The sequence below is a fragment of the Candidatus Nitrotoga sp. 1052 genome (genome assembly GCF_927312905.1).
GTDB lineage: Bacteria > Pseudomonadota > Gammaproteobacteria > Burkholderiales > Gallionellaceae > Nitrotoga.
In genome coordinates this window covers 57,672-115,045 of sequence record NZ_CAKMHQ010000045.1, presented here as the reverse complement: position 1 = coordinate 115,045, position 57,374 = coordinate 57,672, and the positions used below count along the sequence as shown (strand labels likewise).

Annotated in this window: 57 protein-coding genes (1 of these 57 only partly in view); 24 read left to right on the top strand and 33 right to left on the bottom strand. The window is 50.0% G+C overall.

Features of this window, described 5'->3' with window-relative positions; translation table 11 throughout:
* Window positions 1-35: 35 nt before the first annotated feature.
* The 14 genes from MJ768_RS09780 to ccmE all read left to right on the top strand — a co-directional run bounded on the left by MJ768_RS09780 (window position 36) and on the right by ccmE (window position 11,499).
* Window positions 36-1,742 carry an acetolactate synthase 3 catalytic subunit gene (locus tag MJ768_RS09780; protein ID WP_239291112.1) on the top strand — a complete coding sequence of 569 codons (1,707 nt, stop codon included), beginning with the start codon at window positions 36-38 and terminating at the stop codon, window positions 1,740-1,742.
* On the top strand, window positions 1,742-2,233 hold the full coding sequence (ilvN, locus tag MJ768_RS09775) for an acetolactate synthase small subunit (protein ID WP_239291110.1): 492 nt from the start codon (window positions 1,742-1,744) through the stop codon (window positions 2,231-2,233). Before MJ768_RS09780 ends, ilvN begins: the two co-directional genes overlap by 1 nt.
* Window positions 2,234-2,268: 35 nt before the next feature.
* A complete protein-coding gene (ilvC, locus tag MJ768_RS09770) occupies window positions 2,269-3,285 on the top strand; it encodes a ketol-acid reductoisomerase (protein ID WP_239291100.1) in 1,017 nt (338 codons plus the stop codon).
* Window positions 3,286-3,408: 123 nt separating this feature from the next.
* On the top strand, window positions 3,409-4,059 hold the full coding sequence (locus MJ768_RS09765; RefSeq protein ID WP_239291098.1) for a phosphatidylserine decarboxylase: 651 nt from the start codon (window positions 3,409-3,411) through the stop codon (window positions 4,057-4,059).
* 30 nt (window positions 4,060-4,089) lie between these two features.
* Window positions 4,090-4,842: a CDP-diacylglycerol--serine O-phosphatidyltransferase gene (pssA, locus tag MJ768_RS09760; RefSeq protein ID WP_239291096.1), complete on the top strand. Its 753-nt coding sequence runs from the start codon at window positions 4,090-4,092 to the stop codon at window positions 4,840-4,842.
* 237 nt (window positions 4,843-5,079) lie between these two features.
* Window positions 5,080-5,316, top strand: coding sequence for an acyl carrier protein (acpP, locus tag MJ768_RS09755; RefSeq protein WP_173054644.1), 237 nt, complete (start codon window positions 5,080-5,082; stop codon window positions 5,314-5,316).
* Between the two features lie 39 nt (window positions 5,317-5,355).
* Window positions 5,356-6,594 (top strand): beta-ketoacyl-ACP synthase II, encoded by a 1,239-nt coding sequence (gene fabF / locus MJ768_RS09750; protein WP_239291094.1) that lies wholly within the window; start codon window positions 5,356-5,358, stop codon window positions 6,592-6,594.
* Between the two features lie 26 nt (window positions 6,595-6,620).
* Complete coding sequence (gene pabC / locus MJ768_RS09745; RefSeq protein ID WP_239291084.1) at window positions 6,621-7,433, top strand: aminodeoxychorismate lyase; 813 nt, start codon at window positions 6,621-6,623, stop codon at window positions 7,431-7,433.
* On the top strand, window positions 7,420-8,406 hold the full coding sequence (gene mltG / locus MJ768_RS09740; protein ID WP_239291082.1) for an endolytic transglycosylase MltG: 987 nt from the start codon (window positions 7,420-7,422) through the stop codon (window positions 8,404-8,406). The genes pabC and mltG overlap by 14 nt, the downstream gene beginning before the upstream one ends.
* A gap of 157 nt (window positions 8,407-8,563) precedes the next feature.
* Window positions 8,564-9,178: a cytochrome c biogenesis heme-transporting ATPase CcmA gene (gene ccmA / locus MJ768_RS09735; protein ID WP_239291080.1), complete on the top strand. Its 615-nt coding sequence runs from the start codon at window positions 8,564-8,566 to the stop codon at window positions 9,176-9,178.
* Window positions 9,175-9,858, top strand: coding sequence for a heme exporter protein CcmB (ccmB, locus tag MJ768_RS09730; RefSeq protein WP_239291078.1), 684 nt, complete (start codon window positions 9,175-9,177; stop codon window positions 9,856-9,858). Before ccmA ends, ccmB begins: the two co-directional genes overlap by 4 nt.
* Window positions 9,859-9,889: 31 nt before the next feature.
* On the top strand, window positions 9,890-10,627 hold the full coding sequence (gene ccmC, locus MJ768_RS09725) for a heme ABC transporter permease CcmC (protein WP_239291076.1): 738 nt from the start codon (window positions 9,890-9,892) through the stop codon (window positions 10,625-10,627).
* A complete protein-coding gene (gene ccmD, locus MJ768_RS09720; protein ID WP_239291074.1) occupies window positions 10,624-10,794 on the top strand; it encodes a heme exporter protein CcmD in 171 nt (56 codons plus the stop codon). The genes ccmC and ccmD overlap by 4 nt, the downstream gene beginning before the upstream one ends.
* A gap of 228 nt (window positions 10,795-11,022) precedes the next feature.
* Window positions 11,023-11,499 (top strand): cytochrome c maturation protein CcmE, encoded by a 477-nt coding sequence (gene ccmE / locus MJ768_RS09715; RefSeq protein ID WP_239291072.1) that lies wholly within the window; start codon window positions 11,023-11,025, stop codon window positions 11,497-11,499.
* 131 nt (window positions 11,500-11,630) lie between these two features.
* On the opposite strand, the gene MJ768_RS09710 is transcribed toward ccmE, so the two are convergent.
* The 4 genes from MJ768_RS09710 to MJ768_RS09695 form a co-directional block, all read right to left on the bottom strand.
* Entirely contained in the window at window positions 11,631-11,933 is a 303-nt protein-coding gene (locus tag MJ768_RS09710) for a helix-hairpin-helix domain-containing protein (protein WP_239291070.1), read from the bottom strand.
* Between the two features lie 238 nt (window positions 11,934-12,171).
* Entirely contained in the window at window positions 12,172-13,113 is a 942-nt protein-coding gene (locus MJ768_RS09705) for a hypothetical protein (RefSeq protein WP_239291068.1), read from the bottom strand.
* Window positions 13,114-13,123: 10 nt separating this feature from the next.
* Window positions 13,124-13,525 (bottom strand): ExbD/TolR family protein, encoded by a 402-nt coding sequence (locus tag MJ768_RS09700; protein ID WP_239291066.1) that lies wholly within the window; start codon window positions 13,523-13,525, stop codon window positions 13,124-13,126.
* Window positions 13,512-14,159 (bottom strand): MotA/TolQ/ExbB proton channel family protein, encoded by a 648-nt coding sequence (locus MJ768_RS09695; protein ID WP_239291064.1) that lies wholly within the window; start codon window positions 14,157-14,159, stop codon window positions 13,512-13,514. The genes MJ768_RS09700 and MJ768_RS09695 overlap by 14 nt, the downstream gene beginning before the upstream one ends.
* 810 nt (window positions 14,160-14,969) lie before the next feature.
* Between MJ768_RS09695 and purT the strand changes: the two genes are divergently transcribed.
* Complete coding sequence (purT, locus tag MJ768_RS09690; RefSeq protein WP_239291062.1) at window positions 14,970-16,181, top strand: formate-dependent phosphoribosylglycinamide formyltransferase; 1,212 nt, start codon at window positions 14,970-14,972, stop codon at window positions 16,179-16,181.
* 40 nt (window positions 16,182-16,221) lie between these two features.
* Here the strand turns inward: purT and MJ768_RS09685 are convergent, their stop codons facing one another.
* Complete coding sequence (locus tag MJ768_RS09685; RefSeq protein ID WP_239291060.1) at window positions 16,222-19,101, bottom strand: aconitate hydratase; 2,880 nt, start codon at window positions 19,099-19,101, stop codon at window positions 16,222-16,224.
* Between the two features lie 385 nt (window positions 19,102-19,486).
* On the opposite strand from MJ768_RS09685, the gene MJ768_RS09680 reads away from it, so the two are divergent.
* A complete protein-coding gene (locus MJ768_RS09680) occupies window positions 19,487-20,818 on the top strand; it encodes an IS1380 family transposase (RefSeq protein ID WP_320415730.1) in 1,332 nt (443 codons plus the stop codon).
* A 24-nt stretch (window positions 20,819-20,842) separates the two neighbouring features.
* Here the strand turns inward: MJ768_RS09680 and MJ768_RS09675 are convergent, their stop codons facing one another.
* Window positions 20,843-22,861, bottom strand: coding sequence for an SPFH domain-containing protein (locus MJ768_RS09675; protein ID WP_239291058.1), 2,019 nt, complete (start codon window positions 22,859-22,861; stop codon window positions 20,843-20,845).
* A gap of 314 nt (window positions 22,862-23,175) precedes the next feature.
* Between MJ768_RS09675 and MJ768_RS09670 the strand changes: the two genes are divergently transcribed.
* Window positions 23,176-24,549, top strand: a complete 1,374-nt coding sequence (locus MJ768_RS09670) for a cache domain-containing protein (protein ID WP_239291056.1) — start codon at window positions 23,176-23,178, stop codon at window positions 24,547-24,549.
* A 10-nt stretch (window positions 24,550-24,559) separates the two neighbouring features.
* Window positions 24,560-25,207 carry a response regulator gene (locus MJ768_RS09665; RefSeq protein WP_239291054.1) on the top strand — a complete coding sequence of 216 codons (648 nt, stop codon included), beginning with the start codon at window positions 24,560-24,562 and terminating at the stop codon, window positions 25,205-25,207.
* Window positions 25,208-25,380: 173 nt separating this feature from the next.
* On the opposite strand, the gene MJ768_RS09660 is transcribed toward MJ768_RS09665, so the two are convergent.
* From MJ768_RS09660 to MJ768_RS09645, 3 genes are all read right to left on the bottom strand, one after another.
* On the bottom strand, window positions 25,381-25,635 hold the full coding sequence (locus MJ768_RS09660) for a hypothetical protein (protein ID WP_239291052.1): 255 nt from the start codon (window positions 25,633-25,635) through the stop codon (window positions 25,381-25,383).
* Between the two features lie 254 nt (window positions 25,636-25,889).
* On the bottom strand, window positions 25,890-27,161 hold the full coding sequence (locus MJ768_RS09655; protein WP_239291050.1) for an MFS transporter: 1,272 nt from the start codon (window positions 27,159-27,161) through the stop codon (window positions 25,890-25,892).
* A gap of 537 nt (window positions 27,162-27,698) precedes the next feature.
* Window positions 27,699-28,403, bottom strand: a complete 705-nt coding sequence (locus MJ768_RS09645; protein WP_320415732.1) for a TIGR03862 family flavoprotein — start codon at window positions 28,401-28,403, stop codon at window positions 27,699-27,701.
* 611 nt (window positions 28,404-29,014) lie between these two features.
* Between MJ768_RS09645 and MJ768_RS09640 the strand changes: the two genes are divergently transcribed.
* The gene (locus MJ768_RS09640; RefSeq protein WP_239291048.1) at window positions 29,015-32,398 is read left to right on the top strand and encodes a hypothetical protein; all 3,384 of its coding nucleotides are present in this window, start codon (window positions 29,015-29,017) and stop codon (window positions 32,396-32,398) included.
* 45 nt (window positions 32,399-32,443) lie between these two features.
* Here the strand turns inward: MJ768_RS09640 and MJ768_RS09635 are convergent, their stop codons facing one another.
* From MJ768_RS09635 to MJ768_RS09555, 17 genes are all read right to left on the bottom strand, one after another.
* The gene (locus MJ768_RS09635; protein ID WP_239291046.1) at window positions 32,444-33,691 is read right to left on the bottom strand and encodes a TIGR03862 family flavoprotein; all 1,248 of its coding nucleotides are present in this window, start codon (window positions 33,689-33,691) and stop codon (window positions 32,444-32,446) included.
* Window positions 33,681-33,866, bottom strand: a complete 186-nt coding sequence (locus MJ768_RS09630) for a tautomerase family protein (protein ID WP_239291044.1) — start codon at window positions 33,864-33,866, stop codon at window positions 33,681-33,683. Before MJ768_RS09630 ends, MJ768_RS09635 begins: the two co-directional genes overlap by 11 nt.
* 181 nt (window positions 33,867-34,047) lie before the next feature.
* Window positions 34,048-34,272: a hypothetical protein gene (locus tag MJ768_RS15430; protein WP_445082985.1), complete on the bottom strand. Its 225-nt coding sequence runs from the start codon at window positions 34,270-34,272 to the stop codon at window positions 34,048-34,050.
* 15 nt (window positions 34,273-34,287) lie between these two features.
* Window positions 34,288-34,908, bottom strand: coding sequence for an outer membrane beta-barrel protein (locus MJ768_RS09620; protein WP_239291042.1), 621 nt, complete (start codon window positions 34,906-34,908; stop codon window positions 34,288-34,290).
* Window positions 34,909-35,164: 256 nt separating this feature from the next.
* Complete coding sequence (locus tag MJ768_RS09615) at window positions 35,165-35,524, bottom strand: FKBP-type peptidyl-prolyl cis-trans isomerase (RefSeq protein ID WP_239291033.1); 360 nt, start codon at window positions 35,522-35,524, stop codon at window positions 35,165-35,167.
* A gap of 57 nt (window positions 35,525-35,581) precedes the next feature.
* Window positions 35,582-36,439: a bifunctional methylenetetrahydrofolate dehydrogenase/methenyltetrahydrofolate cyclohydrolase FolD gene (gene folD, locus MJ768_RS09610; protein WP_239291031.1), complete on the bottom strand. Its 858-nt coding sequence runs from the start codon at window positions 36,437-36,439 to the stop codon at window positions 35,582-35,584.
* Between the two features lie 280 nt (window positions 36,440-36,719).
* Entirely contained in the window at window positions 36,720-38,747 is a 2,028-nt protein-coding gene (locus MJ768_RS09605) for a sodium-translocating pyrophosphatase (RefSeq protein ID WP_239291029.1), read from the bottom strand.
* Window positions 38,748-38,897: 150 nt separating this feature from the next.
* Complete coding sequence (locus MJ768_RS09600) at window positions 38,898-40,157, bottom strand: 6-phosphofructokinase (protein ID WP_239291027.1); 1,260 nt, start codon at window positions 40,155-40,157, stop codon at window positions 38,898-38,900.
* 124 nt (window positions 40,158-40,281) lie between these two features.
* A complete protein-coding gene (locus MJ768_RS09595; RefSeq protein ID WP_239291025.1) occupies window positions 40,282-40,647 on the bottom strand; it encodes a transposase in 366 nt (121 codons plus the stop codon).
* A gap of 142 nt (window positions 40,648-40,789) precedes the next feature.
* On the bottom strand, window positions 40,790-41,380 hold the full coding sequence (locus MJ768_RS09590; RefSeq protein WP_239291023.1) for a gamma carbonic anhydrase family protein: 591 nt from the start codon (window positions 41,378-41,380) through the stop codon (window positions 40,790-40,792).
* 3 nt (window positions 41,381-41,383) lie between these two features.
* Window positions 41,384-41,785 carry a GlcG/HbpS family heme-binding protein gene (locus tag MJ768_RS09585; RefSeq protein WP_239291021.1) on the bottom strand — a complete coding sequence of 134 codons (402 nt, stop codon included), beginning with the start codon at window positions 41,783-41,785 and terminating at the stop codon, window positions 41,384-41,386.
* Window positions 41,782-42,468, bottom strand: a complete 687-nt coding sequence (gene adk / locus MJ768_RS09580; RefSeq protein ID WP_239291019.1) for an adenylate kinase — start codon at window positions 42,466-42,468, stop codon at window positions 41,782-41,784. Before adk ends, MJ768_RS09585 begins: the two co-directional genes overlap by 4 nt.
* Complete coding sequence (gene kdsB / locus MJ768_RS09575; RefSeq protein ID WP_445082986.1) at window positions 42,465-43,259, bottom strand: 3-deoxy-manno-octulosonate cytidylyltransferase; 795 nt, start codon at window positions 43,257-43,259, stop codon at window positions 42,465-42,467. Before kdsB ends, adk begins: the two co-directional genes overlap by 4 nt.
* On the bottom strand, window positions 43,259-43,447 hold the full coding sequence (locus MJ768_RS09570; RefSeq protein ID WP_239291015.1) for a Trm112 family protein: 189 nt from the start codon (window positions 43,445-43,447) through the stop codon (window positions 43,259-43,261). The genes kdsB and MJ768_RS09570 overlap by 1 nt, the downstream gene beginning before the upstream one ends.
* Window positions 43,428-44,420 carry a tetraacyldisaccharide 4'-kinase gene (gene lpxK, locus MJ768_RS09565; protein WP_239291013.1) on the bottom strand — a complete coding sequence of 331 codons (993 nt, stop codon included), beginning with the start codon at window positions 44,418-44,420 and terminating at the stop codon, window positions 43,428-43,430. Before lpxK ends, MJ768_RS09570 begins: the two co-directional genes overlap by 20 nt.
* A gap of 18 nt (window positions 44,421-44,438) precedes the next feature.
* Window positions 44,439-44,852: an ExbD/TolR family protein gene (locus MJ768_RS09560; RefSeq protein ID WP_239291011.1), complete on the bottom strand. Its 414-nt coding sequence runs from the start codon at window positions 44,850-44,852 to the stop codon at window positions 44,439-44,441.
* A 3-nt stretch (window positions 44,853-44,855) separates the two neighbouring features.
* On the bottom strand, window positions 44,856-45,464 hold the full coding sequence (locus tag MJ768_RS09555) for a MotA/TolQ/ExbB proton channel family protein (RefSeq protein ID WP_239291002.1): 609 nt from the start codon (window positions 45,462-45,464) through the stop codon (window positions 44,856-44,858).
* Between the two features lie 388 nt (window positions 45,465-45,852).
* Between MJ768_RS09555 and xseA the strand changes: the two genes are divergently transcribed.
* The 3 genes from xseA (at window position 45,853) to rpmG (ending at window position 47,790) form a co-directional block, all read left to right on the top strand.
* The gene (gene xseA / locus MJ768_RS09550) at window positions 45,853-47,232 is read left to right on the top strand and encodes an exodeoxyribonuclease VII large subunit (protein ID WP_239291000.1); all 1,380 of its coding nucleotides are present in this window, start codon (window positions 45,853-45,855) and stop codon (window positions 47,230-47,232) included.
* A gap of 152 nt (window positions 47,233-47,384) precedes the next feature.
* Complete coding sequence (gene rpmB, locus MJ768_RS09545; protein WP_239290989.1) at window positions 47,385-47,621, top strand: 50S ribosomal protein L28; 237 nt, start codon at window positions 47,385-47,387, stop codon at window positions 47,619-47,621.
* 13 nt (window positions 47,622-47,634) lie between these two features.
* Complete coding sequence (rpmG, locus tag MJ768_RS09540; protein WP_239237520.1) at window positions 47,635-47,790, top strand: 50S ribosomal protein L33; 156 nt, start codon at window positions 47,635-47,637, stop codon at window positions 47,788-47,790.
* Window positions 47,791-47,863: 73 nt separating this feature from the next.
* On the opposite strand, the gene MJ768_RS09535 is transcribed toward rpmG, so the two are convergent.
* From MJ768_RS09535 to MJ768_RS09520, 4 genes are all read right to left on the bottom strand, one after another.
* Entirely contained in the window at window positions 47,864-49,030 is a 1,167-nt protein-coding gene (locus MJ768_RS09535) for a DesA family fatty acid desaturase (protein WP_239290987.1), read from the bottom strand.
* A 65-nt stretch (window positions 49,031-49,095) separates the two neighbouring features.
* Window positions 49,096-49,446, bottom strand: coding sequence for a SpoIIAA family protein (locus MJ768_RS09530; protein ID WP_239290985.1), 351 nt, complete (start codon window positions 49,444-49,446; stop codon window positions 49,096-49,098).
* Between the two features lie 21 nt (window positions 49,447-49,467).
* Window positions 49,468-50,316, bottom strand: a complete 849-nt coding sequence (locus MJ768_RS09525) for a DMT family transporter (protein WP_256449849.1) — start codon at window positions 50,314-50,316, stop codon at window positions 49,468-49,470.
* A 140-nt stretch (window positions 50,317-50,456) separates the two neighbouring features.
* The gene (locus tag MJ768_RS09520; RefSeq protein WP_239290981.1) at window positions 50,457-51,566 is read right to left on the bottom strand and encodes an aromatic ring-hydroxylating oxygenase subunit alpha; all 1,110 of its coding nucleotides are present in this window, start codon (window positions 51,564-51,566) and stop codon (window positions 50,457-50,459) included.
* Between the two features lie 437 nt (window positions 51,567-52,003).
* On the opposite strand from MJ768_RS09520, the gene MJ768_RS09515 reads away from it, so the two are divergent.
* Window positions 52,004-52,525 (top strand): DUF4254 domain-containing protein, encoded by a 522-nt coding sequence (locus MJ768_RS09515; RefSeq protein WP_239290979.1) that lies wholly within the window; start codon window positions 52,004-52,006, stop codon window positions 52,523-52,525.
* A gap of 46 nt (window positions 52,526-52,571) precedes the next feature.
* Here MJ768_RS09515 and MJ768_RS09510 read toward each other — a convergent pair whose 3' ends face one another.
* Both MJ768_RS09510 and MJ768_RS09505 read right to left on the bottom strand, forming a co-directional pair.
* Window positions 52,572-54,881, bottom strand: a complete 2,310-nt coding sequence (locus tag MJ768_RS09510) for a DUF5672 family protein (RefSeq protein WP_239290977.1) — start codon at window positions 54,879-54,881, stop codon at window positions 52,572-52,574.
* Window positions 54,882-55,016: 135 nt separating this feature from the next.
* Window positions 55,017-55,904, bottom strand: coding sequence for a cytochrome c (locus tag MJ768_RS09505; RefSeq protein WP_239290975.1), 888 nt, complete (start codon window positions 55,902-55,904; stop codon window positions 55,017-55,019).
* A gap of 216 nt (window positions 55,905-56,120) precedes the next feature.
* Here MJ768_RS09505 and MJ768_RS09500 point away from each other — a divergent pair, with 216 nt between their 5' ends.
* The gene (locus tag MJ768_RS09500; RefSeq protein WP_239290973.1) at window positions 56,121-56,465 is read left to right on the top strand and encodes a BON domain-containing protein; all 345 of its coding nucleotides are present in this window, start codon (window positions 56,121-56,123) and stop codon (window positions 56,463-56,465) included.
* Between the two features lie 121 nt (window positions 56,466-56,586).
* Here MJ768_RS09500 and xerD read toward each other — a convergent pair whose 3' ends face one another.
* On the bottom strand, window positions 56,587-57,374 hold the 3' portion of the coding sequence (xerD, locus tag MJ768_RS09495) for a site-specific tyrosine recombinase XerD (protein WP_239290971.1). It continues 109 nt past the right edge of the window; the window shows 788 of its 897 coding nt (coding positions 110-897); its start codon lies off the right edge, out of view; the stop codon is at window positions 56,587-56,589.

The window sequence follows — 57,374 nt, the reverse complement described above, 5'->3', positions numbered from 1 at the left end:
GGTTCTTTAATTATTGTTTGCTAAGGTAGTTTGACATGGAACTGACGGGCGCGGAAATAACCATTAGATGTTTGCAGGAAGAGGGGACTGAATATGTGTTCGGGTACCCTGGCGGTGCGGTCTTGCACATTTACGATGCGTTGTTCGCTCAGAATCAGGTTAAACATATACTAGTTCGTCACGAGCAAGCTGCAGTTCATGCCGCCGACGGGTACGCCCGTTCCACTGATAAGGTGGGGGTCGCGTTAGTCACCTCTGGCCCCGGGGTGACCAATGCAGTCACAGGTATTGCCACTGCCTATATGGATTCTATTCCTATGGTAATTATCAGTGGCCAAGTGCCGACTTATGCCATCGGCGAAGATGCTTTTCAGGAGGTGGATACTGTTGGCATAACACGACCTTGCGTGAAGCATAATTTCCTGGTCAAAGACGTTAAGGAAATCGCCAGCACCATTAAGAAGGCATTTTATCTCGCCAAAAGCGGTCGACCTGGGCCAGTGCTGGTAGATATTCCGAAAGATATATCCAATCAAAAGACGGAGTTCAGCTATCCATCATCGGTGAACATCCGCTCTTACCATCCGGCGCAGCATAGTGACCTGGAGCAGGTTAAGTGTGCCGTGCAGTTGCTGCTAGCAGCCAAACGGCCGATGATTTATGCGGGCGGCGGCGTGATCCTGGCTGATGCATCTAAGCAATTGACCGAGTTGGTGCGTTTGTTGGGTTTTCCCTGTACCAACACCTTGATGGGTTTGGGTGGCTATCCGGCGACAGACAAGCAATTTGTTGGAATGTTGGGCATGCATGGCACGTACGAGGCAAACATGGGGATGCAGTATTGTGATGTATTGCTGGCCGTGGGAGCACGCTTTGATGATCGCGTGGTTGGTAATGTTAAGCACTTTAATCAGGAAAAACGCAAGATCATTCACATTGACATTGATCCTTCCTCAATTTCCAAGCGGGTGAAGGTGGATTTGCCTATCGTCGGCGATGTGGCACATGTGTTGGACGATCTGCTGGCGGAATTGCACGGTAGCAAGGAAAAGCCCGATCAGCAGGCGATTGCGCCGTGGTGGGCGCAAATTAAGGAATGGCGCGGCAAGAATAGCTTAGTCTATAAAAATTCGGATGAGATAATTAAGCCGCAGTTCGTGATCGAAAAGCTGTATGAAGTTACCCAGGGCGATGCCTTCATCACTTCCGACGTTGGGCAGCATCAGATGTGGGCGGCGCAGTACTACAAATTTGATAAGCCGCGTCGCTGGATTAACTCCGGCGGGCTGGGCACCATGGGCTTCGGTTTGCCCGCGGCAATGGGCGTGCAACTTGCTCATCCAGATGCGCATGTAGCTTGCGTCACTGGTGAAGGCAGTATTCAAATGTGCATTCAGGAGCTCTCCACCTGCAAGCAATTTCAATTGCCGCTCAAAATTATCATGTTGAATAACCGTTATCTAGGGATGGTGCGCCAGTGGCAGCAGTTCTTCCATGGCAACCGGTATGCCGAATCCTACATGGATGCGTTGCCCGATTTTGTGAAGCTGGCGGAAGCCTATGGTCATGTTGGTATGCGCATTGAGAAGCCATCGGATGTGGAACCTGCATTGAAAGAAGCGTTTGGGCGTAAGCAACAACTGGTATTCATGGATTTCATAACAGACCAGACTGAAAACGTGTTCCCCATGGTACAGGGTGGCAAGGGCTTGTCTGAAGTGATTCTGGCGGAGGATTTGTAATGCGGCATATTATTTCCCTGTTGATGGAAAATGAGGCGGGCGCCTTATCGCGTGTTTCCGGGTTGTTTTCAGCGCGCGGCTACAACATCGAGTCACTCACTGTGGCGCCCACAGAAGATGCCACCCTGTCGCGTATGACTATAGTTACCAGCGGTTCTGACGAAGTGATCGAACAGATTTACAAGCAGCTCAATAAGCTGATTGAGGTAGTCGCGGTGATGGACCTGAGCGAAGGCGAACATCTGGAGCGCGAGTTAATGTTGGTGAAAGTGCGTGCGGTGGGTGCGGTGCGAGAGGAGATGAAGCGCATGACGGATATTTTCCGCGGGTGCATTATTGATGTATCTGACAAAACTTACACCATTCAATTAACCGGTACCGGTCACAAGCTGGAAAGCTTCTTGCAAGCCATAGACCGCAGCCTAATCCTGGAGACCGTGCGTACCGGCGCGTCCGGCATCGGGCGCGGCGATCGCATTTTAAAACTTTAATTTTTTAACTTTATGATTATTTTAAAGAGGCCAACATGAAAGTTTATTACGACAAAGATGCAGACCTGTCTCTAATTAAGGGCAAGGAAGTGGCCATTATCGGCTACGGCTCACAAGGCCATGCTCATGCCTTGAATCTAAAGGAGTCTGGTGTCAATGTGACCGTCGGCCTGCGTAAGAGTGGCGCTTCCTGGAAGAAAGCTGAAGCGGCTGGACATAAGGTTATGGAAGTCGCGACAGCGGTGAAGGGGGCCGATGTGGTCATGATGCTGTTGCCTGATGAGAATATCCCTGATGTTTATAATACTGAAGTTGCGCCAAATATGAAGACGGGCGCTACTTTGGCGTTCGCCCACGGCTTCAACATTCATTATAACCAGGTCATCCCACGTGCCGATTTGGACGTAATTATGATAGCGCCAAAAGGCCCCGGTCACACAGTTCGCTCCGAATATTTGAAGGGCGGCGGTGTGCCGTCTCTGATTGCTGTATATCAGGACAAGTCCAGCAAGGCCAAAAACATCGCGCTTTCTTACGCCGCAGCCATTGGTGGCACCAAGGGAGGGGTGATCGAGACTGATTTCCGTGAAGAAACGGAGACAGATCTGTTTGGCGAGCAGGCCGTGTTGTGTGGCGGTGCCGTTGAACTGGTGAAGGCCGGTTTTGAAACGCTGGTGGAAGCTGGCTACGCGCCGGAAATGGCTTATTTCGAGTGCTTGCACGAATTGAAGTTAATCGTCGATTTGATGTACGAAGGCGGCATCGCCAATATGAACTATTCCATTTCAAATAATGCGGAGTATGGCGAGTACGTCACCGGTCCTAAGATTATTACCGATGACACCAAGGAGGCCATGCGTAACTGTTTGAAGGATATCCAGTCTGGTAAATATGCCAAACAGTTCATCCTGGAAGGCCGTACCAACTACCCTGAGATGACCGCGCGTCGTCGTCTTAACGCCAAGCATCCGATTGAAACAGTGGGTGCCCAACTGCGAGCCATGATGCCTTGGATCAGCAAAAATAAGCTGGTTGACCAAAGCAAGAACTAGGAATGATGGGGCTGGGATTGAGAGTTTGAATAATGAGTGCTGGATCGCTTTCAATCCTAAGCTGCACGATTTTTGTTCTGCAATCCTTGTTTCTAAAAATCCAATTTTCGTTTCTCCCTTCTAATGCCTAATTATCCCCATCCAATCATCGCACGCGAGGGTTGGCCATTCTTGGCCATCGCCGTATTCATCGCTAGTTTGGTATCATATTTTGGCGGCGGGGTGTGGTCGCTCCCGCTTTGGTTGGTGGCGCTGTTTGTGCTGCAATTTTTCCGCGATCCGCCGCGCGAAATCCCACAGGATGCAGATGCAGTGTTATCACCTGCTGATGGTCGCATTGTGGCGGTGGAGCGCACGCAGGATCCCTATGTGCAGCGCGATGCCATCAAGATAAGCGTGTTCATGAATGTATTTAATGTGCATTCCAATCGCAGTCCCATAGATGGCTTGGTGAAGCGCATCCAATATTTCCCTGGCAAGTTCGTGAATGCTGATCTGGCTAAGGCTTCGCTGGAAAATGAGCGAAATGCCATATGGATTAAAAGGGCTGATGGGCAAGATGTAACCAGTGTGCAGGTGGCCGGGCTGATCGCACGCCGTATCCTGTGTTATGTGCAAGAAGGCGATGTTCTGACACGTGGTCAGCGATATGGCTTCATCCGCTTCGGCTCGCGCGTGGACGTGTACTTGCCACTGACGGCTGCCGTAAAAGTGTCAATTGGTGATAAAGTATACGCAACTACTACGATACTGGCGGTTTTGGCCAAAAGCTAAAGGCCAATATGATGAAAATCTTTCAAAATCATGACTGACCTGAATGACAGAAAACCGATGAATCTGCGCAGGCGCAGTATCTACCTGCTTCCCAACTTATTGACTACGGCGGCACTGTTTGCCGGTTTTTACGCCATCGTGCAGGCAATGAATAGCAAGTTTGAATTTGCTGCCGTAGCAATTTTTATTGCAATGGTGCTAGATGGTCTGGATGGTCGTGTGGCGCGACTGACCCGCACCCAAAGTGAATTTGGAGCGGAATATGATAGCCTGTCCGATATGGTTTCGTTCGGTGTGGCCCCCTCTTTGCTGATGTATGAATGGGCGTTCAAGGACTTAGGTAAATTGGGTTGGTTCGCAGCCTTTATTTATTGCGCTGGCACGGCATTACGGCTGGCACGTTTCAACGCAAATATTGAAACGGTAGACAAGCGATTTTTTCAAGGTCTGCCCAGCCCTGCTGCCGCCGCGGTGATCGCAGGTTTCGTTTGGGTAATGCTGGACAATCAATTTAGCGGTCAAGAGGCACGTTGGTATGCTGTCACACTCACGGTGTTTGCCGGCTTGAGTATGGTTAGCAACGTGCGCTACTACAGTTTCAAAGATTTCAATATGCGCAAGAGCGTGCCGTTTATTGTTATTATCCTGGTTGCGTTATTTTTTATACTGATTTCCAGCTATCCGCCTGGAGTGCTGTTTCTGCTATTCTTGTGCTATGCCCTATCTGGCTATGTGCTGTGGCTGCTCGGTTTTCGTAAGAAAACTTCCAATCCCACCACGTAGCGGATCACAAAAGAGAGTGTGGTGGCGGGAGTAAGCATGGTCCACTTTTTTGTTCGGAGTGACACTGGAACTCCTGAATTTACGTCCATCAATTATTCAATTTAAGACTTATTCCTCGGTAGAAATACGATAACCCTTCAGACTCCAATCATATTGGAAGAGGCTGGTTGGGAATTTGAGGTAAGTTTGGTAGAATGCCGAGGCTTTTTGAACTTTAACCAGAGTAGGGAGAGTTACATGTCTAATATCGAACAACGCGTCAAGAAAATCGTTGCTGAACAACTCGGTGTAAACGAGACTGAAGTGAAGAATGAGTCCTCGTTCGTTAATGATCTGGGTGCCGATTCATTGGATACGGTTGAGCTGGTGATGGCGCTGGAAGAAGAGTTCGAGTGTGAAATTCCAGACGAAGACGCAGAAAAAATAACTACGGTGCAACAGGCAATCGATTACGTTAACGATCATCCTAAGTAATTCATCCTTTCGCTTTCCCCTAAAATAACGGAGTTCGGTTTGGCAAAACGCAGAGTCGTCATTACTGGCTTGGGTATTGTTTCGCCCGTTGGTACAGGAATTTCCCAAGCATGGCAAAATATCGTTGATGGCAAATCAGGTATTACCCGCATCACACGTTTTGACACTAGCTTGTTTACATCGAAGATTGCCGGAGAGGTGAAAGGGTTTGATGTGAACCAATACCTCTCTGCCAAGGATGCTCGGCGTATGGATGTATTTATTCATTACGGCCTGGCAGCTGGCATGGAGGCAATTAAAGATGCCGGGATAGAGGTAACTGAACAAAATGCCGAACGCATCGGTGTCAATATTGGATCTGGTATCGGCGGGCTGCCGGAGATTGAAGATAGTCATAACGACTATTTGGCGGCGGGTCCACGCAAGATTTCACCGTTCTTTATTCCGGGTACAATTATTAACATGATTTCTGGCAATCTGTCCATCATGTATGGCTTTAAAGGACCTAATCTGTCCATGGTGACAGCCTGTTCCACAGCCACTCATTGCATAGGCGAATCTGCCCGGTTGATCGAATATGGTGATGCCGACATTATGATCGCAGGTGGCTCTGAAGGGTCAATTTGTGCGCTTGCGTTAGGGGGGTTTTCATCTGCACGAGCGCTTTCCACTCGCAATGACGATCCTGCTACCGCCAGCCGTCCATGGGACAAAGGACGTGATGGCTTTGTGCTGGGAGAAGGTGCTGGGGTTTTAGTGCTGGAAGAATATGAACATGCCAAAACCCGCGGTGCAAAAATTTATGCCGAAGTGGCAGGTTATGGTATGAGTGCCGATGCATACCATATGACGGCACCGCGCGAGGACGGCGAGGGTGCCGCGCGCTGTATGAGTAATGCCTTGCGCAATGCCGGCCTTAATGTGGATCAGGTGGATTATATTAATGCGCATGGCACTTCCACCCCGCTAGGCGACTTGGCTGAAACCATGGCAATGAAGCGCTGCCTTGGCGAACACGCGATGAAGGTTAAGGTCAGTTCCACCAAATCCATGACAGGACATTTACTGGGAGCTGCGGGCGGTATAGAGGCTATATTTTCCGCGCTTGGCATTTACCATCAGATTGCCCCGCCTACCATAAATATTTTCGAGCAGGATGAGGCTTGTGATATGGATTATGTGCCTAACATTGCGCGCAACATGACGATTAATGTCGCCATGTCCAACTCATTTGGCTTTGGCGGCACCAATGCTACTTTGGTGTTTCGCAAGGTTTAAAACGCTTGCACGTCTCAAGGAACTACATGCTGATCAATGGCGTTCCAGGAGATCAGGTTAGCATTCATGACCGCGGCTTGCTATATGGAGATGGCGTATTTCGCACGCTGCGTGTGCTCGGTGGATGCATACAGTGTTGGCCGCGTCACTATCGCAAGTTGCAACAGGATTGCGTTGCATTGCGCATCACTTGTCCAGAAGCGGCGCTGCTGTTTGAGGAATTGCGGCGTTTGATTGAACAGCGGCCCGATGGTGTGGCCAAAATAATCATCACACGTGGCGAACAAACTGCTCGCGGCTATGCGCCAGTTGAAAATATGATTTCGACACGCATCCTGAGTCTCACTCCTCCACTTGACTATCCAGACAGGAATTATTCGCACGGTGTCAGGCTCCGGATATGCGATTTACGTTTGGCTCATCAACCGAAACTGGCTGGCATTAAACACCTTAACCGTTTGGAAAATGTTCTGGCTGCTGCGGAATGGAGTGACCCGGACATCGCAGAGGGTCTGTTGCTGGATATTTTCGGCAATGTGATTGAAGGCGTACGCAGCAATCTTTTCATGGTACGGAACGGTGAATTGTTTACACCGAATTTGTCGAGCTGTGGCGTGGCCGGCATACAGCGTGAACGCGTGATAGAGTGGGCTGCCAAGCATGGTGTGCCGTGCTGGGTCAGGCAGTTTGGACTGGCGGAATTGCTTGTTGCTGACGAAGTGTTTTTGGTGAATAGTGTGATTGGTTTATGGCCGGTGCGTGAGCTGTCAGGCAGTGACTGGAGCCATCACCCGATTTCCATGCAAGTGCAGGAATGGTTGAACCATGCGCACGATTAAACGCTTGTTGCTCGTTGTGTTGCTTTTGGCCGTGCTGCTGGCGAGTGCTATTGGCTATTATGTTGTTCGTCCGCTGACATTTCCCGTGCTTCCCTTGGAATTTTCCCTCAATCAGGGCAGCAGCCTGAAGACTGCGGCGCGGCAGATGCAACAGGCTGGCGCGTTGCCCAATGACTGGATGTTTGTCTGGTTGGCGCGCATGCTGGGCAAATCTGCACAGATACAGGCTGGTAACTATGAACTGGAAACTGCGGTTACGATGTTGGAATTGTTAGCTATCGTGACAGAAGGGCAGGCCGCCCAGAGTGAATTCAGCATAATTGAAGGGTGGACGTTCAACCAATTCCGCGCTGCATTGAATACCAATCCGGCCATTCGGCATGATAGCGCGAGCCTGTCCGAAGCAGAGATTCTGCGACGCATCGGCGCAACGGAGGCGTATGCGGAAGGACAGTTTTTTCCCGATACCTATTATTTCGTCAAAGGTACAAGCGACCTTGCCTTGCTTAAGCGCGCCTACAAGACTATGCAAATGCACCTGCAGGAAAGTTGGCAAGAACGTACGCCTGACTTGCCTCTTAAGTCGGCCTATGAAGCGTTGATTCTGGCCTCTATCGTGGAAAAAGAAACGGGGCAGGCAAGTGATCGCGGCATGATAGCGGCCGTATTTATCAACCGTCTGCGCAAGGGTATGCTGCTGCAAACTGATCCGACCGTAATTTACGGGTTGGGACAGAATTTCGATGGCAATTTGCGCAAGCGCGATTTGCTAGTGGATACGCCGTACAACACCTATACCCGCGCAGGCATGCCGCCCACTCCGATTGCACTGCCAGGGCTAGCTTCGATACAGGCGACTCTTCATCCGGCTTCGACCGATGCTCTGTACTTCGTGGCGCGCGGGAATGGCAGTTCACAATTTTCAAATACATTAAATGAACACAACAATGCAGTGAATCGTTATCAAAAATAATTGCGTGGCTAATACGCTTTCTCTAACCCATGTTTTTTCAGCGAAGCTAATTTTCGCTACATCGAGTAGCAGACACCTTCACTTTTTGGCTAACATGCACTGGTGCAATCGTATACAATTCCGCGCTATTTTATATTGAGCGAAAACCGACCACGTAATGCTGGAAATTAGCAATCTTGCTTGTAGTCGCGGAGATCATCTGCTATTTTCTGATCTGAATTTTTCTCTCTCAGCTGGCGAGTTGCTACAGGTGCAGGGCGCCAACGGCAGTGGCAAGACCAGCTTGCTGCGTACTTTATGCGGTTTTATGATGCCTGTTGCGGGCGAGATTCGTTGGCGCGGGCAGAACATCCGTGAGCTGGGTGATGCATTTTATGCAGAGATGATTTATCTCGGCCATTTGAATGCCATCAAGGATGAATTGAATGCGCTGGAGAACTTGCGCATTAGTGCAGGGCTCGCTGGCTGCAAGGTGAATGATAAACAGGTAATTGCGGCCTTACGTCGTATGGGTCTGCGCGGCCGGGAAACTTTGCCGGTCAAAGTGCTGTCTCAAGGGCAACGTCGGCGTGTGGCATTGGCGCGCTTGTTGCTTAGCAATGCCCCTTTATGGATACTGGATGAACCGCTCACTGCACTGGACGTGGGCGCGGTTGGGCTGATGCAAGAATTGATTGGCGAGCATCTGGTGAATAACGGCATGGTGATCTACACTACTCATCAGCCACTGGAAGTGGTCGGGGTTGCAACGCGGTGGCTTGCGCTGTCATGAACAAGTTGTCGCTGATAGGTTTGTTGAGCCTGGTGATTCGTCGCGATCTGGTGCTGGCCATGCGTCGTCGTGCCGATGTGCTGACCACACTGGTTTTTTTCGTCATGGTGGTCAGTCTGTTCCCCTTAGGGGTGGGTCCCGAAATGGATATGCTGCGCAAAATGGCTCCCGGCGTGGTTTGGGTGGCGGCTTTGTTGGCTTCAATGCTATCACTGGGGCGCATGTTCTCAGCGGATTATCTGGATGGTACTCTGGAGCAGATGATGCTGGTACCGCAGTCGCTGTCGGTACTCGTGTTAGCTAAGATTTTGGCGCACTGGATGGTCTCCGGTTTGCCGTTGGTGATTATGGCTCCGGTGCTGGGCTTGCAGTTTGATATGTCGGCGCAGGCATTATGGGTATTGATCGCTGCCCTGCTGCTTGGCACACCGATACTCAGCATGATAGGTGCGGTCGGTGCTGCGCTGACACTGGGGCTGCGCGGCGGCGGGGCGTTAGTGTCGCTACTGGTATTGCCGTTGTGCATCCCGGTGTTGGTTTTTGGAGCAGGCGCAGTGGAAGCCGTTGTAAGTGGCACAAGTGTGAGCTCTCACTTGTCGTTGCTAGGCGCGCTACTGGTGATGGCATTGGCATTCACGCCATGGGTTACGGCCCTCGCTCTGCGTATTTCGATGGAATAAAACACATTGTGTATTTTTAATTGAGTAGATATTGGCTATAAACTGGTTTAAATATTCCTCGCCGAGCACCTTTTATGGGGCGGCCGGCAAGATGGTGCCGTGGTTCGCGTGGTCGGCCGCAATCCTGTTTGTTGTGGGCCTTTATATTGGTTTTTTTGTGGCACCGACTGATATCCAGCAAAGCGAAGCTTACCGCATCATGTTCATACATGTGCCTGCTTCCATCCTGTCTATGTTTATCTACCTGGTCATGGCGGGTTATGCCGCGCTAGGGCTGATTTTCAATACGCGCTTGTCTTCCATGATGGCTTCTGCGCTGGCACCTACGGGCGCGCTGCTTGCTTTTCTTTCGCTATGGACTGGCGCGTTGTGGGGCAAGCCGATGTGGGGGGCATGGTGGGTATGGGATGCGCGACTGACTTCTGAACTCATCTTACTATTCCTGTATCTTGGTTTTATCGCTTTGCATGCCTCGATTGATGATCCGCGTCGTGCCGACCGTGCCAGCGCACTGCTCGCCATAATAGGCTCGGTCAATGTCCCTATCATCTATTTTTCGGTGCAATGGTGGAATACCCTGCATCAAGGAGCTTCGGTAAAATTCACCGGCACTAGCATGCACGTGGCTATGCAGCAGGGCATGTACACCATGATGATGGCGGTCTGGCTATATGCCATTGCGGTTTCTTTACTACGTGTGCGATGTATTATTTTAGAGCGTGAATGCAAGGCCCAGTGGGTATCTGAGCTCGCGGAGGTTAAGCGATGAACTGGGGTGAGTTTTTTGCCATGAATGGCTATGCCTGGTATATATGGGGCTCGTACGGAATGGCACTGCTGATATTTATTATTGAAATTGTGATGGTGCGCCACAGAAGAGCACTTATCTTGCAGCAATTACACCTGATGCGCAATGCAGAAGATGATATGACGTAATGTTTCAAGGACAGGTTTGCCAGCTATTCTAATCGTTTCATCAATTCGTGCGATGATCGCGAAAAATTCTTCGAATTGGACAAGAATGTTTATCTATGCGAACACAAGCGTGGAGTATTCAGATACCTGATGGAACAAAACCTTACAAAATAAACTCAAAGCAATCGAAACTGTGTCGATTCATAAAGCATTCGGACTGAAATAATATTGATATTGGAAAAAAATAACATGAAACCGCGTCAGAGAAAATTTGTATATATAATTCTTGCACTTGTTGCTTTGGGTACAGCTATAGGTTTGGTGTTATATGCACTAAACGATAATATTAGCCTGTACTTTACCCCGACCCAAGTTCTTAACAAAGAAGCGCCGCAGGGGCGCGGCTTCCGTATGGGCGGATTAGTGGTTGTGGATAGTGTCAAGCGTCAGAGCGATGGTTTGACAGTGCATTTCAGCATAACCGATACCGCCAAGAGTATGCCGGTTGTGTACAAAGGTTTCTTGCCCGATCTCTTCAAGGAAGGGAAAGGGGTGGTGGTACATGGCAAGCTTGAGGCTGGGAACGTGTTCCGTGCGGATGAGGTGTTGGCCAAGCATGATGAAAACTACATAGCCCCGGAAGCTGCATATGCTATGAAGCAGGCTGCTAAAGGACAATCTGCAGTGAATGCCGCGTCATCCGTTAGCGCACCTGCTATAAAATAGTCCAAAAATTACAGCTTGATTTTCAGGAAATACCGGTCTTGCTTGATGGGGCTCTGGAAATTAAGTTTCCGGCCAATATCATGGCGCAGAAAAATTTCGACAGTCAATTTGCACGACAGATGCACGTAATTTCAGGTGCGTTCATCTTCACTGGATGACGCCAGCAATTTTTTTCCTTCGGACGTGTACTTCCACCATGGGAGGGCTTCTTCACCTTGAAGAAAGTGTTTAACCGAAATTAAAGTATAGAGCACGCACGGATCATGACGATGGCCCATGACCTTAGCCAGTTCGCGGAATGTTACTAGAGGTTCACGGTTGACAAGTTGATCTGGGTAATGGATTCCAATATTTCGAAGATCGGACGCAATTGACTTGCCAATGTTCGGCAAATCTTCTAATCGTATTGGTTTATTACGTTCGATGCGTTTCATGAATATACTCCCAAGTTGCATATCGAAACTAGTAACCGGCAGCAATGGCGCAAGCTGGAGAAGCCTTGTTTCTGTTTGAATGCCGGATTCCCCGCACGCTGCAGAACCAAATACGATTGTGTAAATGGTTTGTACCTTTCGTATCGTTGGTAGTCTTCTGGATTGTTGGCAAGCTTCTCATAGTTGCTGGTATTCGAATTCAGGATCCTGGAATCGTACTAAACCGTATGAAGATGCATTAACGCAATGGCGGACTTCGCTGAAATCCAGAGTCTGTGCCAAAGAACTCAAGCATCAAAAAATCTTCAAGTCCCGCATTATCTTCCATGCGTGCAGACAGGACGACAACGCGGTTGAGGCGTTGCGATTCCCAATTAAAATCTCCTTTGAAATGCTTGCGAATCAGTTCGATCATCCTGCGAATGATTGCGCGCTCCACATCACCATTTAACCCGGCATCGACTTCGATTACTTCGCGCCGAGAGTTGTTATAGTCTGTTGTCCAGCCTCGAAATGAAAATCGGGCGGTCCGAACACCCATGCTGAGAATTTGAAATACACCGCTTGTGCCTGGTGGCTGAAGATTGCGTCTGATGTTAGCCATCCTTTTTTCATCAGCTGAAAGCTGGCGCTGGTTAGATATTGTTTCAGCGTTATCACGTTCATCAGAAATTTCGGCTGCCTGGCGGCGCGCTCTGGCGGCGTTAATGTAGCTCGCCAGGTCAGCCGGAGGTGCCGAATGTGACGCTGGGGGGATGGCTAACGGGACCTCAGTCTCCGTGACTGTTCTTTTCGGTAAAGGCTTAATTGGTATTTCCGTTTCGATAGCCTGAGGTTGAGGCGAGGGCGGGGGTTCATGTTTTGGTTTTGGCTCAGGCTCAGGTTTGGATTTAGGCTCGGGTTTAGGCTCAGGTTTAGTCTCAGGTTTAGGCTCAGGTTTAGGCTCAGGTTTAGGCTCAGGTTGAGTCTGAGAACTCTTTTTTGGGGTAGGCGAGGATTCTTGTTCTGGTTTTGTTTCGGGCAATTCTACAAAGCGTGCATCAATTGGAGGCAAAGGAACAATCTCTGTCTTGGGAGATGCCAGGAAATATCCAAATTCCAAAATGATGGCCAGCCAAATGATGGTCGCCAGCGGTATTGGCCACCAGAATCGAATCTCCTTCGATCTAGATTCGGGCATGCTTACCACGTCATTTATGTTTTATCGCAATCAAAAAATGTTGGGCGCCGGCGGATCGAGCCTGCAACATCGCCTGCACTACAATGCCTTGCGGTGCTTCGTTGTCCGCTGATACGACCAAGCTCTGTTGCGAATCGTGCAATAGCGGCCTGAGCGTGGCGGCCAGGGTTTCCAGTGTTACGGGAATACGATTGATAAAAATTTGGCTATCACCAGTCAGTGTCAGCGTTACCGGCGCGTCAGCTTTGAGTTTTTCGGCTTCCCCTTGGGGCAGATTCACCTGCAGGGAATCAAGATTCTGCATTGACAATGAAGAGAGCATGAATGTCACCAGTAAGAAAAACATCACATCGATCATCGGAATGATCTCGATGCGCCCCTTGCAATACGTTCTGGATTTACGCAGCTTCATGGGGGCTACCCTGTTGATCCAAACGGATGTGATCAATCAGACGCGTACCAAGGCGCTCCATTTCATCCATCGTTTGTGATTGCAGACGGGAAAAATAATTAAATCCGAACAATGCAATAAGCGCAATCAATAGGCCGACTGCAGTTGCAATAAGTGCCTGAGCCACGCCTCCTGTCACCCCCGTAGGATTGACAACGCCGCTGCCGCCAATTATCTGGAAAGCATGCATCATTCCAACAATTGTTCCCATCAGCCCGAGCAAAGGAGCAGCGGTGACGATGGTTTCTAACACCCATAACCTGCGCGCAAGGGATGTTTCAATCAACTGGGCTTCATCAGCTGCACGAGACTCAGTCCACCATGAAGGCCGATGCCGGTTGGCGATCACTACCTCAAAGAATCGCTTGTAATAGTGACGTTCATTCAACCCGGAAAGTATCTTTTCCAGGTCTTCCCATGCGAAGCCATAAGTTTCAACAAGGTTTAGCAAGTCATGTGAGAGACGTGCAAAACGGCCATAGAGGAATGCCTTCTCAAGCATAATGGCTAAAGCGATTACCCCCAGTAACGACAATGGCAGGATAATTATCCCGCCGAGTTTAAATGCGATCCAAACTTCTTGTAGCTCTTGCATGGTTATCTCCAAATGAGGGGATAATCCCCACTTGCTAGTTAAAAAACTTATTGATGACCAGGTAAAAAATTTCGCCGTGGCCCAAACTGAGATGCCTTTTTTTCAGTTTTAATTCCCCGAACTCCCTAATTTTGTCGAGCAGGTTAATAAAATGCGTATCTCAACCTTGCTTGGTTGATTCGTATTGAACATATAGGTCAGTTAGCATTCCACTGTCAATTCTTGAAATTTTATCCAATGCAGATATCCATGCAATGTTTTAAAATGTGGCGGTCGTGAGTAACAGCAATGCAGCATGCAATGGCCTATCTATCGCCATATTGCTGGAATCTACCTGTTTACCTATCATCAGAATATCATTAATTGCCACAACATTAAGCGTGCTGGTTCTAACACACTACCTCATTGATCTGTCTGACGGCATGTAGCCGTATTTCAATGCCATTGCGTAACTTGTCTCCTCATAGGGTAATTTTTAACATGTTATTTTCACACACTTGAAACGGCAGCTCGTGTCATGTTTAACGGTATTGTAAGGAAGATCAATTTATGAACGCATTTGCGTAAAGTTGATGCTATTATTTCTATGCGTATTAGATTTCCACGCTTTTAATACGTTGAACGACCATTTCCTGAATTGAATCGCCGTCTTATGCTCTGCTCGGTTTGCTTATACCAATACAGCATTGGGTTTCTTCAGCGCTTAGCGCTTTTTGCGCTATCCGATAATGGATTGAATTAATCAGCACTCCGCACCACTAGTCTCGCCGGTATTGCCTTCCAGGTTATAACTTCTTATTCGTACCAGTTATGAAAAAACAACTCACTGTCGGAACACCACTTAGCTCCTCCGCTACCAAAGTTATGTTGCTGGGCAGCGGTGAACTCGGTAAGGAAGTTATCATCGCATTGCAACGCTTGGGTGTGGAGACCATTGCCGTGGATCGTTATCCCAATGCACCGGGACATCAGGTGGCACATCGTGCACATGTCATCAACATGACGGATGCTGCGGCATTGCGTGATCTGGTCGAGCGCGAACAGCCGCACCTTATCGTGCCGGAGATTGAAGCTATTGCCACCGACATGCTGGTCGAGATTGAGCGGGAGGGATTGGCGCGAGTTATTCCAACCGCACGCGCCGCTCAACTTACCATGCACCGTGAGGGAATTCGCCGCCTTGCTGCGGAAACATTGGGGTTGCCCACTTCTCCCTATGCCTTTGCCAGCAGTATGGGAGAGTTGCGGGCGGCGATTGATGACGGCATCGGCTATCCATGCGTGGTGAAACCGGTGATGTCCTCCTCCGGCAAGGGGCAGTCTAAAATCGACAGCGCGGCGGAGGTGGAGCAGGCGTGGAATTATGCAGCCAGCGGCAGCCGGGTGAACCAGGGGCGGGTAATCGTCGAGGGTTTTATTAATTTCGAATATGAAATTACTCAGCTCACCGTGCGTGCGATGGGCAGTAATGGCGAAGTCGAAACGCATTTCTGCGAACCGATCGGGCATGTCCAAATTCATGGTGACTATGTTGAAAGCTGGCAGCCGCAGGCTATGTCTGAAATGGCTTTAAAGCGCACACGCGATATTGCCAGGAAAGTTACGGACAATCTCGGGGGCTTAGGTATCTTCGGTGTCGAACTGTTCGTCAATGGCGATGATGTGTGGTTCAGTGAAGTCAGCCCGCGTCCGCACGACACTGGCATGGTTACGATGTGCAGTCAGGTCCAGAATGAATTTGAGCTGCATGCCCGCGCCATACTCGGTCTGCCAGTGAGTACCGCATTGCGTGCACCGGGCGCGAGCGCGGTGATTTATGGGCAACTGGAAGAATCGGCTATCGCTTTTACTGGTGTCGATGAAGCGTTACGTGTCCCGCAAAGCGATTTGCGCTTGTTTGGTAAACCGGAATCGTTTTTAAAACGGCGTATGGGCGTGGCGTTGGCAAACGGAGTAGATACCGACGAAGCGAGAATACGCGCCAAACTAGCCGCCAGCAAAGTGGTGCCAGTCAAGGGTTAATCATTCCCGCCTGACCGAAGGTTTCTGTCGACAATTGGAATTACTGAGTTACCAGTTCGCGCAGTACATAAGGCAGGATGCCGCCATGGCGGTAGTAATCCACTTCGACGGGAGTGTCGATTCGCAGCAGCAGCGAAACTTGTTGCGTGCTTCCGTCGCGGCGCTTGATGGTGAGCATTACATCCTGTTGTGGCTTAATGAAATTTGTTATGCCGGTGAGATCGAATGTTTCTTCGCCGGTCAGCTTGAGCGAAGTCACGCTGTCGTTGCCCTTGAACTGTAAAGGCAGCACGCCCATGCCCACCAGATTGCTGCGATGGATGCGCTCGAAGCTCTTAGCCACTACAGCTTTCACGCCCAGCAATTGCGTGCCTTTCGCCGCCCAATCTCGTGATGAACCAGTGCCGTATTCTTCCCCGGCGAAAATAACAGTGGGCGTGCCGTCTGCGATATATTTCATCGCTGCGTCGTAGATCGCTATCTGTTCGCCGTTGTAAAGTGTGTAGCCGCCTTCCACGCGACTGCCGTCGGCATTGAGTGGCAGCATCAGGTTCTTGATGCGCACGTTGGCGAAAGTGCCGCGTATCATGACCTCATGATTGCCGCGTCGTGCGCCGTAACTGTTGAAATCCTTGATGGCCACGCCTTTGCTTTGCAGGTATTGGCCGGCAGGGGTGGTGGATTTAAAACTGCCAGCCGGACTGATGTGATCGGTGGTAACTGAGTCACCGAAAATGCCCAGCGGCTTGGCATTGCGGATGTCGGAAACACTACCGACAGTCATGTCAAAATCGTCGAAGAACGGCGGGCGCGCAATGTAGGTGGAATCGTCCCAGTGGTACTGGTTGCCGGTGGGGGCAGAAATACCGTTCCACAGTGGCAGGTCGCGAGTAAGGTCACTATATAGCCTGCGATACACTATGGGGTCGGCAGCAAATTTCATTGCTGCATGGATTTCCGTACTGCTCGGCCAGATATCTTTCAAATAGACTGGCTGACCGTTGCGGCCGGTGCCAAGTGGCTCACTATCCAGATTAATGTTTACTCGGCCGGCCAGCGCGAAGGCAACTACCAGCGGGGGACTGGCGAGGAAATTGGCCTTGATGTTGGCATGGACGCGTGCCTCAAAGTTGCGATTGCCGGACAGCACTGCTGCAGCGATCAGATCGTGGGCGAGAATGACATCTTCGATTTTTGCATTCAATGGGCCGGAGTTGCCGATACAAGTGGTGCAACCATAGCCCACCAAGCGGAAACCGAGTTGTTCCAGATAAGGTAGCAGACCAGAATGGGTCAAGTAGTCCGTCACTACGCGCGAGCCGGGGGCAAGCGACGTTTTGATATGTGGTTGCACGCGCAGGCCTGCCTCCACCGCTTTCTTCGCCAGCAAACCTGCCGCCAGCATCACACCGGGGTTGGACGTGTTGGTACAGGAGGTGATGGCAGCTATTAATACATCGCCATGGCGGAGTTGTACTGCCGGCATCATTTCACCGCTTGTTTCGCAGCGCACGCTGGGAGTCGGGCGGTTGTCCATCATCTCGATTTCAGTCACGGTGCTGGTGTTGTGCTTGCTTTGTGTGCCGGTGCCAGCCGGTGCGGTTTCCTGATCCTGCAGGCCGCCACCGATGATCGGTACACAAACGTTTCCGCTAAGGTCGGCCAAATCGGCGATATAACGTTTTCCCAAATTTTCAGCGAGCTGGTTGAAGCCGTTCTCCGTCACTGACTTGCTGAATAAGGTGTTGAAATTCTCCTTCATTCCGGAGAGCGGTACGCGATCCTGCGGACGTTTTGGTCCGGCCAGAGAAGGTTCGATGCTGTTCAAATCCAGCTCTACCACGCTGCTGTAATCGATTGCGCCTGCCTCAGGTATGCCATACAACCCTTGCGCTTTGAAGTAGGACTGGAAAGCATCCACTTCTTCATCGCTCCGTCCGGTATTGCGCAGGTAGTCCGACGTTACGTCGTCCACCGGGAAGAAGCCCATTGTTGCGCCATATTCTGGCGCCATGTTGGCGAGAGTAGCGCGATCCGGCAGGGTGAGCGCCGCGGTACCTGCACCGAAAAATTCCACAAACTTTCCCACCACTTTATGCTTGCGCAGCATTTCGGTTACGGTCAGCACCAAGTCGGTCGCGGTGATGCCTTCGCGCAACTTGCCCGTGAGATGAACACCCACCACGTCCGGCGTGAGGAAATATACCGGCTGGCCCAGCATGCCAGCTTCCGCTTCGATGCCGCCCACACCCCATCCGACCACGCCGATGCCATTAATCATAGTGGTATGGCTGTCGGTACCTACCAGCGTATCGGGATAATAAACGCCGTCTTTTTGCAGCACGCCGCGCGCCAGATATTCCAGATTCACCTGATGCACGATGCCTACGCCGGGCGGCACCACCTTGAACGTATCAAATGCCTGCATGCCCCATTTCATGAATTTGTAGCGCTCATTATTGCGTTCAAACTCCAGTTCCATGTTGAGTCGCAGCGCATCCGGACTATTGTAATAATCCACCTGCACCGAATGATCCACCACCAAATCCACTGGCACCAGCGGTTCAATGATCATCGGATTCTTGCCCAACTTCGCAGCGGCATCGCGCATGGTGGCAAGGTCAACCAGCAGCGGGATGCCGGTGAAATCCTGCAACACAATACGCGCCACCACGAACGGAATTTCTTCGGTGCGTGGTGAGTTCTGCTGCCAGTTCGCCAGCTGGCGAATGTGCGCTTCGCTGATCTTCTTGCCATCGTAATTGCGCAGCACCGCTTCCAGCACAATGCGGATGGAAACTGGCAAGCGTGAAATTTTGCCCAACCCAGCTGTTTCGAGTGCTTTCAAGGAATACAGCGTGCCAGTCTTGCCGTTGGCGAGGGTGAATGTTTGACGAGTGTTGAACAGATTATGCGACATGGCGACGGCTCCGAATGAAAGCTATGTGCGAAAAGAAAGAACGCGATTATAACGCGGCAGGGGTGGATCGGGCATTGATCAGATAAAACTGAAGGTGCTACAAGATAAACAATGAAGCGTATCTGCGAAGTCTGAACAATGAATAAATTGAACTAGTCTCAATCTAGCGCATAGTCATACAATTCCAACCCATTTCCCAGCATAGTGGATGAAATTATTTTTTTATATTTGACATTTGTATTTCCTCCCTTTATTTAACCCGGATTATCCATTAGCAATTCTGAGGTAAGCTTTGCTCCGCGGATGATGTTGAATGCATAAGCTGGTTCTAATGATATTCATTAGGCCAACTAACTGATTATCTATTGTTATTGGTGATTTTTTGATGTCGACTAATGCGCCGGACAGTGGTTTCAAGATCAAGTTTTCCAATCGTGAGATAAGCGCCTGGGGAGGAATGGCGCTGCTCAAGCGAATGCTTGATCAGATGGGTTTTCGGCAGGCGGCCACTGGCTGGGATTTGCCGCCACCGGGTTCCAACCGTGGGTATCCGCCAGCGCAGCTGATCGAACAATGGATCGTCGCTATTTGGTGCGGTGCTTGTCGCTTTGCCCATGCCGAAACGGTGCGCTTTGACGGCACCCTGACCCGCCTGTTCGATTGGCCGAAGGCCGCGGGTTACCAAGCGATCATGCGACTGTTCAAACGGTTCGACATGGCTCGCAATGAGGCAGTACAAGAGTCCGTCTATCGCTGGTTTTTCGGTCAAGTCGGCACGCTGCGGCGGATCACTCTCGACATGGACTCCACGGTGCTCACCCGCCATAGCGAACAGGAGGGCGCGACGCGGGGATACAACCCTGGGCGACGCGGGCGGCCCTCGCATCATCCTTTGCTCGCATTTGTGGCTGAAGCGCGGATGGTCGCCAACTTCTGGCTGCGACCAGGGAATGCCTATACGACCAATAACGTGCTGGCCTTCATCGAATCCACCTTGCGCCATCTGGGCGACAAGACGGTCGGATTATTTCGTGCCGACAGCGGCTTCTTTAATGAAGCGATCCTGAGCCTTCTGGAAGGGCGCAAGATTGACTACATCATCAGTGCCAAACTCACTCAGCGATTGCAGGCGGCCATTGTGCGTGACGCGCGCTGGTGGGCGCTCGAGACCGGGCTGGAGCTGACCGAGATTACGTATCAGGCACAGGGCTGGATTGCGCCTCGCCGGATCGTGGTGGCACGTCAGTCGGTCAAGCGCAAAGCGGCACCCGGCAAGACGCTGTCGCTGTTCGCCGACGATCCAGATCTATCAGGTTGGCGCTACGGGGCGATGGTGACTTCGCTGAGTCTGCCTGACGTCGATGTCTGGCGTAGCTATCGGGGGCGTGCAGACTGCGAGAACCGCATCAAGGAGCTCAAGGCCGATTTCGGCCTGGACAGCTTTGCCCTCAATAATTTCTGGGCCACTGAGGCAGCTTTGGGCTTTGCAATGCTGGCCTACAATTTGATCAGTTTGTTTCGGCAAGCCGTTTTGCGAACGAAAGTGCAATCGACCTTGGCTACCTTGCACGGCCAAGTCTTGGCCATCGGAGCAAGCTGGCATCACGATCCCGATAACAACACCTTGATCCTCTCGCTACCGCGAAAAAGACGAGCGTGGTTCAAGGGTCTATGGAGCAATTCAGAAAATCCGCCTGTCATTCCTGTGGCAACATGAGAACGGCTAATGGATAATCTGGGTTTAATTAGCGTCAACAATTGTTGCTTTATTTGGCGCTTGTGGCGAATTACCGATTAACTTGGCCAGGTAAGCTGACACAAGCCCCCCCGTTGAATCACCGCCCTGCACCAGAAAGTCGGGAGTGATTTTCACGTTACCAGAAGCAATTTGTTTGGCGATTTCTATGGCAGTTACACCATTGCCACCAATAGCCTTATTTTGCAGGTCATAACTCTCGGCAGTAGATTTACCAATTGCCAAAATTCTGGCTGCTTCGGCTTCCCCTTGAACCCTGATACCCGCAGCCTCACCTTCAGCAATAAGACGCTTGGATTCGCCATCAGCTTCTGCTGAAATTACAGTTGTTAGCTTGGATTGTGTTGCGATTTGCACCCCAATTTCAGCATCCACCAGCTTTGGTTGCATATCCGCTTGTGCTCGTTTTTTTTCCATCGTTGCACGTTGATCTTGTGCATAACCTTCGGCCTTGTACATTTCCATTTGCTCTCTGGCAATTATCCTTTGCGTCTGAGTGTCCATTAAATCTTGTGGCAAATTAATTTGGCAAATCAATACGGATACACATTCGACATGGTATTTCTCCAGTTCGATACGTGCGCGCTCTTCTACTTTCTGTTGTTCTACTTGACGATCCAGCATAAAACTCATGGCAGAGGTTTCAGATGCCTGATTGCGTAATGATGATGCTACTGTCGGCTGGATTACGTGATGCACCAGATTGACGATGGAGCCAATCTTGGCAACCATATAAGGTGCTTGATCTGGCCGTACTCGAATAATGACCTTCATCGCTATTTCAATCGTAAATCCATCCTTGGATATCACTTTAAGCGGCTTGAATTGTGGTTGATGGTCCCCGTTTGCCCAAGCGATGATGATATTGGTTGTGTCAATGATATAAGCGATCTCCGCGCACAGATTCAAGTAATAGCGACCTGGCCCGAGGACGGTTTTTTGAATGCCTCGATACCCTTCTGATACGACATAACGCTCCTGTCCGGATATAAGTTCCGTTGCTGCCATTGATGCAATATCCACTGGTGGCTCGTCACCAACATTGGATACAATTACAGCAACTTGCCCGCGCTGAACTTCGGTAATCTGCTCAAGTGCAATATCAAACATAGCCGGATTGATGTAGTAAGTCCCGGGTCTAAGTACATCAAGTTGAGGCCCACGTTGCCCACCTGCATTTAGGAATAGAGATGCATTCTGGTAGTCCATGTGGTTTTCAACTTTTTTAGCGACAAATTCATTGTCAGGCAGCGGAGCACCGTCAAGTGCGGTTACCAACCCTATATTTGCAACAGGGATTACAGTTGCTGGGCGGAGCTCTATTTTGAATAATGAGGTATTAATCCGGTAAACTCCTGGCATTAACACGTCAATTTGTGGGCCGCGCTGACCACTATTGTTAAGAAAAGCTTGACCATTTTCAAAGTTTCCATGGCCTTCAATATGCTTGGCAAGCAAGCGTCCCGGCGTCATTGGTTCCCCGTCCATTGAGGTGATTATTCCGATTTGACCAGGTGGGATATAAAAATTCCTGCCAATAGTCACTTTAAAAAGAGCAGTATTGATACGGTAGCTGCCGGGAGGAATAATCTGAACTTGCGGCCCCTTTTGTCCACCGCCCAAAAGAAACGCTTCTCCATCCTGAAATGTGTTGTGGGCATCGATCACCTTGGCAAAAATATGCCCTTGAGGAATGGGGCTACCATCCACTGACTCAATAATTCCAATTTCATCTTCGGCGATAATAGTAAATGGTGCCTTGCGGACATCATGCAAAAATGGGATCAAATAATACAAACCTGGCCCCAATACGCGCGCTTGCACGCCAATCTCACTGCTCATCGCAATAACGCGGCCATCCGGCAAGGGTTTGCCAACATATCGCCGTTCTAGGATGGCAATTTCATTCCCTTTAACTACAACAACTGTGCTGAAAAATATACGTAGAACGAAATAAACGCCAATGATGGCTCCGATAGTAAAATATGCTTCTGGCAAGTTCATTTTAATTTCTCCTTATCGTTTATTTCCATTAATAATGGATGGATCCTATTTATTACTTCTACTTCAACAAATGGCCCTTTTGATTTTTGTCGCTCCAGTGGTTCTGTCGCATTAATTTATTCGATGCTGGAGAACTGCTATATGTAGTCAAGGCGCTGCCAACGGCACTACTTGCAGCGGTCAATCCTTACGGTTTTGCTTAATGCCCAGTGCCATATTAGGAAAAGGACATTTGCCGCGCCACATCTCTTCGGATGAGCTCCTCTCAACTAAAAGTTGAGGTTAGGAAGAGAGCCGCGTTGTAGACTTGCATCATGAAACTACGACATAAAATTATTCTGTTTGCGGTGATGCCCCTCGCGCTCGCGCTTTGCGCTATCGCACTGACCGTTCGTCACCATGCAATATCGTTGGCGCAGCAAGAGCAGGAAGTTATCAAGCCAGCGTACCTTGCCAGCAAGGAAGCTGAATTGAAGAACTATGTAGCACTCGCAACCCATGCGATTGCCCACCTTTATAAATCAGGCAGAACAGATGCCGCCGCAAAAAACGAAGCCAAGGCCATTCTGGAGAAACTGGAATATGGGGATGACGGATACTTCTTCGTATACGATCTTCAAGGAACAATGCTGATTCATCCACGACAACAAGGATGGGTTGGAAAGAACATGTGGGATTTTAAAGATGCCACAGGGAAATTAATTATCCAGAGTTTAATTAGCCGTGCGCATGCAGGAGGTGGCTATGAGACCTTTGTTTGGCCGAAACCCTCAAGTGGGAGTCCTGATCCAAAACCTAAACGCGCGTATGTCATTGAGCTGCCGGCTTGGGGATGGGTACTGGGCACAGGGGTTTATCTCGATGATGTTGATGATGCGTTGGCAGAAATTGATTCGCAAGTATCCCGCAATATTGACAACACGATGCTCTGGATTGCCGCCATCGCATTTCTGAGCGCGGCCGCTATATTTTTAGGTTTGCTGCTGAATATCAGGGAACGTACTGTCATGGATGAAAAGCTCAGCGTGGCGAACACCGAGCTTAGGGCACTGGCACAACGCGTGATAAAGGCTCGAGATGAAGAGCGCGAAAGAATAGAAAATGATTTGCATGATGGCCTAAAACCGATGCTTGTAGCTGTCAAATTAAAAATCGAGACCGGTGTCATACAATTGCCAAAGGCAGGTGGACACATAGCCCCTGCGGAAATCACATTCAAGTCAGCGGCAGGGCTACTGAAAGATAGCTTGGGCGAACTAACCAACATTATCCGTGGCATTCGGCCTTGGAGATCAAATAGTTTGGCCCAAAGATTAAAGCAGCTTACATTTGACATGGCGCACCCTGGCATGCCGATTGAATTTTGTGCTAAGGGCGAGATGCATGGCTTAAGTAACGGCGCTGAAGAAGCCCTGCTCATGATTGCAAAAGAAGCATTGACTAATATAATTGCTCACGCTGCGGCTCATCAGGCCGAAGTGCGACTAGAAAGCACGGAGCATTGTGTAAAACTTGCCATTAGCGACGATGGCGATGGCTTTGACGTAAATCATTTCAACGACAATCCAGGTCGCGGTATTGGCTTGTCTAGCATGAAAAAACGTTTGGCGTCCGTGGGCGGGCAATTAACAATTACATCATTGCCCAGTGGCACAGTCGTGCGCGCTACTATTCCCCTCCCTGATTGATCTATTTATTATGCCCAATACACAACTTGTTCAAATTATGATCGTAGAAGATCATCCGGCCGTGATTCACGGATTGTGCGGATTTCTCGATACGGTATCTAAATTTAAAGTAGTTGGCGTGGCAAAAAGCGTTGAGGAAGCAAGACGTTTTATGCAAAACAACATCGTTGATCTGGTAATAATGGATATCCGTCTTGAGGCCGGGAATGGCATTGACCTGACCGAAGAGTTCAGTAACCTTTATCCTGATTTGGCTATTCTTATATATAGTGGACAGAGCGATGTGGAGCTCGTAAGAAGAGCGAGAAATGCTGGTGCGCGTGGCTATTTGTTGAAGGGCGCAGACATCCAGGTAATCCACCAAGCGATCGAAATAATCATGGCGGGCGGGATTTATCTCGACCCAGATTTACCGGAAAAACCAAAGCCAATATTGCCGGGTGAGAAATTGACCCCAAGCGAAGAAATTGTAATGAGACTTTTTGCTCAGTGGATGACGAACCAGGAGATTTGCCTACAGCTTAAAATTAAATTGTCCACCGTAAAAACTCACCGAAACAATATTATGTGGAAGCTTGGCATAAATAATACGCCTGAACTTTACAGAGAAGCTATCAGACGTTATGGAAACCCGGATGTCGAAGGAACACGAAGTTAGGGCAAAGTGGTTAGCGAAGGCCAAGATCGCGTTCAAAATGAGAGTCAGGATGAACATTTTTCGTGGCACTCCGAACGAGTTTACAAGCACGGAACGGAAGCGATTGAAGCCTATTTGTGATGTACATGACCTATCCTCGGTATTTCTGACACGAGAATACACATAATCAACCATCATTCGCGGCGTCGATAAATTCGAAGCATCAGCGTCATGAATATGGATCCCGAATTTTTCTTCGGGAGCAAGCAGCAGTTCAACAGCATTAGTCCCATTGCTGCCGTCCTAACTCCCTTTTCTGTAACGCCTTCATTGCAAAGCGGGCTGCTCCGATCGGGATATTCATGCAATTCATATGCACACTTCACCTTGAGCATGTAGTCGAACATAGCACCGCAGGCATCTATAAATTGCAGCAAATTGCTTGCCATTTATGCAGGCTTGCTTACGATCACCTGTCGACGATTGCCCCTATTTTTTTCCGCCAGCCGCGTTGACCTTTCATTTCACCTAAATCCTACTGAAGTCGTGGACAAGTCCACGACTATGTTTCAGGCAATTTGGGATTAATCCAACTCTAGCTGCTTCTACCCATAGAAATGATATCGTTGATTATATTTTAAGATTAATCATCGTGACTTCTCAGTATCCAGTGCTACTAGCAAATAAACGCATAATACAAAAACTATACAAGATGTAACAAAGCACGCTTTTGCCTCGCTTTTACATTTGCAATGCAAACGAAAGAAACAATCGCAGCGAACATGATATAAAACGCAATTGGCAAATGTGATTCAGTTGCCGACATCATTTTTGTCAATAATATAGGTGTCGTTCCGCCAAATATTGCTGCAGCCAAATTACACGCTAACGACATGCCTGTATAGCGCGTTCTGGTCGGAAACAACTCAACTACCAGCGTTGGTATGGGGGCAATATAAAACCCAAGAATGCTTGAAAAAGTTATTTGCGAAATGAGCGCGAAGCTAAAGGTTTTATAATCCAGCAAATAAATATAGGGGATTGCAAAAGAAAAATACGCTAACAGCACAACTATAAGTACAGTTTCCCTATTCTTTTTATCGCATAATTTGGCAGAAATAGGCACTACTATCATCATCGTTATTAAACTGATAGTGAATAGTAGAAAAGAGTCTGCCTTTGAAAAATTCAGAAACTTTTCCATGAAACTGGGCATTAAAACCGTTTGGATATAAAACGGAATAGTGACAGCAAGATAGATGCCTACGCCTAAAACAATTTCTTTGTAGTTGTGCTGTAAAGCATCTTTCAATGGTGTGTCCGAAATAGTGTGATTTTCTTGTTGTTCTAAAAATGCGGGGCTTTCATGCAGCTTGGTGCGGATATATAAGCCTGTCATGCCTATAAAGAAACCGAGAATAAATGGGATTCGCCAACCATAAGATTCAAAATCTTCAATCGGCATAAATCTGGCAAGTGCTGCTGCGACAATAGCGCCACTAAGCAATCCTATCAGCATGCTTAACATAGAAAGACTACCGATGAAATTCTTATTTTTTGGGGACGCATGCTCAACCAAATAAACAATGGATCCGCCAAACTCGCCACCAACCGCAAAGCCTTGTATCAGTCTGATTAGCGTCAAAAGAATGGGTGCCCAAATACCAATGGCTTGATAAGTAGGCAACAAGCCTATGCAGGCCGTGGGAAATGCCATTAACAAAATAGACAATGCCAGCGCATTTTTGCGTCCGAATTTATCGCCAATAACCCCAAAAAACATGGCACCCAAGGGACGCATTAAAAACCCAGCAGCAAAAATACCGAAGGTGGCAATTAGTGCAGCAACATCATTGCCCTTTGGAAAAAATTGCTGGCTGATAAGGGCCGAGAAGGTGCCATATAGCGCATAGTCATACCATTCCAGCCCATTTCCCAGCATAGTGGATGTAATTACTTTTTTCATATAAGACATTTTTATGTCCTCCTTTTATTAAAGTAGTGTGAACAATTTTTGCTTCATTACATAATCAAGATGATGCTTATTCACACCACCTATAGTGGTTAATCCTTAAGGTTTTTGCTTATTGAGGCAGAACGATATTAAGTAAAGGACATGTGCCGTGCCACGTCTCTTCGGAGGAGCTGGTCTCAACTAAAAGTTGAGATAAGGAACCATCCTATGCATGAACAATTTAACCAACTACGCCTGTTCGGCATGGCACGTGCATTGATTGAACAGCAGACCTTACCTGAGTTGTACGAGGAAGATGACTATCGAGGAACGCTTAGGCTTGTTGGTAGATCGCGAAGTCAGAGAGCACACAATCAATGTGCAAATTCACGGCTGTCAAGCTGGTGTGTGGGTGCACCTCAATTAACTTACACAAGCTGCACTTCAGAGTTGAATCCGCCTCTTCTTATTTTTGGAGGCTCGCAGCTTATAAATATTTGATCAACCTCACTGTGTGAGGTTAGTTTGGCCGGGGCTGTAAAATAAGTTTAACCATGGTTAAATGTTCCCGCATTCGAGGTGGGCCAGCGCTCCCAGCCCAGCGGTGCGTCCGCTAGCGAAACAGGCGGTGAGCAGATAGCCGCCGGTGGGCGCTTCCCAGTCAAGCATTTCGCCCGCACAAAATATGCCGGGCATGGTGCGCACCATCAAGCATTCATCCAGTGCCTCGAAAGCGAAGCCTCCTGCGCTGCTGATGGCCTCATCCAGCGGACGCGGTGCGATGAGCCGCAAAGGCAATGATTTGATCGCTGCCGCAAGATGCTCAGGATAGGCGAAGTCTGATGGCGGCACCCGTTCGCGCAGCAGGCCAGTTGTTACCCCCTTGATGTTTGCCCGGCTCTGCAAATGGCTGGACATTGAGCGGGAACCGCGCGGATGCGCTATCTTGGCGATGACTCGCGGCAAATCTTTTCCGGGCGTCAGATCGAGGTAAATAACTGCCGCGCCTGTGGCTGCAATCTCATCGCGCAGAAGTGCAGACAAAGCGTAGATCAGACCGCCTTCAACCCCGGTCGCCGTCACCATGAGGTCACCCTGTCGACGGTGAAAGCCTCCTGCTGCATCGGTAAAGGTCACCGTCACTGTTTTTACCGGATGCCCGGCGAAGCGGGAGCTGAAGTACTCGCTCCAGCCGACATCGAAACCGCAGTTTGCGGGTTGTAATGGCATAACGGGAATGCCGCGCTGCGCGAGCAGCGGCATCCTACTCTTCAGCAATCTTGCGCAAGCTCATGCCGTGCTTCCTCAATAATTCGATTTCCACATACCCCTCGTCTGTGATCATGGCCGTTTCTAAAATCCGGCAATCTTCTCAATTCGGTGTATTAGTTTTCTATCGGTGCTATGTATCAATTTACATTCGGCGGTGCCAGCGATCATTGATCAGCTAAAACTGATGGTGCTACAAGATGATCAATGCAGACTATCTGCGAAAGCTGAACAGTTAAAGAATGCTTTAAGTGAGACAAGTCGCAAAATAAATGGATTTTCTTGTTAAGAATAAGCAGTTTGCTTATTCTCTTTTTCTTGGCGCAGCTCCATTATTAAACTCTGATCAAAATATTTAATTTTTAGGAATATAGCGAGTTTTGAGCGTAGCTTATTGATTGTTTTGGCATGCTGATTATGTTAAAAATATATTTATAATCAGATTGTTATTGACTTTTTAACCGAGGACACGCGCCCAAGAACAAGTCAGCCAGTCTGCCAAATAAGGTGTATATGAAACTGTGCAAAGCTGAAATTCATCTATGGCTGATGGGGAGCCTGATCCAGGAAATCGTGACAAGTTAACTATTGCATTGAGTCAATTTATGAGTGCCGACAACAGTGACAAAACCAGAGGCTTGTTTGCCAACCCATTGCCCATTGTGATGGTGGTATTGCTGGCAGCAGGCGTGCTGGTCAAGACCGTGCCGCTGGAGAGCGCGCGCCCGATTGATCCAGAGCGCGTGAAGTTTATGCCGACCACTCAACAGGATATCGAGGCGCGGCTGTGGCAGGATCCGTTCGCAGCGATAGAGAAACATGAGGAGCGTTCCGCTCAGGCCACCGAGGTCGCGTCTACTCTCAAGGCATCCAACTCCAAGGCGCATACCACTGAGGCGCTGCACGAGCGCATCAATGAGTTACGCCACCTTGCCCCCAGTCGTTTGACGGTTGTCGCTGTGAGTGTTTTTGGCGGCTCATTCGTCGAAGCGGCCGAATATCGGCGTCGCTCGCGTTTCGCAGTGGTCTCAGCGCTAGGTTTTCATCGCTATCATCCCGAGAACGCCGACGCGATAGGCTATTTCAACATCAACCTGCCTGAATCAGGCAGCCGTCCGTTGCAGTTGACTGTGCCATACGAGTGGTACGAGCGGAAAGATCCGTCTTCCAATGTGCTGGTGCTCTGGCTGAACGAGGAAAAGTTCACCACTGCGCCGCTGGTGAAGCTGCATGCCTTGTTTAGAGGTTTGACGCCACCTCCGGATACTACGTTACCAGCCAACAGCAGCGATGGCCTCAATGTCAAGCTGGTCGGGCCGGCGGGGTCGGCGATGCTAACGAAGCTGCTTCCCGATAGTGGTCTGCCGACAACCGGGAATGTCACGAAGCAAAATTCTGTGATGCCGAAGAGTGGCGTTATGCTCCAGATGTTCTCGCCCAGCGCTACCGTCTCTAATTGCGAACTGTCACTCGTTTCGGGGGGGCGAGATGACAGCAAGAAGAAGCTGTGGGATTGCATCAAGATAAAAGACTTTCCCCGATCGAGCGATCTGACAATGCCCCAGATCGTTCGCACGATCGGCACCGACGACACACTCTCGGCCGCGTTGCTGTGGGAGTTGTGGCAGCGCGGCGTCAATCGTGAGTTCGGATATGATGATTCGTGGTGGCAGCTGAAATGGGCGCAGTTTGTGAATAGCAAGAAATATGCAAGCTCTCCACGTAATTGCAAGGACGGCTTGGTGCTAATCAGCGAGTGGGATTCCACGTATGCTCGCACGCTATCCCGGAATCTCACCGACGGCTTTTCGTCGCTCTGCGGGACTGATCCCAGCGTGTCGAAGCAGGTACGCACATTTACCTATCTGCGTGGGCTGGATGGCGTGTTGCCTGATATAGACAAGTCTGGCACCAAAGCATCGCACAAGAATGATGGTGGAAAATCAAAGGACTTGGGCGCGCAGCTCAACGATATCCCGATAGAGCACGCCGAAGGACGAAGCCAGTATGACTATCTGCGGCGGCTTGCCGACGAGATTACGCAGCTTAATAGCGATAAGCAGTTTGCAGAGAACGGCATAAAGGCGATTGGTATCGTTGGTTCCGACGTGTATGACAAACTCCTTATCCTCCAGGCGCTTCGCAACCGTTTCAAGGACAAGATATTCTTCACCACCGACCTTGATGCGCGCTACCTGCACGCTGATCAGAAGGATTGGGCGCGCAACCTCGTAGTTGCGTCCAACTTCGGATTGTCGCTTCGTCCGGAACTGCAACAGTCGACCTTGCCATTTCGAGATAGCTACCAGACAGCAACTTACCTTGCTACATTGATGGCGCTCGAGAACAAGGTGTTCGATTGGACCGGCAAGATGAAGCAGTGGCTGTATCCGCAGATCTTCGAGATCGGTCGGACAGAGGCTGTGCATGTCGCCTCGCCGACGGTTGATGATCTCACCGTTTGGTATGACGCCTCCAAAATTGAAGGTTCCAACCCCAAGGGCACTATCTCTCCAAAGATATATAAACCCTGTGATCACAACTATTGGGCGGAGTGCACGGGCATCGAGCCGGCCAGGCCGCTGGGCCGGCCATCATTTGAGCATGCGCCTGAGATTTTCTTAATGATCGCCCTTGGACTCCTGTTAATCGCCATGGCAAGCCGTCATGTTCATGAAACGTTGTGCGCCGTGAAAAATGTACTTTCCTCTCCTATGAATGCGAAAGTCGCAAAATTCTGGTTGACGGGCGTGGGTTTGCTGGCTTTAGTGGTGCTTTATATCTTCGCGTATATCATAGGAGAAATGAATGCTTCGCTTAAGCAGGGAATCGGTGAGCCGTTCGTGTGGTTGGAAGGAACCAGCGTGTGGCCGAGTCTGGTGTTACGCTTCATCGGCTTCGTGCTTACGATTGTGCTTGCGCTTGTACTCTGGATTTGGATCTGGCGGGAGGCGCGTCTCATATCCAGAAGCTTCAATTTTGCCCTGCCGCAGACATGGACGCTGGCGCGCAGCAGATGGTCTGCAATGTTGACCGGCCCGTATCTCGATTTGACCTCATTCAATAGGGAAGACAAGGTCGGCCCGAAGCCAGGGAATACTGAGGTCGAGATCGCAACCCTGTGGCAGAACTACTTGTGTGCCACCGGCATGCGCGAGATGACAGGCTGGATCTTGCTCTCCACTGCAATTGTAGTCTTACTTGGCTATGTGGCGTACCAAATTTTTGGCATGCCATTATTTCCTCACCGAGGTCAGCTTGTGGAAAGACTGAACCTCATTCTTGTATTCCTCAACGCGTCGATTTTGTGGCTGGTCATCTTCTGGGTCAGCTACCAGACGCGTGCTTGCGCGCAGTTTATCAAGATACTGAGCAATATGAGCAGCGTGTGGCCTGAGCGGTTGCTCAATCGCAAAGAGGCCGAGACCGGCGTGCCGCGTGCGTATCTCGCGGACTACCTTGACTTTCAGTTAGTTATGCGCGCCACGCAACGCATTCATTGGCTTATCTACTTGCCGTTCGTCTCGATTCTGTTCATGGTAATCGCGCGGAGCGATCTCTTTGACGCGATGAATTTTCCGCTTGTGCTAGTTTTTGTCATCGGGCTCGTGCTGGTCTATGCGCTATTCAGCGAGGTACTGCTGCATAGAGGCGCCTTGGCGGCGCGCACCAAGGCGCTCAACTACTACGAAATGCTGTTGTGGCGCATGCAGGCCCCGTCCCCGCTGAAGAACAATCTTGATGAAAATCCTGAAGACGGTAGCCCGTCACCTGACAGGGTCAATGGTACGGTGGCTGGCCAGTCTCAGCTGAAAGAGCCGCCAATTAGCGCGGAACAGATCAAACTGCTGATGGAGCGTATTCGCAACACTCGTGAGGGCGTTTTTGCCCCAGTCACTGAGCAGCCGGCGTTGCGCGCGCTGCTCTTGCCTTTCGGTGGGTTTGGCGGCGCGCAGCTCATTGAATATTTGATCAACTTCATGGTGTGAGGTTGGCCTGGCCTGGCCGGGGCTGGAACATTAGTTTAGCCATGGCTAAATGTTCCCGTATTCGAGGTGGGCCAGCGCTCCCAAGCCTGCGGTGCGTCCGCTTGTGAAACAGGCGGTGAGCAGATAGCCGCCGGTGGGCGCTTCCCAGTCAAGCATTTCGCCCGCACAGAACACGCCGGGCATGGCGCGCACCATCAAGCATTCATCCAGCGCTTCGAAGGCAACGCCCCCTGCGCTGCTGATGGCCTCATCCAGCGGACGCGGTGCGATGAGCCGCAACGGCAATGATTTAATTGAAGCCGCAAGGTGCTCGGGGTTGGCGAAGTCTGATGGCGGCACCAATTCGCGCAGCAGGCCAGTTTTTACCCCCTTGATGCTTGCCCGGCTCTGCAAATGGCTGGCCATCGAGCGGGAACCGCGCGGATGCGCTATCTCGGCGATGATGCGAGGCAAATTTTTTCCGGGCGTCAGATCAAGGTAAATGACTGCCGCGCCGGTGGCAGCAATCTCATCGCGCAGAAGTGCTGACAAAGCGTAAATCAGGCCGCCTTCAACCCCGGTCGCCGTCACCATGAGGTCACCCTGTCGATGGTGAAAGCGCCCCGCTGCATCGGTAAAGGTCACCGTTACTGCTTTTACCGGATGCCCGGCGAAGCGGGAGCTGAAGTACTCGCTCCAGCCGACATCGAAACCGCAGTTTGCGGGTTGAAATGGCACAACGGGAATGCCGCGCTGAGCGAGCAGCGGTACCCATGCGCCATCGGAACCAAGTTGCGCCCAACTGCCGCCACCCAGTGCCAGCACCACTGCATCGACATTCGCGGTGTGCTCGCCCTGTGGGGTGGCAAAACGAAGCGCACCATTTTCATTCCACCCGCACCAGCGATGGCGCATATGGAAATTCACTCCGGCCTCACGCAAGCGGTGCAGCCAAGCGCGCAAGAGCGGTGCTGCTTTCATGTCAGCCGGGAATACGCGCCCGGACGTGCCGACGAATGTCGCTATGCCAAGGTTATGCACCCACTCTCGCAGAGCCTCCGGTCCGAAGGTGTCAAGTAGCGGCTTGATCTGGGCGCGGCGTGCACCGTAGCGCGAGAGGAATGGATCCATTGGCTCGGAATGCGTGATGTTCATGCCGCCCTTGCCAGCCATCAGAAACTTCCGTCCCACTGATGGCATGGCATCGTAAAGATCGACCTGAACGCCGCCCTGAATCAATACCTCTGCAGCCATCAGTCCGGCAGGTCCGCCGCCGATGACGGCAACCGACTTGGCGCTCAGCTTATTCCTCATCCAGCAACTTTCCTGCAATCGCCCAGTTCTCGTCCAGCAGTTCGTCGAAGGTAATGTAGGTGTAGGACTTCGGTTTGTGCGCGATGCGTTCCAGGGTGTCGGTGATCTCTGCAGCGATCTTGGCTTTCTGTTCGCGACTGAGGGTACCGGCGATGCGAATGTTGACGTAAGGCATGGTGTTTTCCTGAGTGAATAATAATTAACGAGGAGATAAACCCACGGTTTTAATGGAATGGGCGTCCACTTTCCCTAATTGCATTGAAGTGCCAAAGTAGTGGCTGGATTATGATCACTAAAACAGGGGGGTGTTCGAAATGAAGATTACGACGATTAATATCGGCCTGGCAAAGGAAGTTTTACAGATTCACGGCGAGGATGCGAACGGCAAGAAAGTGCTGCGAAAGCAGTTGAAGCGGAAAGACATGGCGCAGTACCTTGGGTAGCCGGAGATTTGCCTGGCCGGCATGGAATCCTGTGGTGGTGCGCATCACTGGGCGAGGGAATTTGGCGGAAATGCATTCTCTAGATATGGTTTTGAGCGCAATAAAACCGGGCAATTCTTCAATTGTCCGGTTGCGCATCGGTAATACAAAACATCAGAACTTAAATGTGATACCGGCCGACAAGAAGTCCATGTCAGTTTCACCAGTGGTGGCGTCATCCCCTACCTTTTTTAAGCGCTCCCACTCTGCACGGACGGCGAGATTCGGGGTGAAATCATATTTAGCGCCGAAGCCGAAGTTGGCGCCAGTGCTGGATTCTTTTTGATGAGCTGAAAAACCAACACCGGAAGAATTAGTTTTTAGCTCGCTTCTAACCAAACCAAGCTTGCCGAATACCGAAAACCCATTACTGATTGGTGCCGTAAAAACACCTGCTAATCCCCAAGCAGTAACTTTGGAAGATGCGCTGACAGGAACAACGGTACTGCCATTAAACGCGGTTTCATTACCAGTAAATTTGCCCAAGTCAAAATAGGTGGCTTCCACTCCCCAGTTTGGGTTGATCTGATAGCCACCATATACCTTGTACCCAGTATCCTTGTCATCGACATTTGTCAAACTAGGGGGGATGTCTTTGAATTCCGACTGACCGACGCTGGCGCCGACGTAATACGCGGATTGACCTGTTGCGGGTGCTGCTATTGCTGCGGGTACGATGAAAGTGCTTCCTGCTCCCAGCAGTGCAACTGCACAAGCTATTTTTTTCAGTTTCATGATTTTCCCTTTCGTTTTGTTGAGAAGGCTACTCCGATAAAAGCTTTATTTTCTATCAGCTTAGTTATTGTGTGACTCTTTGTAAGAAATGTCTACCTTAATAACATTTCCCCTGTCATTTGGGGCTCTAGTGCAAACTTTGTCATGTCTACGCGGGTGATCTTTTTTGATGGTGGACAAACTTGTCACGCTACACCTCTATTTTTAACCCCCGGCAGCTCCGATTTAAATACCGGCGCATTCGCGCTTAATGGATTTATCCTCCGCGCGCGTATAACGCTTCCAGCAACTCCACTTCAAACACCAGTGTCGCATTCGGTGGAATGGCGCGTCCTGCACCACGCGCGCCATAGCCCAGTGATGCCGGAATAGTCAGTTTGCGTACGCCACCAACCTGCATGCCCTGTACACCTTCATCCCAGCCAGCAATTACTTCTCTTGCGCCGAGAGTGAATTGGAAAGGATCGTTTCTATCCTTGCTGGAATCGAATTTAGTGCCATCTGTAAGCCAGCCAGTGTAATGTACGGTAACGGTGTGTCCGCCTTGAGCGGTGCCTCCGCTGCCAATGGTAATGTCTTCATATTGCAGTCCGGAGGGGGTGGTGGTTGTAGTCATTTCTTTCCTTGTGAGTTGGTTTAGGTTTAGTCATTTCCGCTTTTGTTGGAATGATAGTTATTCTTGCTTTTCTGCACGTTCTGCTGCTTGTATGGTATTCGCTATCAGCATGGTGATAGTCATTGGCCCGACGCCGCCGGGCACAGGGGTGATGTAGCCTGCCACTTCTTTTGCACTTTCAAAATCAACGTCGCCCACTAGCTTGCCGTTGGGTAGACGGTTAATGCCGATGTCAATCACGACTGCTCCGGGCTTGATCATATCGCCGGTAATCATCCGAGGTTTGCCAGTAGCGACCACCAGAATGTCGGCATCCCGTGTGTGCTTGCCAAGATTCACCGTCTTGGAGGTGCAGATGGTGACGGTGGCACTATTGTGCAACAGCATAAGTGCCATTGGTTTGCCGACGATGTTGCTACGGCCAATTACCACGGCGTGTTTGCCTTCGATTTCGATGCCCATTTTCTCCAACAGTTTCATTGTACCAGATGGTGTGCAGGGCGGAAATAAGGTAGTGCCGGTAACTAATGCGCCGACATTCATCGGATGGAATCCGTCTACGTCCTTGTTCGGGCTGATGGCTTCCAGCACCTTTTGACTGTCGATGTGATTGGGCAAGGGTAGTTGTATCAGCAGACCATGGATAGCGGGGTTAACATTCAGTTCAGCAATTTTCGCCAGCAATGTTGATTCTTGTGTGTCGGCGGGCAGGGCGATATGTTCGGAATAGAGCCCGATTTCGGCGCAGGCTTTTACCTTGTTGCCAACATACACCTTTGAGGCAGGGTCTTCACCTACGATGATGACTGCCAAGCCCGGCGTAATGCCGTGCGCCTTTAGCGCATCCACACGTACCTTCCATTCAGCACGTAATTCCTGAGCGATGGCCTTGCCGTCAATGATGCGAGCTGTCATTATTTATTCCTTAAGATTAGAACGAGGGTCTTTTCGGTGCGTTTGATAGTTGGCAACCTCGGTCATGATTTTGAATAGGCTAGTCCAACAAAAAAGAGTCCTGAATCTTGACCAACTTGTACTCATGATGAGAGTTTTTGTGCGCATTGAAAGATGCGAATTGTAACATTCAGCGAATATAAAATAAGGGCGAGAAAAGGGGGCTTAGTGGTAGCCCTCTGAATGGTCTACTGAATCGGATTCATAACAATGGCACGCTGAATGGTCTACTGAATCGGATTCATAACAATGGCACGATCATTAGCGCCACAATGTTCATGATTTTGATTAACGGATTGATGGCAGGGCCAGCGGTATCCTTATAAGGATCGCCGACGGTATCGCCCGTTACCGCTGCCTTGTGGGCTTCGGAGCCTTTGCCGCCGAAGTTGCCTTCCTCAATATACTTTTTGGCGTTATCCCATGCGCCACCACCGTTGGTCATGGAAATTGCCACGAAGATGCCAGTCACGATGGCGCCAACGAGCACGCCGCCCAATGCTTGTGCGCCAAGGGCTAGACCGACAATTACTGGGACCGCGACCGGCAGCAGTGAGGGCAAGATCATTTCCTTGATAGCGGCTTTGGTCAACATATCAACGCAGGTTCCATATTCAGGCTTGCCGGTACCTTCCAAGATGCCGGGAATTTCCTTGAATTGGCGGCGCACTTCTACCACCACAGAACTGGCGGCGCGGCCGACCGCTGCCATGGCCATGGCAGCGAACAAGTAGGGCACCATGCCGCCGATGAAAAGGCCGATGATTACCATGTGATTAGATAAATCGAAAGTCAATCCCGGGTGATTAGTGGAAAGCGCATGGGTGTAGTCGGCAAACAGCACCAGTGCCGCGAGGCCGGCGGAGCCGATGGCGTAGCCCTTGGTCACGGCCTTGGTGGTATTGCCTACTGCGTCGAGTGGATCAGTGATGTTGCGGATGTTATTCGGCAGCTTGGCCATTTCGGCAATACCACCGGCGTTGTCGGTGATCGGGCCAAAGGCATCGATCGCCACGATGATCCCAGCCATAGAGAGCATTGAAGTCGCGGCGATAGCGATACCATACAAACCGGCCAGTTCGTAGGCACTCCAGATGGCAATGCACACCGCTAACACTGGCGCAGCGGTAGACCTCATCGATACTCCCAAACCGGCGATCACGTTGGTGCCGTGGCCAGTGGTGGAGGCTTCAGCAATATGTCTTACCGGGCTGTACTCGGTCGCTGTGTAGTATTCGGTGATCCACACCATTGTGGCCGTCAGTGCCAACCCAACGAGAGCCGAACCATATAGCGCGTTAACGGAATAAACGCCATTGTCGCCCATTAGCCACTGGGTGATGGGATAGAAGGCGATCAGCACCAACACGGCAGATGCTATCAAGCCGCGGTAGAGCGCGTTCATGATCTTGCCGCCTTCCCGTGCTGTTACGAAATAGGTGCCGATGATGGAAGCAATGATCGAGAACCCGCCTAGCGTCAGTGGGTAGATCACCGCGTTAGAGCCGGCATTGGCCATCAGCAAACCACCCAAAAGCATGGTGGCGATGATGGTCACGACGTAGGTCTCAAACAGGTCGGCAGCCATGCCAGCGCAATCGCCGACATTGTCGCCGACGTTGTCGGCAATCACCGCTGGATTGCGCGGGTCATCCTCGGGGATGCCAACTTCGACTTTCCCCACCAAGTCTGCGCCTACGTCAGCACCTTTGGTGAAGATGCCGCCGCCAAGACGGGCAAAAATAGAAATCAGCGAGCCGCCGAAAGCCAGGCCGACCAAGGCATGGGTTGCTTCCATAGGGGTGCTGCCCATTGAAATAGTGAGGAAGGTGTAGTAACCCGCTATACCCAGCAGACCCAAGCCGACTACCAACATGCCGGTGATGGCCCCGCCCTTGAAAGCTAAGTTCAAAGCTGCGTTGAGGCCGGCATGTGCAGCTTGTGCGGTACGCACGTTGGCGCGCACTGACACGTGCATACCGATATAGCCGGTTAGGCCCGACAGAATCGCGCCGATGGCGAAGCCTATAGCGGTTTTCCAACCCAGCTCCGGTATAAGCAAAATTACCAGAAACAGAGTAGCACCGACGATGCCTATCGTGCTGTATTGCCGGTTCAGGTAGGCAGAAGCGCCTTCCTGTATTGCAGCAGCGATCTCGCGCATTCGATCGTTGCCGGTCGACTGAGCCAAAATCCATCTAACAGAAACCGCTCCATATATGAGTGCCGCCATTGCGCATAACAACGAAAATATCAGCCCACCAGACATAAGTTTCTCCCTTACGTAATTCGTGATAGATGCCATTTCAGCAACCGTTGTTTCCGCGAAAGCGGGAATAACGGGGTGGTAGATTTTGCTTGTTGTTGCGACCTTTTTAAATATTGGATATGTTGGGTAATGTTTTATGCGGTGTTTAAGCTATATCTTGAAATCGTCTAGTTTCTTGGGTATCGCCACATTCTTGAGCCGAACGTACTGGGGCAAGCCGTCTTTGTAAGGTGGGTAATCTTCGCCCTTGATCAGCGGAGCGAGGTATGCACGGCACTTGTCGGTGATGCCGAACCCATCCTTGGTAATAAAGTTGCGCGGCATTTTTTTTTCTACATTAGCCACGTTTTTGAGTTGGGCAACGCCAATTTTCCACTTGTAGGGCTTGTCGGCGAGACGAACAACGGTAGGCATGACGGCGTTTTCGCCCTTCAATGCCAGCTGCACCGCAGCCTTGCCGAGCGCATAGGCCTGTTCGACGTCGGTCCTGGAAGCGATATGGCGCGCGGCACGTTGCAGGTAATCAGCCACCGCCCAATGGAATTTGTAACCCAGCCCATCTTTCACCATGTTGGCTACCACCGGCGCTACGCCACCCAGCTGGGCATGACCGAAAGCATCTCGCAGCCCCTGGTCGGAGAGAAATTTGCCGTCTGCACCTTGCACGCCTTCTGACACCACTACTGAGCAATAGCCATGCTGCTTTACCATGGCATCGACTTTGGCCAGAAATTTTTCTTTGTTGAAGGGGATTTCGGGAAACAGAATAATAATCGGCAACTCGCAATTCACATCCGAGGCCAAGCCACCGGCGGCGGCTATCCAGCCAGCATGTCTGCCCATCACTTCCACCACGAATACCTTGGTTGAGGTCTTGGCCATTGAAGCAACGTCAAAACTGGCCTCGCGTACCGATACGGCGACATATTTTGCGACCGAGCCGAAACCAGGGCAACAGTCAGTGATGGGCAAATCATTGTCGACTGTTTTGGGTACATGGATTGCCTGAATGGGGTAACCCATTTTTTCAGCCAACTGTGAAACTTTCAGGCAGGTATCAGCGGAATCACCGCCGCCGTTATAAAAGAAATAACCAATGTTGTGTGCCTTGAAGACTTCGATCAGCCGCTCATACTGCAATCTGTTTTCTTCAATACCTTTCAGCTTGAAGCGGCAGGATCCGAATGCACCGGACGGCGTGTAGCGCAATGCCGCAATGGACTTGGCGGAATCCTTGGTCGTATCGATCAGGTCTTCAGTCAGCGCGCCGATGATGCCATTACGGCCTGCATAGACTTTGCCGATTTTGTCCTTGTGTGCACGCGCCGTTTCGATCACGCCGCAAGCCGATGCGTTGATTACTGCGGTTACGCCACCGGATTGGGCATAAAATGCGTTTTTCTTTGTCATGTGGCTGATAACTCCATATGAATTTATTGATTTTTTAACCATTGATTGGTAATGCAGAAATTTATCTTACACCTGTAGGGGCAAAAAATCTTTTGCCCCTACATTGATGGCGGATTCGGTGAGATTAGATATGGTAGATATCCTCTTCCCATCGTTGGGGATTGGTCTGGATGTATTCAGCAATTTTTAAGTACGCCTCGTCATTGCGGATGATGTGTTCGTAATAATTGCGTTGCCAAACGACATGAACATTTGTATTGGAACGAAACCATTTGGTAACGCCAATTTTGAATCCCCGAACAATTGATCCAATCATTCGGGATGTGCCATGTTTTGGTTTTGATTGTAGGGGCAAAAAATCTTTTGCCCCTACGTCATTTGCCCCTACGGTGATAAAGCCATGCACGTGGTTTGGCATGACAATAAACGCATCCAACATGACCCACGAAAAATGATCGGGTATGGCACACCAACATTTTTCTGCCATCATTCCAGTCTCATTTTGCATCATTTTTCCATCAACGATTTCTCCGAATAACGGCAGCCGCTTATGCGTGCAGATGGTAATGAAATACAAACCAGCCTGCGAATAATCATATCCACGCAGGCGGAGAGATTTGCGGTGGGGCGTGTCAGAATTGAATGTCGCCATGTTTATCTTTTGTAGGGGCAAAAGATTGTAGGGGCAAAAAATCTTTTGCCCCTACGTGCACCAACGACTCCCGATAGCGACCAATATTTACCACGTAGCGCGCAGCATTGGCATGCAGGGCTGCGATTTCTTCTTCTTTCAGGCTGCGCATTACTTTTCCGGGCGAACCTACCACCAGTGAATTGTCCGGGATTACTTTGCCTTCGGTAATCAGTGTGTTCGCGCCTATCAGGCAGTTGCGGCCGATTACGGCATGATTAAGAATGGTGCTGTGGATGCCGATCAAGCTGCCGTCGCCGATGGTGCAGCCGTGCAGCATTGCCATGTGGCCGACAGTGACGTTTTTGCCTAAGGTGAGCGGCGCGCCGGGGTCGGTGTGCATTACTACGCCATCCTGAACGTTGCTGTTTTCGCCGATGCGGATAGGTTCATTGTCGCCACGAATTACCACGTTGAACCAGATGCTGACATTATTTTCGAGAATGACTGAGCCGATGACGCTGGCATTGGGCGCGATGTAATGCTGTTGCCCATTTAATTCCGGTGTGCGGCCTGACAGGGTGTAAAGCATAAATCAGCCCAGAGCTGCTATACCGGCTTGCGCGATTTGCCCGTCCTCAAACGAGCGAACGCCGCTGACGCCGATTCCGCCGATGATCTGGTTTTCATGCATGATCGGTACACCGCCTTCGGCAGGGAGGGCGCCCGGCAGGGCGAGATGAATCAGGCGTCCGCCCAGTACCGCGTCTTCGGTAACTTTGGTTGGCCGTTGAAAGGCAACCGCTGCCCGCGCTTTCTGAATGGCGATTTCCACGCTGCCAAATTGGGTGTCATGGTTGCGTTGAAGATAGAGCAGATGGCCGCCGTCATCCACGATAGCGATCACTACTCGCCAGGAATTGCGCAGTGCCTCGGCCTCGGCAGCAGCAGCGATTTTTTTGGCATCGTCAAGCGTGAGGATGGGTTTGCTGATCATGGTTGATGTGCTGCCAATGCGTTGAATATCCGGTCACGTATGCTATCCACGCTGCCGATGCCGGGAATGTTGATGCAGTACGGCACGCGCATGCCGTCGCATTTACCCTTGGCTGATCCACTTTTTTCCCAATTCAAGTAGTACTCGACGAGTGGTTTGGTTTGTTCGTGGTAGACCTCAAGACGTTTTCTGACGGTGTCTGCGCGGTCATCCGGGCGTTGTATCAAGTCTTCACCGGTGATGTCATCCTTGCCGGGTACTTTGGGCGGATTGAATATTATATGGTAGGTACGCCCCGAAGCGGGATGGGCGAGACGGCCATCCATGCGCTGGATGATGTCGCTATCCGGCACCTCGATTTCCACCACGAAATCAATTTCAATGCCGGCGTCCTTTATTGCTTGGGCTTGCGGAATGGTGCGCGGAAAACCATCCAGCAAGAAGCCATTGGCGCAGTCTGCTTCTTTGATGCGCTCTTTCACCAGGTTGATGATGATGTCGTCAGATACCAATCCACCAGCATCCATTATTTTTTTTGCCGCTCGTCCTAGCGGGGTATCCGCCTTGACCGCCGCGCGCAACATATCTCCGGTAGATATTTGAGGGATATTGAATTTCTCTTTAATCAAGTTGGCTTGGGTGCCTTTACCGGCGCCAGGTGCGCCTAGCAGTATAAGTCTCATGATGGTGCTCCGTTTGATTGGTCGTTGATTATACGCTTGCTGTCAAACAGCTTGCGGGTAGCGTGCAGGTCTTGTTCGGTATCGACTCCACTGGGGGGTACGTCTGCGCTAACGGTAACTCCGATCTTGTAACCGTGCCACAACGCGCGCAATTGTTCCAGGGACTCAATTTGTTCGATGGCGGCAGGTGCAAGATTGCGAAAGGCACGCAGAAACCCGGCACGGTAGGCATAAATGCCGATGTGGCGTAATACCGTGAGATTTTCCGGTAGCGCTGTGCCAAGGGTGAGCGCATCGCGCGGATACGGAATCGGCGCGCGGCTGAAATACAGGGCATTGCTCTCTTTATCCAGCACTACTTTGACGATGTTGGGATTGAGCATCGCCTCTTTATCATGGGTGGGATGGCAGGCGGTGGCGATGGCGCACTCTGGGTGATCGTGCAGGTGTTGTGCTACGGCACTGATCAGTTCGGGGGGCATGAGGGGTTCGTCGCCCTGTACGTTGACTACAATAGTGTCGTCTGGCCATCCAAGTTGTTCCACCACTTCGGCAATACGGTCGGTGCCGCTGGTGTGGTGAGCGTGGGTCAGGCAGGCCTTAAAGCCATATTCATGCACGGCAGCCATGATGGATTGATGGTCGGTGGCAATCCAAATCTGTTGTGCGCCGCTCTGCGCGGATTGCTCGGCAACTCGCACCACCATCGGCTTGCCGGCAATCGGCAATAACGCCTTACCCGGCAGGCGGGTAGAGGCGAAGCGTGCCGGAATGACGACATGAAAAGCTATCATCGGAGCCGTTCGATTTCTTCCGGGGTAAGTTTGCGCGCCTCATCTGCCAGCATTACGGGAATGTCATCCTGTATAGGGAATGCCAGACGATCCGCCTTGCAGATTAATTCTTGCTCGGTTTTGCGGTAAATCAGCGGGGATTTGCACAATGGGCAAACCAGGATTTCAAGCAGTTTGGCATCCATCAGGAGTAACCTTTTCTAGAATTTGTTGGGTAAGCAAGGAATCCAGCTGCGCATCCACGCGCAGCACCCAGCATTTTTCGTTGGCGAATGTTGTGCATTTTACCGCATCTTTTTCCGTCATGAGTATTGCGTCTGCATCAGTGTAATCCAGATCGGCGGGCGTGAAGCGATGGTGGTCGGGGAAAGGGTGGGCTTGTGCCTTCAAACCAAGACGGTTCAGATGCGTGAAAAAGCGTTGCGGGTGGCCGATCCCGGCAATGGCGTGCAGACGTTGGCCGTAAAAATCGGCAACTTGGGCTATGGTACTCGGATTGAGCAGGTTGTAAAAACTCTCGCCATGTAATTGCATGCTGTGTTGGCCGTTGGTGGCCATTCCCCCGTTAACGACTACGGCATCCACCTCAGTCAGGCGTGATAGTGGTTCACGCAACGGACCGGCCGGGAGCAGGAAGCCATTGCCAAAGCGACGTGTACCATCTACTACCGCGATTTCAAAATCGCGCTGCAAGCGGTAATGTTGCAGGCCATCATCGCTAAGCACGATATCGCATTCGGGGTGAGCCTGTAACAGCGCGCGAGCTGCGCCAACGCGGTTGCGCCCGATCCACACTGGACACAGCTTGCGTTGTGCCATCAGCACTGCTTCATCCCCGACCTCATCGGGGCTGCTTGACGCATGCACGGCCAGCGGGGATGTAGTGGCGCCACCGTGACCGCGGCTGATAATGCCGGGATGCCAGCCGCTATCGATTAATTGCTGCGCCAGCCATAGTGTGAGCGGTGTTTTCCCGCTGCCGCCAACGGTAATATTGCCCACCACGATGACAGGTACCGGCAGCTTCACGCAAGTTAAAATGCCGCTACGGTAAAGCGCACGTCGGGTTGCCGCCAGCATGTGGAATATGAAACTGACAGGCAACAGGATGAGGTGTAGCGGAGTGGTGCGATACCAGTGTTGCTCTAGCCACTGCATTCGCTTAGCCTGCGCCCGTTATTTTCGGCTGGTGGTGAATGTAATGCGGCCATAACCAGCGAGGCGCGCTGCTTCCATGATGTTAATTACGGCTTGGTGCGGCGCCTTGGCATCGGCGTTAATAACGATGGTCGGATCTTTTTGTTCGCCTGCGGCTGCCCGCAGCGCTTGCGACATATTCTGTACGTTATTGAATGTCGTGGCCGCGTTGTTGATGGCGTAATGCTCCGAAGCATCTACTGACACATTGATTTGTTTTGCTTGCGAAGTCGTTTCATCGCCACTGGCCTGCGGCAGGTTAATCTGCAGTTCGGAGAATTTGGTGTATGTGGTCGACACCATTAGAAAAATTATGATTACCAAAAATATATCTATCATTGGAATCAGGTTGATTTCTGGTTCATCACGCATGCGGCCGCGCTGAAAGTTCATGGCTTAACCTCGGCGTGCGCCATGTATGATTTCAATCAGCTTAATTGCTTGCTGTTCCATTTCGATAGTCAGACCATCTACCTTAGCGCGGAAATGGCGATAGAAAATCATACTGGGGATAGCCACCATCAGGCCGAATGCCGTGTTGTATAAGGCTATCGAGATGCCATGGGCGAGTGCGGCAGGGGCATTTTCTGCAGTATTTTGCACACCGAAAATTTCAATCATTCCCACCATCGTGCCGAATAGGCCTAACAGCGGGCTTATTGAAGCGATTGTGCCTAATGTAGTGAGAAAACGTTCAAGCTCGTGTGCGGCGGCGCGCCCTGCTTCCTCGACAGATTCTTTCATCACTGAAGATGGGCTTTTAATGTTCTTAAGGCCAGCGGCGAAGATACGACCGAGCGGGGATTCTGCCTCCAAACGGGAAAGCATGGCATCGCTGACGCCGCGCTGTTTAAGTTCATGGACCACTTCGTTGAATAGCTCTGCGGGTGCAATTTTTTTGCTGCGCAGGGTCATCAAGCGTTCTGCAATTAACGCAACGGCAATTACAGATGCAACTATCAGAAACCAAATCGGCCAACCAGCCGCTTCTACAAGTGCAAACACTGAATTTCTCCAAATATGCTTAAATTAATAAAGCGGAACTGTATCTGGTCGCACTTGTTTGAGCAAGATTTCTCCAGCTACTCTAGCTTGATTGCCCCTTAAGTTTGTATCATGATTGATTAGATAGGTTAAACAATGTCATCGAGTGAGGAAGCCATGAATGTTTATTCATGCACAAAAATTGTGGATAACTATGTGGAAAAGGGATTAGAAATGGTGCTTAACTGCTTATCAAGTAACCAATTTTGGTTGCCTGCTTAATTTATGTGCTTTTTAAAAAATTACAATAAAAACAAATGCATATCATAAATTGCCAAAATGTTACGCTATAATTTTGGTGTAAATATGGCATCTTTCTTCAAATTGTGGATTATTCAAGAATGTCAATATGATTTTTAAATTAGTTGAAGATGAAAAAAATCATATATTCAGTGTGCAAGAGCTCAATATGGCTGCCAAGCAGATATTGGAAAATGGCTTGCCGCTGTTATGGGTGCGCGGCGAGATTTCCAATTTTGTCTGTGCTACTTCCAGGCATTGGTATTTTTCCCTGAAAGATGAGCAGGCGCAGGTGCGCTGCGTGATGTTCCGCCACAAAAGTCAGTACCTTGACTGGCTACCAAAAAATGGCATGCAAGTGGAGGTGTTGGCTCTGGCCACGTTGTATGAAGCTCGTGGTGAATTTCAGTTGACGCTGGAGCAGATGCGGCCAGCGGGACTGGGTGCGTTGTATGATGCGTTCGAGCGCCTCAAACGCAAACTGGAAGCCGAGGGGCTGTTCGATGCTGCGCGAAAACGGCCGCTGCCGTTCTTCCCTGCACAAATTGGCATTATCACCTCGCCGCAGGCAGCAGCGTTATGCGATGTGTTGATTACCTTGGCTAAGCGTATGCCAAGTGTTCCTGTCGTGCTGTATCCCACCCCGGTACAGGGGGAGGGAGCGGCGCAAAAGATCGCGCAAGCCATTCGATTGGCTAATGAGCGCGCGGAGTGCGACGTGCTGATGTTATGTCGCGGTGGTGGCAGCATCGAGGATTTATGGGCGTTTAACGAAGAAATAGTGGCGCGTGCCATTTTCGCCAGTCGTATTCTGGTGGTGAGCGGCATTGGGCACGAAACTGATTTTACTATTGCTGATTTTGTCGTTGATCAGCGTGCTGCTACACCCACTGCGGCAGCGCAACTGGTTGTGCCGGAGCGGCAGGAGTTGTTGCAACGCGTGTACCATTTGGCACAGCGATTAGCACGCGGCAAGCAGCGCCAATTCGAACGCGTAATGCAGCAGCTCGATTACTTGCAGCGTCGCCTGGTACACCCCGCACAGCGAGTGCAGCAACAAACTCAGCATCTTAACCATCTGCAGCAACGCTTGCAGACCGTGCTAACCTATATTTTGCAGCGCCAACAATGGCGTTGGCAGTCGTTGCAGCGGCGTTTACGTGCGGTATGTCCAAACATTGAACAGCTTGGCGCACGACAGACAATTTTGGCTCACCACCTGCTGGAAGTCATGCATCGTACACTGGAACGCCACAATACCCGCCTAGACGCCTTACAGCAACATCTCGACCATCTCGATCCGCAGCAGGTGCTGGCGCGCGGCTACAGTGTGGTGCGTGATGCACATGGTGCAATTATTTTAGACAGCGCTGCTTTGCCTGTAGGCGCACGCCTCGATATCACCTTCGCGCATGGTTGGGCGCGTGTGGAATTAATAGAAAAGGGGGAGTCTTTACCCAGTCTAGACATGAGTGTGAACGAAAGATAGGGATGCTGAGTTGCCATAACTCAGAGGATTTAACGTTGGAGAAAGCGGGCATTGTTAATTTCGCTAACTTGATGAAACAGCTGCAGGTTGATCAGGTATAAGGTTTTAGAGTAGAATTGCGTTTCTTTTGCAAACTAGTTGGAGAAATAGCTATGGCTCGCGTCTGTCAAGTAACGGGGAAACGCCCGATGGTGGGAAACAATGTATCTCACGCCAATAATAAAACAAAGCGTCGTTTCCTGCCGAATTTGCAGCGTCGTCGTTTGTGGGTTGAAACTGAAAATCGCTGGATATCCTTGCGCCTGACAAATGCCGGGTTGCGTACCATTGACAAGAATGGTATCGATGCGGTGTTGTTTGAAATGCGCGCACGCGGCGAAAACGTTTAAGGAGTAACGAAAAATGCGTGAAAAAATCAAGCTTGAATCCAGCGCCGGTACTGGTCATTTCTATACGACGGACAAAAATAAGCGAACAACGCCGGAAAAGCTTGAGATCAAGAAGTTTGATCCAGTGGTGCGCAAACATGTGATGTACAAGGAAACCAAGCTGAAGTAAGCTATTCACTTTGTTCAAACGCATAAAAAACCCGCTTAAGCGGGTTTTTTATTCATATTGCAAAAGAAGTATGCTAAGCGTAGCAACGTAGTCGTTGGGAAAACTCCTGTAATGCCGCAATCCCGCTGTTCTCCGCTCGATGACACCAGTCTTCCAATTGCTTTACTAATTGCTCCTTGGTGGCTGTAGAGTTTTGCCAGACGACGGCCAGCTCTTGGCGTAGGGTATAAGTTGTCCGTAGAATGCCGCTGGCTTTAATCACTACGCTGAGTTTCGTTTTTTGTTGCTCGGTTAAAACGTTTTCATCCAAGTGCAGCCAGTGTTTGATGCGCGCTATATCAATTTTATCCGAGGCTTGTAGTTTTAGCCGAGCTATTTCCGTCGAGTAGGTTTTTTTCAGTAATTGGGCATATCTGGCTGTGACTTCGTAGCGGTTGGCGATAACGGCGTGCAGGGTTTCCATGTCACATGAAGTCTTGGCTTGGTTCAGTCGTACTCGCGGGGCACGCCTCTTCACTTGTGCTAGACCGAACGTTTCTATGACGCGGATGTAGAACCACCCGATGTCGATTTCATACCACTTGTTGGAAAGTTTGGCGGAGGAGGCATAAGCGTGGTGATTGTTGTGCAGTTCTTCACCGCCGATGAAGATACCCCACGGCACGATGTTGGTGGAAGCGTCCGCCGTCTGGAAGTTACGATAACCCCAGTAGTGCCCTATGCCGTTGACAATACCGGCTGCATTAATGGGTATCCATGCCATTTGCACGGCCCAGATGGTTAGGCCAAGTGGGCCAAACAAAAGTACGTTGATGATCAGCATCAGCGTGATGCCGAGCTCGCTGCGTTTGCTGTAAAGATTGTTTTCCAGCCAGTCGTTCGGTGTGCCGTGGCCGTATTTGTCTAGTGTTTCCTGATTCTGGGCTTCTTTGCGGTAGAGAGCAGCGCCTTCCAATAGCACTTTCTTGATGCCCAGAATAACCGGGCTATGTGGATCATCCTCTGTCTCGCATTTAGCATGGTGTTTGCGGTGGATGGCAACCCATTCTTTTGTGACGATAGCGGTGGTTAGCCATAACCAGAAACGGAAAAAATGACTGGGAACAGCATGCAGATTCAGTGCGCGATGTGCCTGATGGCGGTGCAAAAAAATGGTAACAGATGCGATGGTAATATGGGTTAAGGTCAGTGTAACAACTATATAGCCCCACCATGGCAAATCAATAAAACCTGAAAACATTTACTATCTCCTGAAAAATCAACTATAAATTATATACTAACTATTTTAACATAATTAAGAACATATCAAGCTGTAGCCGCCCAGGTTTTTGCTTGTTCATATTCGGTAAAGACGCGTATATCGGCATCCACGAACATGCGCGATAGCCAAGCTTGCCATGTGATCCACTGATCGTCAGTAATAACTGCAATCTTGCTGAAGTCATGTGGGTGTTCGCGATTGAAAAATTTGATTTCCTCCCATGCTACATCCACCGTGTAGCTGATCATGTCACGTAGGTCGAACAACAGGTTGGCCGTGCCGGGTGATTTAAGCATGTAGAGTGCGTGTTCCTCGAATTGCTTGAAATCGGCCAAGGTGAATTCGCCCAGTACAGCAATGTTGAGCAGGGTGGGGGTTTGTTCTATTGTGATCATATCAAGTCTCTTCTTCGTTAGTTATGTGCCACTGTGCTTGGGTGCCAGTTTCAAGCTTAGCACACCGCCTGCAATGATGAGTCCCATGCCTATCCATCCCATCAGTGGCAATGCCTCGCCCCACAAGATCATGCCGAATATGCTGGCGAATATCACAGTGCTGTAGGACAAGCTACCCGCCACTAGCATTTTCCCGGTACGGTAGGCGCGGGTCATGGCTAGCTGTGCTAGTGTGGCAGTGCTGCCGAGTCCGAGCAAGATAAATAATCCAGGCGCAGTGATCGGATGAACGGTTCCGAGCAACATGCCGATGCCGCTGCTAATAGCGGCAATCAGACTGAAATAGAACACCACACGCCATTCCGGTTCACCCCTTAACCCAAGCTGTCTGACATTGAGGTAGGCGATGCCGGCCAAGAGGCCGGAAATCAGCCCGATAAGACCGGGGATGAGTTGATCTTGGGCCAAGGTGGGATGCAGCAGCAATATCACGCCACAAAACCCCAGCAGGATGGCGCTGGAGAGAGCCGGACGGAAATGTTCCTTGAATGCCAGCATGGTCAGGATAGAGAGATAGAGCGGTGCGGTGTAATTAAGCGTTACTGCGGTGGCCAGCGGCAACACGGTGATGCAGTAAAAATATAGCATCAGCGCGATGGTGCCAGAAACGCCGCGCCACAAGTGCTGCTTCAAGTGATGGGTCGACAGCGACAGTCCTTGCTGGCGGATGACGGCATAGATCATCAATAGCCCAAGGAAAGAGCGATAAAATACTAATTCAATATGAGAAAAATATTCTGCACCTAGTTTGACAAACACCCCCATCCAGCCGAAAAGGAACCCGGCGACTAGCATCCATAGCGCGCCCATTCCAATAGATTATTTAAGCGGATGGGTAAAAAAAATGCTAACCCCGCGCAAGAGGAAATAAAGCTGTTTAATTAAACAGGGGTTCCACCTGCACGGGTATGAAAATGTGCGGAATTTTATAGTAGCGGCGATTAAGATGATCATTCTCCTAAGTGCGGATCAAGCTGGCGCCGCAGAAACTCATGGAAATGCAGCAGGCCGTCCTCAGTCGGAGATTGATACGGTCCAGCATCTTCGATTCCATGCTGGTACAGCCATTTGCGCCCCTGATGCATTTTCAGGCAGATGGTATCGTCCTCAAGCGCGGTTTCACGGTAGGCAGCCTTTTCTGCTTCGACAAAATCGCGCTCAAATAGCACTATGTCTTCGGGGTAGTAAAACTCCATAATGTTAGTGCAGGCATCGACACCGCGCGGAATGACAGTGCTGACCACTAATGTATTTGGATACCACTCTACCATGATGTTAGGGTAGTAGGTCAGCCAGATCGCGCCGTATTTGGGTAGCGCGCCGTTGTTATAACGCAGCACCTGTTCCTGCCATTTGCCATAGGCGGCACTGCCAGCTTTGCGCAGGCCATGGTTGATGCCTACAGTTTGCACGCTGTACCAGTCGCCGAATTCCCAACTCAGATCGTCGCAATTGACGAATTTACCCAGGCCGGGATGGAACGGCGCTACATGGTAGTCCTCCTGATATACCTCAATGAAAGTCTTCCAATTGAAAGCATATTCATCTATCTCTACACGATCCAGTTGATAATTGGAAAAATCCAGTTCCTTTAGCGCAGGAATATCCGCTAGATCCTTGGCAATATTGCGTTTACCTGCGAACAGTAAGCCATTCCAGTGTTGCAACGGAGTCTTATGGAGATGCCGGCAGGGATTCTGCGGGAAGCGCGGTGCACCCAACAGCTGGCCATCCAGTTGGTACGTCCAGCGATGCAGCGGGCACACAATGTTTTTCGCGCTACCACGCCCTTCAAGCATGGTGGCCTGACGATGACGGCAAATATTGGAGAGCAGTTCCACCCCATTTTTATTACGCACCAACATCTTAGCATTATCCATCCAATTCAGAACATGGTAATCGCCGATGTTTGGTACCAACAGTTCGTGTCCGATATAGCCAGGGCCGTTATCGAATAGCATGCGCTGCTCAATTTCCAAAATTTTTGGATCGAAATACCATCGCAATGGCGGTTGTGTGAGAACTTGGGTGAGCTGATAGATCTTGGCGATCTCGGACATTCCAACATCTTCCTTGCAAAAAGTGAATACGTTACGGGAAAAAAGAATCAAATTGTCCCTTAAAAGTGCAGGGGGGGGCAACAAAAACTGTCATTCTGTAGCGAGCAAATAAACTGTCCAGACTTGTAGCACATGATTTGTCGGTTTACTTAGCCCCAGGAGTGTTTATCGGACTCCGTTGTTAATCGCCGATAGTTACTCTACCCACAAAACTTCACGTAGTAAAATCGTAGCTTGCTTGCCAAGCACTCGCGGTTACAAGTGCACAGTGAAATCCGCTAAAATGACAGTCTGCAAAAAGCAAAAAAATTAATATGTGCCTGATTGCCAGTCATTTGGTTGCCACCTTTCACGACAGTTACTTGGCTAACCCGTCTTGGTCTACATCTTCGGTCATACCTCATTCCGATGGGACTGAGTTATGGAAGTGGATCATCATGAATCATTGCAACAATTGCCTGCTTTGGGCGCAGGAAGATTTGGCTCGCCGTATCAAGGTCAGCGACATTGATATCGCCATTAATAAACGAGCTATCGATCGCTACAATCAGGCCCGCAATGATGCCATTGAATGTATTGATGAACAATTATTAATCGCCCTTGAACTGGTGGATGCTCTCTCTGCGCGAACTGATTCGCCGATCATCAAAGTAACAAAGGGTGCGCGTTTGAATAGCGAGACTGCTGGCAGCATGGTGGATAGGATGTCGATTCTCGCACTGAAGATATGCGCCATGCGTCAGCAGACCGAGCGTATTGAAGTTGATGAAGCTCATCGTTTAACGTGCCGTAGAAAATTGGAGCGGTTGAATGAGCAGCGCAGCGACTTGGGTGCTTGCCTGGACGAGTTGCTAGCTGATACACAGGCGGGCCGTGCATACTTCAAGGTTTATCGCCAGTTCAAAATGTACAACGATCCGCAGTTGAATCCGGCGTTGGTGGCAGAAAGTAAATTGTGAATATTTCAATCTAAATTCAGAAACGTAATGAAATTCTCATGAGCGATTACGCTGCCATCTTGCACAAGGCGTCTCGAACTCTCGCCACTACCTCTTCCCAGTTGCCAATATTGCATTGTCGGAACAAGCGAAGGGACGGGTACAACGGACTATCTTCTCTCTCCAGCAGCCAGCGCCAGTCCGCCGCAAATGGCAAGAGCACCCATGCCGGTTTGCCAATAGCACCCGCAAGATGAGCAACCGATGTGTCGACACAAATCACGAGATCAAGATTGGCAATTAATGCCGCTGTGCTGGCGAAATCCCCGATGTCTTCCGTCAAGCCGATGAAATGGAGATTTGCAAGCGGATGTTTAGCTTGGGCCTCCCCAGAGCCTTTTTGCAGGTTAAAAAATACCACATTTTCTACGGTCCCAAGCAAATCAAGTTGACTGAGGGATATGGAGCGATTCAGATTGTTCTTGTTTCCGGGACTTCCAGCCCACATCAACCCCACTTTTAATGCTGATCCAGTATCCGGCATGCGTTTCCGCCAATCTTCAACCAAGCCTTCATCCGGGGAAAGATAAGGAGCCGCTACTGGTATTTCCCCCTCAGCTGTGCGGAGCCTGGACGGCAGGCTGAGTAAAGGACAATGGAAATCGTATTGCGGTAGGGGTTCGCCTCGCAAGATGACTTCATGTATTCCTTTCACCTCTTTAAACAGGCGCTTCAGCGCAGGTTTACATTCAAATAAGATTTGTCCCCCAAGCGAAGCCAGCAGTGGCGCATATCGAATGAACTGTATAGCATCGCCAAACCCTTGTTCTGCGTGCAAAAGTATTGTTTTGCCGCGAAGGTCTTCGCCATTCCATAACGGACGTGTAAAACGTTTTCCTTCACCAGCCAGTTCTGGCGTCTTCAGACGCCACTCATATTCATCCCAGCCACGCGAAAAATTACCTATTGCGAGTAACGCCAGTGAAAGGTTCCAGTGTGCCTGAGCAAAATCGGGCCGTAAGGCAATTGCTCTTTCGTAATAAGTAACTGCTTCAGCAGGACGTCCTGTGGCTTCAAGAATCAAGCCCAAGTTGTTATATGCTTCCACATAGTTGGCGTTCAGGGCGATTGCTTGGCGATAACATTCGGCAGCCCGATGACGATCCCCTATGGCTTGAAACACCAATCCTAGATTATTATGAAAATCCGGAATTGAAGGCTGAATCCGGATGGCTTGCTCAATCAGTTTTAAGGCTTCTTCGTGGGCACCTGACTGATAAGCAATTACCCCCGAATATTGCAACGCAACTGCATTTTGCGGTTGTTCGTGCAAAATCAAGCCATAAATTGTGTTGGCATGAACGATGTGGCTCAGCTGATGGTGCTTTAATGCGACGGACAACATCCATTGAATGTCCTCCTCGCGGGTTGCGCCGCGTGGTATAGATGTCACGGCAATTTTTCCGCAGCAGTTCTTGTACCGTTCACCGCTACCGCACGAACATGTTTCGTTTCGGCTTATCGATTTTGAAGTAGGAGGACTTGCCATTGCCGCCAATTGACTGCGGGCGTCTGAATGCGCGGGATTGTTCTCAAGGATGCGTTGAAAGACTGCCTCAGCAAAACGAAACTGTCGCAGATCCCGGTAATTGATTCCAAGCCGGAAAAACTGAATGGAATTTGTAACATTGGACGGCAGACTATGGATAAACTCTTCCACTTCATTTGGAGCAAGGGCCATCCATATGTTGAATAACCCGTGAAAGCCGAAAGGCTGGCGGGCTGGATAAGTGGTTTCGAAGGAAAATTTTTCTGCCTCGGATTCTGGCGCAAACCGCACTTGGTATTGCTCCTCCAGCAGGGGGCGATATTTGCGGCCAATCAGTTCATCTTCAGCTAACTCTTCATCGAAGGGGATTTCCCGCGTGGCAAGTAACAATTTACGCGACCGCAGCGAAAATCCGCCGTTACCAACTCTGAATCCATCTTTATGATGACCCCACACCGCACCGATATAGTCAAAGCTTAGGAATTCATTCGTCCATGCGTCGGGGTTAATGATGTAGCCGTCCCACTGGACAAGAAGAACGAAATCACTATCAATATAACGATGCAGTTCATGCAGTACAAACATCGAATATTCCTGCCGTGAGCGAATCGCTGGTATTTCTACTGTTTCAATATCTGGAAGGGTGAAATCTCGGTTCGTCAGGAAAAGTACGCGGTCAAAGACGCATCTTTCTTTAGATTTTTTCAATGCCTTGATGGCAAGGTCATGATTGATGCAGTCCACGCAGCAAAGCGTGATAGTGATAGCTTGTCCAGTTTTCATCGTAAAGCCAGTTAATTTTGAACTTGAAGAATCAACAATTTCCATCAGATTTTTTTGCAGTTAAATTTTTCAGTATAACTTTAAAAAAATTTCTGTCATATTCGATGATGAGATCAGCTGAGCAGAGAACTCGCGCAACCCGGAGTTTGCTTCGCTCGTTCCATAGCTTCAGGCTGGCGCTCAGTGGATGTCTTGACGCTTTGGACTACGTTTTGTTGTGCTCATTGCCTTGAGATATTCGATGATTTCTTTTGTGACTTTCGCTCGATTAGGGATCTCTTGTGCAAGTCCAGGCATCAGCGTGTTGTGTCGAATACTCGATGGATTCTCGATCCAGCGTGTCAGGTACTTAGGCTTGATGTACTCGACCACACTCGTCGGGTAATTGAGTTCAGGTGCCTTGCCGCCGCCTTCACCATTGATCATATGGCATGCCATGCAATACTTGCGAAAGTGCAAGAAACCAAGCTGCGCTTCTGCGGATGCCTTGGCTGGCGGGGAAAGATTCGGAAAGCGAGTCGCAAATGTCGTGAGTTCGATGCTCTTCACCTGGTAAGGCATGTCTGACGCGCCGTCCTGAAGCAGCACTTTTGATTTCATGTTGTCCCAGATTAAGTAGAGCGGTCCGAGTTGTACTACCTCGTTATTCTGTAGTATGTTGGTCATCGTAAATGGCGAGTCGTCGTCGTGAGCAAAGGCGAAATAGGCATCATGGGAGAGAAACTTTGTGACCGGAATGCTCGCTTGATATCCGTCCATGGAAATGAATACAATCTCCTCTGCTTTCTTCCACTCTTTGCCAAATGTTTTGTCAAAAAGCGCTCGGGCAGGATAAGCCTTGTAGATGTGGTCTTTTTTCTCGTGGATCTCGAAAATTTTTAACGAAACTGCTGGAAAAGCAGTAGCAAGCTCGCTTAAAGTCAGAGTCTTGACGATTTGACCTTTGTCCTTGAACTCAATGCCGATGTCGCTTTGTGAAAACGCTGGTGCAGGTAAACAGACGTTGCCGCAAATTGCGATGAGAGTTAGAAAAATATTTCGGAAATTTCTTGAGATTCGATTACTCATATTATGCCCCCACAGCTGGCGATAAATGTTCTTGAAAATATGGCATCATTGGATACGAATTTTTTACAAAAAACAATGTGAAAGAAGTTTGTACCAGAACCTGAAAAAGCATCTTGGCTTCGGCATTTTTTTACATTTTATGAGCGTTAGCGAACTGAAAATTATGCAAAGAAGTGTTATTTTAATAACTCTTATTTTTATCAAGGAGGTAAAGTCATGAAAATCAAAATCGCGACAATTTGTTTTATGGTCGGTATATTGCTTATACCCCGTATGGGCTTTACCGCCGATTCAAAATCGGACCTTCCAGACCCCACGACAATAGTCAAGGACTCGGATATAACAAATAAAATAAATACCCGACTGCATGCTGATAAACATTTAGGCAAGTTTAAAAGTATTAAAGTTGATACGGATAACAATGGCGTTGTATGGTTGAGCGGTACTGCTCACCTTTTATCAGAAGAGGAAAAAGCCATTGAAATTGCTCGGGGTACCGAAGGTGTGGTTATAGTCAAAAGCAACGTCAAAATCAAGAATGGACATCCCATAAGCGAGTGATGTAATAGGTTGTATCTCATAAAACTGAAAAATAGTTCATTAAGATTTCGGCCATCCGAACCTTTGCTTGGTTGAGACACCACCGCTGATTTGACTGAACAGGTTTGATGTATTACGTCTATTACCCCCTCGGGTGATGCTGCGCGTGCAGTTGCTTTAACCGTTCGCGTGCAACATGCGTGTAAATCTGTGTGGTAGAAATATCGGCATGGCCGAGCAGCAGTTGCACTACGCGCAGATCAGCTCCGTGATTAAGCAAATGGGTGGCGAAGGCATGGCGCAAGGTGTGCGGCGACAGTGGCTTGAGTAGGCCGCCGTGCTTTGCGTGACGCTTGATGAGATACCAGAACATCTGCCGCGTCATCGCTGTGCCACGTTGAGTAACGAACATCGCAGCATTTAATTTATTGCCCAGCAAAATTGGGCGTGCAACAACCAGATAGCGGTGCAGCCAGTCCAGCGCTTCCTCTCCCAGCGGTACCAGACGTTCTTTATTGCCCTTGCCCATCACGCGTACTACGCCCATGTCGAGGCTGACCTGTGCGACGCTCAAGCTGATCAACTCGGAAACGCGCAGACCACTGGCATATAGCACTTCCAGCATAGTGCGATCACGCATGCCCAGAGATGTATTCATATCGGGTGCTTGCAGCAGCATATCCACATCCTGTTCAGTGAGCGTTTTTGGCAGGTTACGCGGCAGCTTGGGGGTAGCGATTTGCAGGGTGGGATCAGTGTCTACTTTGCTCTGCCGTAACAGATAACGGAACAAGCGTTTGAGGCTTGAAATGGCACGACTGGTACTGGTGGCTTTAGCTTTTTGTTCGATGACCAAATAGGCGAGAAAGCCTTGGACGTCAGCGTGTGTGGCCTCTAGCAAGGTAGAATTATGCTGTTTTTCCATCCAGA

Excerpts from the sequence above, each read along its gene's own strand:
- pssA (WP_239291096.1), top strand. The coding sequence starts at position 4,090 with ATGACTGACCTGAATGACAGAAAACCGATGAATCTGCGCAGGCGCAGT.
- MJ768_RS09645 (WP_320415732.1), bottom strand. The coding sequence starts at position 28,403 with ATGCCGCTGCTCGCGCAGCGCGGCATTCCCGTTATGCCATTACAACCC.
- MJ768_RS09535 (WP_239290987.1), bottom strand. The coding sequence starts at position 49,030 with ATGTTTTCAGGTTTTATTGATTTGCCATGGTGGGGCTATATAGTTGTT.
- MJ768_RS09665 (WP_239291054.1), top strand. The coding sequence starts at position 24,560 with ATGCCCAATACACAACTTGTTCAAATTATGATCGTAGAAGATCATCCG.
- purT (WP_239291062.1), top strand. The coding sequence starts at position 14,970 with ATGAAAAAACAACTCACTGTCGGAACACCACTTAGCTCCTCCGCTACC.
- ilvC (WP_239291100.1), top strand. The coding sequence starts at position 2,269 with ATGAAAGTTTATTACGACAAAGATGCAGACCTGTCTCTAATTAAGGGC.
- MJ768_RS09615 (WP_239291033.1), bottom strand. The coding sequence starts at position 35,524 with ATGACTACAACCACCACCCCCTCCGGACTGCAATATGAAGACATTACC.
- MJ768_RS09635 (WP_239291046.1), bottom strand. The coding sequence starts at position 33,691 with ATGAGGAATAAGCTGAGCGCCAAGTCGGTTGCCGTCATCGGCGGCGGA.
- MJ768_RS09505 (WP_239290975.1), bottom strand. The coding sequence starts at position 55,904 with ATGAGTAATCGAATCTCAAGAAATTTCCGAAATATTTTTCTAACTCTC.
- rpmG (WP_239237520.1), top strand. The coding sequence starts at position 47,635 with ATGCGTGAAAAAATCAAGCTTGAATCCAGCGCCGGTACTGGTCATTTC.
- adk (WP_239291019.1), bottom strand. The coding sequence starts at position 42,468 with ATGAGACTTATACTGCTAGGCGCACCTGGCGCCGGTAAAGGCACCCAA.
- MJ768_RS09640 (WP_239291048.1), top strand. The coding sequence starts at position 29,015 with ATGAGTGCCGACAACAGTGACAAAACCAGAGGCTTGTTTGCCAACCCA.
- mltG (WP_239291082.1), top strand. The coding sequence starts at position 7,420 with ATGCGCACGATTAAACGCTTGTTGCTCGTTGTGTTGCTTTTGGCCGTG.
- MJ768_RS09520 (WP_239290981.1), bottom strand. The coding sequence starts at position 51,566 with ATGTCCGAGATCGCCAAGATCTATCAGCTCACCCAAGTTCTCACACAA.
- MJ768_RS09570 (WP_239291015.1), bottom strand. The coding sequence starts at position 43,447 with ATGGATGCCAAACTGCTTGAAATCCTGGTTTGCCCATTGTGCAAATCC.
- MJ768_RS09585 (WP_239291021.1), bottom strand. The coding sequence starts at position 41,785 with ATGATCAGCAAACCCATCCTCACGCTTGACGATGCCAAAAAAATCGCT.
- ccmA (WP_239291080.1), top strand. The coding sequence starts at position 8,564 with ATGCTGGAAATTAGCAATCTTGCTTGTAGTCGCGGAGATCATCTGCTA.
- MJ768_RS09500 (WP_239290973.1), top strand. The coding sequence starts at position 56,121 with ATGAAAATCAAAATCGCGACAATTTGTTTTATGGTCGGTATATTGCTT.
- MJ768_RS09700 (WP_239291066.1), bottom strand. The coding sequence starts at position 13,525 with ATGAAGCTGCGTAAATCCAGAACGTATTGCAAGGGGCGCATCGAGATC.
- MJ768_RS15430 (WP_445082985.1), bottom strand. The coding sequence starts at position 34,272 with ATGCGCAACCGGACAATTGAAGAATTGCCCGGTTTTATTGCGCTCAAA.
- rpmB (WP_239290989.1), top strand. The coding sequence starts at position 47,385 with ATGGCTCGCGTCTGTCAAGTAACGGGGAAACGCCCGATGGTGGGAAAC.
- MJ768_RS09765 (WP_239291098.1), top strand. The coding sequence starts at position 3,409 with ATGCCTAATTATCCCCATCCAATCATCGCACGCGAGGGTTGGCCATTC.
- MJ768_RS09590 (WP_239291023.1), bottom strand. The coding sequence starts at position 41,380 with ATGCTTTACACCCTGTCAGGCCGCACACCGGAATTAAATGGGCAACAG.
- acpP (WP_173054644.1), top strand. The coding sequence starts at position 5,080 with ATGTCTAATATCGAACAACGCGTCAAGAAAATCGTTGCTGAACAACTC.
- MJ768_RS09525 (WP_256449849.1), bottom strand. The coding sequence starts at position 50,316 with ATGGGCGCGCTATGGATGCTAGTCGCCGGGTTCCTTTTCGGCTGGATG.
- MJ768_RS09620 (WP_239291042.1), bottom strand. The coding sequence starts at position 34,908 with ATGAAACTGAAAAAAATAGCTTGTGCAGTTGCACTGCTGGGAGCAGGA.
- ilvN (WP_239291110.1), top strand. The coding sequence starts at position 1,742 with ATGCGGCATATTATTTCCCTGTTGATGGAAAATGAGGCGGGCGCCTTA.
- MJ768_RS09780 (WP_239291112.1), top strand. The coding sequence starts at position 36 with ATGGAACTGACGGGCGCGGAAATAACCATTAGATGTTTGCAGGAAGAG.
- MJ768_RS09710 (WP_239291070.1), bottom strand. The coding sequence starts at position 11,933 with ATGAAACGCATCGAACGTAATAAACCAATACGATTAGAAGATTTGCCG.
- MJ768_RS09695 (WP_239291064.1), bottom strand. The coding sequence starts at position 14,159 with ATGCAAGAGCTACAAGAAGTTTGGATCGCATTTAAACTCGGCGGGATA.
- MJ768_RS09680 (WP_320415730.1), top strand. The coding sequence starts at position 19,487 with ATGTCGACTAATGCGCCGGACAGTGGTTTCAAGATCAAGTTTTCCAAT.
- MJ768_RS09705 (WP_239291068.1), bottom strand. The coding sequence starts at position 13,113 with ATGCCCGAATCTAGATCGAAGGAGATTCGATTCTGGTGGCCAATACCG.
- MJ768_RS09630 (WP_239291044.1), bottom strand. The coding sequence starts at position 33,866 with ATGCCTTACGTCAACATTCGCATCGCCGGTACCCTCAGTCGCGAACAG.
- MJ768_RS09675 (WP_239291058.1), bottom strand. The coding sequence starts at position 22,861 with ATGAACTTGCCAGAAGCATATTTTACTATCGGAGCCATCATTGGCGTT.
- MJ768_RS09530 (WP_239290985.1), bottom strand. The coding sequence starts at position 49,446 with ATGATCACAATAGAACAAACCCCCACCCTGCTCAACATTGCTGTACTG.
- folD (WP_239291031.1), bottom strand. The coding sequence starts at position 36,439 with ATGACAGCTCGCATCATTGACGGCAAGGCCATCGCTCAGGAATTACGT.
- xseA (WP_239291000.1), top strand. The coding sequence starts at position 45,853 with ATGATTTTTAAATTAGTTGAAGATGAAAAAAATCATATATTCAGTGTG.
- MJ768_RS09655 (WP_239291050.1), bottom strand. The coding sequence starts at position 27,161 with ATGTCTTATATGAAAAAAGTAATTACATCCACTATGCTGGGAAATGGG.
- MJ768_RS09510 (WP_239290977.1), bottom strand. The coding sequence starts at position 54,881 with ATGGAAATTGTTGATTCTTCAAGTTCAAAATTAACTGGCTTTACGATG.
- MJ768_RS09560 (WP_239291011.1), bottom strand. The coding sequence starts at position 44,852 with ATGAACTTTCAGCGCGGCCGCATGCGTGATGAACCAGAAATCAACCTG.
- MJ768_RS09660 (WP_239291052.1), bottom strand. The coding sequence starts at position 25,635 with ATGGCAAGCAATTTGCTGCAATTTATAGATGCCTGCGGTGCTATGTTC.
- ccmD (WP_239291074.1), top strand. The coding sequence starts at position 10,624 with ATGAACTGGGGTGAGTTTTTTGCCATGAATGGCTATGCCTGGTATATA.
- MJ768_RS09600 (WP_239291027.1), bottom strand. The coding sequence starts at position 40,157 with ATGACAAAGAAAAACGCATTTTATGCCCAATCCGGTGGCGTAACCGCA.
- MJ768_RS09595 (WP_239291025.1), bottom strand. The coding sequence starts at position 40,647 with ATGATGGCAGAAAAATGTTGGTGTGCCATACCCGATCATTTTTCGTGG.
- lpxK (WP_239291013.1), bottom strand. The coding sequence starts at position 44,420 with ATGCAGTGGCTAGAGCAACACTGGTATCGCACCACTCCGCTACACCTC.
- pabC (WP_239291084.1), top strand. The coding sequence starts at position 6,621 with ATGCTGATCAATGGCGTTCCAGGAGATCAGGTTAGCATTCATGACCGC.
- MJ768_RS09605 (WP_239291029.1), bottom strand. The coding sequence starts at position 38,747 with ATGTCTGGTGGGCTGATATTTTCGTTGTTATGCGCAATGGCGGCACTC.
- MJ768_RS09515 (WP_239290979.1), top strand. The coding sequence starts at position 52,004 with ATGAATCATTGCAACAATTGCCTGCTTTGGGCGCAGGAAGATTTGGCT.
- MJ768_RS09685 (WP_239291060.1), bottom strand. The coding sequence starts at position 19,101 with ATGTCGCATAATCTGTTCAACACTCGTCAAACATTCACCCTCGCCAAC.
- ccmE (WP_239291072.1), top strand. The coding sequence starts at position 11,023 with ATGAAACCGCGTCAGAGAAAATTTGTATATATAATTCTTGCACTTGTT.
- ccmB (WP_239291078.1), top strand. The coding sequence starts at position 9,175 with ATGAACAAGTTGTCGCTGATAGGTTTGTTGAGCCTGGTGATTCGTCGC.
- MJ768_RS09670 (WP_239291056.1), top strand. The coding sequence starts at position 23,176 with ATGAAACTACGACATAAAATTATTCTGTTTGCGGTGATGCCCCTCGCG.